Raw genomic sequence first — 57,671 nt, 5'->3', positions numbered from 1 at the left:
GTAGTAGCGGACCTCGCCGTTGCCCTTGACCCGGAACAGCGTGTCCCCGCCGTACGAGCTCATGTACTTGGTGTCGCTCCAGTCCGCCGCGGACACCAGGACATGGCGCTCCAGCCAGCGCCGGCTGGTGAAGTCGTAACGGGACCGGTAGAGCTTGCCGTCGGAGGCGGCGCGGCCGAACAGCACGCCCCTGTCACCGGCGTAGATCGCGTCGTAGCGGTCCCACCCCATGTCGACGATCTTGCCGCCGTCGGCCACGAAGCCATCGGCGGCGGCGTCGTAGCGCCACCAGCGCAGTCCGCCGCTGGAGGGCTGGAACGTCCAGAGGTTGCCGCCGCGGTCCATCGTGATGTCGTCGGTCCTGGTGTCCGTGCGGAACTCGGCGAAGCCGGTGCTGATCTTCTTGTGGTGCACGTCCCAGGTGGCCGTCGCGCTGATGCGGTGGCTGTAGTAGAGGCCGTCCGTCTTGATTCCGTAGAACGCGCCGGCGGGACCGGCCAGCATCCTGCCGTAGCCGGACCACCCCGTGTCGATGGTGGTGGCCGCGGGCAGGGCGTTGCCGACGCCCGGCCCCGGCATGTCCTGGCGCAGCAGCTTGCCGGCCGAGTCGATCGCGTACGTCGGGCCGCTGGTGTTGCAGGTGAGCGGCACGGCCGCGTGCGCCGCGCCGGGAAGCGCGACCAGCAGGGGCAGGGCGGCCACGGCCGCCGTGGCGAGTGCCGTCCAACGCCCGTTTCTTCGGGGCGAATTGAGAGTCATGCGCTGGACGCTAAGCGTCTCTGGGTGAACGGTGCGGTAGCGGTCGGGTGAACAAAGAGTCACCTAAAGAGGCCAGTAGGTGAACCTTGCGCGCGGGTCTCGACATGTCCATCACATCTTCCTCATCATCTGGTTGATCGTTTCGTCTCGGATCGGTGGGGGGACCGTGCCGGCATACCGAAGGCATGTGCGGAAATTCCTGATGGCCCGTCTGTGCCGCACAGGCTGGGTCAAGTTGATCGCGCTCGCCGCGATCGGCTTCGTCGCCGTCGGCACCCTGGCGGTGGCCGGTGTGGGGTTCCCGCTGTTCCCCGAGCCGCTGCCCGGCGCGAAGGGGCCGGGACAGCGCTGGGGCAGTGCCGAGGACCGGGACCATCTGGTCGCCGACGGGACCAACCGCACCACCGGGCAGTCGCTGCGCGCCAAGTACCCGCTGCGCGCGCCGTCGGTGCGGAAGCCGGCCGGGGGGCGCAACACCGCCTCCGTCGCCGCGCCGTCCGCGCCCGCCGTCACCGGCTTCGACCGCGCGACCAGCAAGGAGATCGTCTCCGAGCGGGGCACGCACAGCCGTACGTACGCGAACGCGGACGGCACCGAGACGACCGAACTCTCCACCACCCCGCTCCACTACCGCGACAGCGCGGGCGCCTGGCGGCCGGTCGATCCCGCGCTGGTCGCGTCGGACGGCGGCTGGGCGGGCGCGGCGGGCTCCGTGGGCGTACGGCTCGCAGGCCGGGCGGACGCGGAGCGGCTCGCGGCCGTGACCTTCCCCTCCGGTGAGTCCTTCGCGTACGGGCTGGACGGCGCCGCCGCCGCGAGGGGCGCCGCGACCGCGGAGACCGGTGAAGAGGGCGGCGCGGCGGACAGCCGCGTCAGCTACCGCGAGGTCTTGCCGGAGACCGATCTGTGGCTGGACTCGCGCGCGGGTGGGGTCAAGGAGACGCTCGTCCTGCGCTCCGCCGACGCCCCCACCACCTTCGACTTCCCGCTCACGCTCACCGGACTCACCGCGCGGAACGGCACCGCGCACAACGGCGGCGAGGGCTCCGTCGTCCTCGTCGACGACCAGGGCCGTACGAAAGCCGTCATCCCGGCCGGCTTCATGGAGGACGCCAACGGCGCCGTCTCCCACGCCGTCCGCTACGAACTGATCGCGCGGGCCGGCGGCCAGGCCCTCCGGGTCAGCGCCGACCGCGACTGGCTCACCGATCCGGCCCGCGCCTTCCCCGTCCGGGTCGACCCGTCCGTCGACACCACCGCCTCCTCCCGCTCCATGTATGTCACGGAGAACGGACCGGTCTCGGGGTCGAACGAACTGCACGTCGGCAAGGGCCCGGCCGGCTCCACCGCCTCCTATCTCGGCTTCCCCGGCCTCGACACGGAGCTCAAGAACCACAAGATCTTCGGCGCGCAGCTCCAGGTCGTGAACTACGACGCGGCCTCCTGCAAGCCCCGTTCCGTCTCCGTCCATCCGGTGACCGAGTCCTGGACGACCGCGACCGGCGGCTCGTACCCCGGTCCCTCGGTCGGCGGCTCACTGGCGTCCAAGTCCTTCGCGTACGGGTATATCGCCGTCGGCTCGTCGAAGTCCGGCTGCCCGGCCGCCGGTGAGCTCTTCGACCTCGGCAAGGGCGGCCGTGACCTGGTGCAGCGCTGGGTGGACGGCAGCCAGCCCAACTACGGGCTCTCGCTGCGCGCTTCGGCCACCGACGCACTCGGGTTCAAGAAGTTCACCGGCGACACCACCGCCAACCCGCCGAAGCTGTTCGTCACGCACTCCCCGTACAACGCGGCCTACTCCTTCCCCAAGCCGGTGCCCGACCCGCCGGTCCTGCAGAACCAGGCGGGCAAGGTCAAGGTCACCGTCACCAACAAGGGCGCGGAGACCTGGACCGCGGGCGGCTACTACCTCGCCTACCGGGCGTACGACTCCAAGGGCAAGCTCGTCACCCAGCAGCGTGCGGCCGATGTCACGGGACAGGTGGCCCACGGCGGGCGCATCACCTTCGACGCGACCATCAAGGCCCTGCCGCCGGGCACCTACATGCTCGACTTCACGATGGTCCGCACGGGCGGCAAGGTCTTCACCGACGAGCAGGTGCCGCCCGGCCGGCTCGTCCTCCAGGTCTTCGACATCGCGCCGGTGGTCAAGGAGCAGTTCCCGCCCAACGGTTACCAGGCGCAGACCCTCACCCCGCAACTGTGGGCGGCCGGCGTCGACATCGACGCGCCGCCCGGCTCGGCGCTCCAGTACAAGTTCGAGATCTGCGAGTCGGACAAGGACGGCAAGCCGACCGCCTGCACCACCTCCGCCTATCAGCCGGGCTCCGCCTATCCGGTGCCCGCCGGGCGGCTGAAGTGGGGTACGACGTATCTGTGGCGCGGCTTCGTCAAGGACGCGTCGAACGAGGTGCCGACCGCGCAGGTCGCGATGGTCGCGGCCGTCCCGCAGCCCGAGATCACCTCACGGCTCGCCGAGGCCCAGGGCAAGGAGTTCGACCCGAACGTCGGCAACTTCACCACGGCCGCCATCGACGCCTCCGTGGCCGGGGTGGGCCCGGACCTGACGCTCGTACGGACGTACAACAGCCTGGACCCGCGGCGTGAGGCCGCCTTCGGCGCCGGCTGGTCGACGCGGTACGACATGCGGCTGACCCCCGACGACGACGGCACGGGCAATGTCGTCATCCGCTACCCGGACGGCCAGGACGTCCGCTTCGGCAAGAACGCGGACGGTACGTTCGCGCCGCCGCCGGGCCGGTTCGCCAAGCTGACGGCCGACGCCACGGCCGGTACGTACAAGCTCCAGGACAAGTCGGGCACGGTCTACGACTTCAGCTCCTCCGGCCTGCTGGTGAGGGTCACCGACCCGTTCTCCGCGGTCGTCAACTACACCTACTCCGGCGGAAGGATATCGACGGCGGTCAACGCCCGCACCGGCCGCTCCCTCACCTTCACCTGGACCGGCGCGCATGTCACCAAGGTGGCCACCAACGCGGTCAACGGGGCGGCGCTGAGCTGGAGTTACACCTACACCGGCGACCGGCTGGACTCGGTGTGCGACCCGGCGGCCGGCTGTACGCGGTACGGCTACGGCGCGGGCAGCCACTACCGCTCCACCGTCCTCGACTCCCGCCCCGAGTCCTACTGGCGGCTCGGCGAGGCGGAGGGCGCCGCCGCGAACAGCGCCGTCGAGGTCAACCTCGGCAAGGACCGCGGCACCTACACCGATGTGACACCGGGCGCGGACGGCGGGATCACCGGCGACCCCGGTACGGCCGTCACCTTCAACGGCACCACCTCCCGGGTCGACCTGCCCTCCGGCACGCTCAAGAAGAGCCGTGACGCGGCGGTCGAGGTGTGGTTCAAGACGATCGCGTCGGGACTCGGCGGTCCGCTCGTCGGCTACCAGAACAAGGCCTGGGGCACGGCCCCGACCAGCGGTGCGCCGCTGCTCTACGTCGGTACGGACGGCAAGCTGCGCGGCCAGTTCTGGACCGGCACCGCCGCGCCCATCACCGACATCACCAAGAACGTCAACGACGGCAAGTGGCACCACGCCGTGCTCTCCGTCTCCGGCTCCACCCAGAACCTGTATCTGGACGGCAAGCTCTCCGGCACCCTCACCGGCGCCCAGCTCAGCCAGAACGATCTGACGTACAACCAGATCGGCGCCGCCCGTCCGGTCACCCCGGCGTCCTGGCCGGGATGGGGCGCCACCGCCGCCAAGTCCTTCGCGGGCACCATCGACGATGTCGCGGTCTACCACCACCCGCTGGGCGCGGCGGCCGTCGCGGGCCACTACCGCGAGGGCGGCCGGGCCGCCGATCTCCTCACCTCCACGACGCTGCCGTCGGGCCGTACCGCCGCCGAGATGCGGTACGACACCTCCCTCGACCGGGTCGAGGAGTACACCGACCGCAACGGCGGCACGTGGAAGATCGGCACGCCCGCGGTCTTCGGCAACGACAAGGACCTGCGGCGCACCGTCGAGGTCCGTGACCCGCTGGACGCCCCCTACTTCTACGAGTACGACGGCCTGACCTCGCGGACGTTGCGCTACGGCGAGCCGATGGCGCTGGGCGCCCGCGAGCCCGCGACCCCCTCTTCCTCGCAGCCGCCGGAGCCGCCGGCCGAGATCTGCACCAAGCCCGACCCGGGCGACCCGGCCTTCTGCACCAATCCGCCGGGGGACGGCGGCAGCGAGCCCGATTTCATCCGGCACCCCGCGGACGGCGTGGCCATCCGTACGTTCGGCTACGACGACAAGGGCTTCCAGACCGCGATCACCAGCGAGAACGGTGACACCGTCGCGCTGGGCTACGACGACCGCGGCAATGTGGTCCGCCGTACGACCTGCCGGGCCAAGGACGACTGCCAGACCGCGTACACCACCTATCCGGTGGCGACGGGCGACTTCGACCTGCGGGCCGACCAGCCCTCCGAGAGCCGCGACGGCCGCTCCACCGGCGTCACCGACAACCGCTTCCGCACGCAGTACCAGTACAACGACAAGGGGGCGCTGCTCAGCGAGACCGCACCCGACGGCGGGGTCGTGCGCCATACGTACACCACCGGCGCGGAACCGGCGGTCGACGGCGGCAACACGGCCACCGGACTGCCGCTGACCACCACCGACCCGCTCGGCAAGGTCACCCGCTACCGCTACTTCAAGAGCGGTGATCTGGCCCAGCTGACCGAACCGTCCGGCCAGATCACGAAGTACACGTACGACGCGCTGGGCCGCAAGCTCACCGAGACGACCGTCTCGGACGCCCAGCCGGCCGGGGTCACCACGACCTTCGGCTATGACAAGCTCTCCCGGGTCGCCACCGTCACCGACCCGGCCGCGACCAACGTCGTCAGCAATGGCGCCGAGCACCAGCAGAAGACCGCCACCAGCTATGACGCCGACGGCAATGTGGCGCGTACCGAAGTCAGCGATCTGCTCGGCGGCGACGCGACGCGCGTGATGGCCTTCACTCTCGACGACCGGGGCCGTCCCGAGACGGTCACCGACGCCGAGGGCAGCGAGACCACGTACACCTACGACGTCTTCGGCAACAAGACCTCGATGGTGGACGCCAACGGCAACCACTTCGACTACCTCTACACCGCGCGCAACATGATGGCCGAGACGCGGCTGCGCGACTGGGAGGACGACGGCGGGGACGACGACTACACCGTCCTGGAGTCGTTCGCGTACGACATGGGGGGCCGGGTCGCCAGGAACACCGACTCGATGGGCCGCACCGTCGTCTACGAGTACTTCGGCGACGACCTGGTCAAGTCCGTCACCCTCAAGGACTTCCACAACCCCGACGGCACCAAGCGCGACATCGTCATCGAGGCCAACACCTACGACGGCGCGGGCAATGTCCTCACCGAGACGGCGGGCAACGGCAAGCTCGTCACGCAGTACACCTATGACGCGGTGGGCCGTACGAAGTCGACGGTCACCGACCCGAGCGGGGTGGCCCGCCGCACCACACTGACCTACGACCTCGCGGGCAATGTGAAGAGCTCCGCCTCCGGGGGGCTCGCGTCCAATGTGCCGTGGCCGGTGAGCGTCAACCCCGAGACCGTCGGCTACGAGTACGACGACGCGGGCAACGCGATCCGGGAGACCGTCGAGAACGGCACCGAGGCGCGCACCACGAAGTACGGCTACGACCAGCGCGGACTGACGATCTCCCGGACCGACCCGGGCGGCCGGACCACCGAGTACGGCTACGACGAGCTGGGCCGGCCGATGTCCACGAAGGCGCCGGAGGTACGGACGGAGTCCGGCGGCGGCGCGCCCGTCATCACCCGCCCCATCACCTACACCGGTTATGACACCTTCGGCGCGGCGACCGAGTCGGTGGACGCGCTCGGCCGGATCAACCGCTCCACCTACGACCGGCTCGGCCGGCTCGTCTCCACCACCGCGCCCGGCTACACGGCGCCCGGCTCCACCACCCCCGTCACCCCGACCGTCACCAACTCCTATGACGCGCTGGGCAATGTGACCGAGTCGACCGACCCGCTGGGGCGGGTGACGCGCTACGAGTACGACCGGCAGAACCGGCTGACGGTCAGGGACGAGCCGACCGGCTCAGGGTCCGGCGACGACCGCGCCCGCTGGTCGTACACCTACACCCGCACCGGCGAGGTGCTCTCGGTCACCGACCCGAACGGGGCGCGCGCCGAGACGACATACGACGACATGGACCGGCCGGTCACCACCACCCAGATCGAACGCAGTCCGCAGCCGGGCTCCTTCACCACCCGCAACGACTACGACGACACGGGCAATGTGGTGCGGCAGACCGCTCCGAGCGGCGCCGAGACCCGGTTCGTCTATGACGCGGTCGGCCAGCCGACCCGGCTGACGGACGCCGCGGGCGTGGTCACCCAGTTCGGGTACGACATCGCCGGGCGCGAGGTGCGCCGTACGGACGGCAAGGGACGGACCTCGTCGAAGCTGTACGACGGGCTCGGCCAGCTGGTCAGGGACGCCGACCTGGACGCCACCAACAGCGAGCTGCGCAAGGTCGGTTACGGCTACGACCTGGCGGGCAACCTCATCAGCGCGACCGACGCGCAGGGCCGCAGCACGACCTACGCCTATGACGCGCTGGACCGGCTGACCAGCCAGACCGAGCCGGTCTCGGACACCACCTCGATCACCACGTCCTTCGGCTACGACGCGCTCGGCAACCGCACCCGCTACACCGACGGACGCGGCAACAGCACCGTCTACACCGTCAATACGCTCGGGCTGCCCGAGTCCGTCGTCGAGCCGTCGACCGCGCGCGACCCCTCGCCCGCCGACCGCACGTGGACGACGGCGTACGACGCGGCCGGCCGGCCGGTGAAGGTGACCGCGCCGGGCGGGGTCACGCGCGAGCGGGAGTACGACAAGGCCGGGAACCTGATCAGGGAGAGCGGCGCGGGCGCCGAGGCCGCCACGGCGGAGAAGCGCTACGGCTACGACGCGGCCGGCCGGCTCACCGAGGCGTCGTCCCCGAAGGGCGACAACGGGTACGAGTACAACGACCGGGGTCTGCTGCTGAAGGCCCAGGGCCCGTCGGGCGACGCCACGTACACCTACAACGGCGACGGCCTGCTGACCGGCCGCACCGACGCCGCCGGGACCGCGACCTTCACCTACGCGCGCCAGCAACTGGCCACCGCCGAGGACCCGCTGACCGGTGTCCAGCAGAGCTACGGCTACGACGGCGCGGGCGCGGTCGAGCGGGTCGACTACGGCGCCGGGCAGTCGCGCGGCTACACCTACGACGACCTGGGCCGTCTCGACACCGACACGGTCAAGAGCAGCGGCGGCGCGGCCGTCGCGTCCACGGACTACGACTACGACACGAACGACCAGCTGACCGGCAAGACGACCACCGGCACCGCCAAGGCCGGCGAGAACACCTACGGCTATGACCAGGCGGGCCGGCTCACGTCCTGGACGTCGGACGGCGCGACGACCGAGTACGGCTGGGACGACAGCGGCAACCGCGTCAAGAACGGTGCCAAGAGCGCCACGTTCGACGAACGCAACCGGCTGCTGACCGACGGGGACTACACATACGACTACACCGCGCGCGGCACCCTCGCCTCCCGTACCAGCTCGGGGCTGACGGAGGAGTTCACCTTCGACGCCTTCGACCGGATGACGAAGGCGGGCGAGTCAGGGACGGCGTACACCTATGACGCGCTGGACCGGGTGGCCGACCGCAACGGCGCGGACTTCACCTACGCGGGATTCGCCCCCGACCCGGTCAAGGACAACTCGGCGACGTACGGGCGCGGGGCCGCGGACGAACTGCTCTCGGTCGCCGAGGGCGGCCCGGCGCAGCTGTCCGTCAGCGACAAGCACGGCGATGTGGTCGGCGGCATGTCGCCGACGGACGGTGCGCAGACGACCCTGGCGTCCTCGACGGCGTACGACCCCTTCGGCGCGACGATCGGCACGGCGGGCGCGTCCGACAGCGCGGGCAGCGCGGGCTTCCAGGGGGACTGGACCGACCCGGAGACCGACCAGGTCAATATGGGCGCGCGCTGGTACGACCCGGGCACGGGCACCTTCGACTCGCGCGACGCGTACACCTACGCCTCGGGCGCCTCGATCCTCGCCAACCGCTATACGTACGGCGCCGGTTCGCCGATGGACTACACGGACCCGGACGGCAACTGGCCCAGCTGCGGCTGGTGCAAGAAGGCCTGGAACAAGGTCAAGAACAGCAAGCCGGTGAAGTTCGCGGTCAAGACCGCGAAGACGGTGTGGAGCGGGGTGGTCTACACCGTGCGCCATCCGCTCTCCGCACTGAAGATCGCCACGAAGGCGCTGGGCCGCGCCGCGAGCTGGGCGTACGAGAAGTCGGGCCTGAAGACGGCCGTCAACTACGCCGTCAGCGCGGCGAGATGGGTCGGGAGCAAGGTCAGCGCGGCGGCCGCCTCGACGGGTGAATGGGCCAGACAGAAAGCGGCGGAGGCCCAACGCCAGTACCGCGCGGCCCGGGAGGCCGTCACCCGCAAGGCCAAGTCGGTGGCCGCGTACGTGGCCAAGCACAACCCGATCCCGGACATCGTGGCCGCGGCCAAACCTCTGATGGCGGTGGCGCAGGCGATCGTCACGGCCAACCCCAACCTCCCGGCGATCATCGTCTCGGCCACCCGCGATGTCATCGCGGACGTCGCCAAGGTCACGAACGCCATCCGCGACGCGGCGGTGGAGCAGATCGGCATCGTGGTCGAGTCCGTCTCGGCGGCGGTCGACTACGCGATCGACGTCGCCCCGGCGGTCTGGGACGGGGTGAAGGCGGTCGGCAATGTCGTCGGGGAGGTCACCGGCTTCAACGACATCAAGAACTGCGTCACCAAGGGCGACATGGAGGCCTGCGCCTGGGCCGTCGCCACGGTGGGCGGCCTGGCCCTGGGCGGAGTGGGCGCGGGCGCGGTCCGGGCGGCGAAGGCCGGCCGGATGGGCATGAAGGCCGTGAAATACGCGGACGACATCGCGAAGGCGGCCGACAGGATCGGCAAGGTCGAGGACGCGGTCGACCGGGTCCAGACGGCGGTCTCCTGCGCCCAACTCGCAGCGGACGTGGCCGGGAACAGCTTCCTGCCGGGCACGGAAGTGGTGATGGCCGACGGGACCAGAAAGCCGATCGAGGACGTCGAGGCCGGCGACAAGGTCACGGCAACGGACCCGACGACCGGGAAGACCTCCGCGCAGGAGGTCACCGAAACGATCGAGGGCAAGGGCCTGAAGAGCCTGGTCAAGCTCACGGTCGACACGGACGGCGCCAAGGGCGACGCGACGGACACGATCACGGCGACGGAGGGCCACCTCCTCTATCTCCCGGACCTGAAGAAGTGGCAGAAGGCCGGCGAACTGAAGCCGGGCCAGTGGCTCAGGACGGGCAGCGGCAGCTGGGTCCAGGTCGAGGCGGTCCAGGCGTGGACGCAGCAGGCGGCGGTCTACAACCTGACGGTCGATACGGCGCACACGTACTATGTGCTGGCCGGCGGCGTCCCGATCTTGGTCCACAATTGTGAAGCGAACGCTGATGGGTATCTGTATCGCGGTCTCGCCAAGGGGCACCGTAGTTATGGTGCCGCTGCTGAAGGCCGTGCGGTTCCCGTCGGAGGCCACTCAAACATAGGGGATCATGTGGGTGGAAATAACACGGATTCCGTCTTCACGTCCTGGACCGATGACCCCGAAGTTGCCATCTATGGTGCGGAGAACCTGGGGGACAACTGGGTTGGGGAAGGCGTGATGCTGCGCATCAGGGCAGCAGACATAGATCCCCCCGTGGGGCCATCGAGGAATATTCAAATCCACGACAGTCCGTGGGATCGGTCATTCGGCGAAGATGAGCATCTCATCGTTGGAGAAATCCAAGCCCAAGGAATTAGCTTCGACTTTGGGAGAACCTGGACAAGCGTTACGAGGAGATGAGGTGAACAAAGTATCTGTGAGTGAACTGCTCGCCGCATTCGAGTTCGACTCCGAGGCCAGCATTCGGGCCCAAAATGCACTACTTTCTGGAGCGCATTTCGACGTCTGGCTCGAGCCAATTCCAGCCGCGAGGCTCCGGGGCATCTGTCGCGGGAGAGTGACAACCTTGCAACGGCGTGGCAAGCCGACTGTCGGGGTCGCGGAATGCCTTACGAGTCTTGCCGAAATGGGCGAGCGGGGCCTTCTTGTGGCCTACGTGGACGATCGCGAACGAGCAGGATACTACTTTCAGCTCTACCTCGACCCGCACCCGCTCAAAGTAGTCGGATGCATAGGAGTCAACATCTCCCCCGAAGATGACCCCATCACTGGTCCCGTATAACACCTGCATCAGCGTGTCCGGCATCCCTGCGGGGGCGGGCAGGCGAAGTTGACGGTGCGCTCTGGATTGAACCGCCTCACGGGGCCCACTCCGGTCCTCGGCCCGAGCGGACGGCGGGCGCGGCGGCCGACCGCCGCCGCGCACCCCAACCTCCCCGTGAATCGTTGGTCGAACCAGTGGCCCAGACCACGTCCACTGCCTACCATCGATCACTGCAAGGCCTTGTGCATCGCCGCACAATCACGCCGGGAGGCCCCCTTTGCACCGCCGTCGTCGCACCGCGCTCTCCGTCTCCGTCGCGCTCCTCGCCGCGGCCCCACTCCTCACCGCCTGCGGCAACGAAGCCCACCCCGGAGCGGCGGCCGTCGTCGGCGGGCAGCGGATCGAGGTGTCCGCGCTCCAGGCCCAGGTACAGGACGTACGGGACGCGCAGCGCGGCGCCCCCGAGTCCGAGCAGCTGATCGAGAACACCGGGCAGCTCAGCCAGGCCAAGCTGAACAGCATGATCTTCGACCGGGTGCTGGAGAAGGCCGCCGGCAACACCGGGGTCACGATCAGCCGCAAGGAGATCCAGACCACCCGGCAGCAGGCCGCCGCCCAGTCCGGCGGGGAGAAGCAGTTCGCCGCGATGCTGCTCCAGCAGGGCGCGCTCTCCGCGGACCAGATCGAGGCGGCGATCCGCCGCGAGGTGCTGCTGACCAAGCTGGCCGTGGCACTCGGCGCCAACACCACCACGCCGCAGGGCCAGCAGACGGTCCTCGCCGAGCTGACGAAGACATCCGAGCAGCTCGGTATCGACGTCAATCCGCGCTACGGCAGCTGGGACAACAAGCAGGTCAGGCTGGGCGACGCCAAGACGCCGTGGATCACTCAGCTCACCAGCGAGGCGCCGGAGCAGCAGCAGCCGACGGGCACCTGATCCGACGGTCCGGGCGGGGCGTGGCACGGCCACGGCCCGCGGGCGGGACGGTCTGCGGCCGGAGGTAGGTTCGAGAGGTGACAGACGAAGCTCCCGCCACTCCCGGCCGTATCGTCCTGCTGACCGCCAGCCACCGGGTCGCCCCCGGGCTGCTGTCCTGGCCCGCCTGGCAGCTGCTGCACGCCGCCGACGCGGTGCTGTGCGCCGACGCCGGCCATCCGCAGCTGCCCTATCTGCGCGAGGCGGGCATCACCGTCGAGCATGCCGCGCCGAGCGCGCGGGAGCTGGTCGACGCCTGCGCCGGTGGCCGTACGGTCGTGGTCGTCCCCTCCAGCGAGGGCGACGGGACCGACGCGCGGCTGACCGACGGCCTGGCGCGACTGGCGGGCTCCGGCCGGGTCCGGATGCCGGACCTGGAGCTGCTCCCCGGCTCGTACGACCTGCCGGGCGCCCGGCTGCTCGATCTCGTCCAGGTCATGGACCGGATCCGCGTCGAGTGCCCGTGGTCCTCGGCCCAGACGCACCAGGGGCTCGCCAAGTACGCCATCGAGGAGGCGTACGAACTCGTCGAGGCGATCGAGGAGGGCGACGCCGACGAACTGCGCGAGGAGCTGGGGGACGTCCTGCTCCAGGTGGTCTTCCACGCCCGTATCGCGGAGGAGCGTTCCGCGGCGGGGGAGGAGGACGACGAGGGGTTCTCCATCGACGACGTCGCCGGCACGATCGTGGAGAAGCTCATCCACCGCCACCCCCATGTCTTCGGCGACGAGACCGCCGAGACCCCCGAGGACGTCAAGACCCACTGGCTCCGGATGAAAGCGGTCGAGAAGCAGCGCGACTCGGTCACCGACGGAGTCCCCCTGGGCCAGCCCGGCCTCGCCCTCGCCGCGAAACTCGCGGGCCGCACCCGCACGGCCGCCCTCGACGTCCCGCTCCCGAAGGGCGAGGGCGTCGGCTACGAACTGCTGGCCCTGGCGGTACGGGCGGAACAGGCCGGGGTCGACCCGGAGGCGGCACTGCGCGCGGCGGCCCGCGTATACAGGGACGCGATCCGCACGGCCGAGGGCCACGCCGGATAGCCGTACGGCGGCAGCGGGCGCCGCGTCGGCGGCCGCCCGTACCCCGTCGGCGACGCCGGTTACTGTCAGGGGCATGCACCACCAGCCCGCCCCCATATCCCCGGCCGCGCCCGCTCCCGAGCTGTTCACCTGGGAGTTCGCCACCGATCCGTACCCCGCCTACGCCTGGCTGCGCGAGCACTCTCCCGTGCACAGGACCGCGCTGCCCAGTGGGGTCGAGGCGTGGCTCGTGACGCGGTACGTGGATGCCAGGCGGGCCCTCGCCGACGCGCGGCTCTCCAAGAACCCCACGCACCACGCCGAGCCCGCGCACGCCAAGGGGAAGACCGGCATACCCGGCGAGCGCAAGGCGGAGCTGATGACACATCTGCTCAATATCGATCCGCCCGATCACACCCGGCTGCGCCGGCTGGTGTCCAAGGCGTTCACGCCCCGCCGCGTGGCCGAATTCGCGCCGCGCGTACAGGAGTTGACCGACCGGCTCATCGACGACTTCGCCGCGGAGGGCGAGGCGGACCTGATCCATGACTTCGCGTTCCCGCTCCCCATCTACGCGATCTGCGATCTGCTCGGGGTGCCGCGCGAGGACCAGGACGACTTCCGCGACTGGGCGGGCATGATGATCCGGCACGCCGGCGGGCCACGCGGCGGGGTCGGGCGCTCCGTCAAGAAGATGCGCGGCTATCTCGCCGACCTCATCCACCGTAAGAGGGCCGACCCCGGCGACGATCTGATCTCCGGACTCATCCGGGCCGGCGACCACGGCGAACATCTCACCGAGAACGAGGCCGCGGCGATGGCCTTCATCATCCTGTTCGCCGGTTTCGAGACGACCGTGAACCTCATCGGCAACGGCATGTTCGCGCTGCTGCGCCACCCCGAGCAGCGCGCGCTGCTCCAGCGCTCGCTCGACGCGGGGGAGACCGGCCTGCTCGCGACGGGGATCGAGGAACTGCTGCGGTACGACGGTCCCGTGGAGCTGGCGACCTGGCGGTTCGCGACCGAGCCGCTGACGCTCGGCGGACAGCGGATCGCGACGGGCGATCCGGTCCTGGTCGTCCTCGCCGCCGCCGACCGTGACCCCGAGCGCTTCACGGATCCGGACACGCTCGACCTCTCCCGGCGTGACAATCAGCACCTCGGATACGGACACGGCATCCACTACTGCCTCGGCGCGCCACTGGCCCGGGTGGAGGGACAGACCGCGCTCGCCACCCTGCTGACCCGGCTGCCCGATGTGCGGCTCGCGGGAGATCCTGCCGATTTGCGCTGGCGCGGAGGGCTCATCATGCGTGGATTGCGCACGCTTCCGGTGCAGTTCACGCCATTGTCCGGCTGAAGGGCGGCCGGCTCGGGTTCCTGACGGCCCGTCAAGACTGTGACTTTCACGTGATCTCCGCTGCATCGACTTGTGACAGCAGTTCGAGTACCGCTACGTTCTCGAAAACTCAGCCGCCACACGCAGCAGTCGAAACATCAGTCACACGGAAGGCAATCGCATGCGCTCCGGGAACGGCCGACACCGTCGACCTCGCCAGGCCCCCGCTCTGATCGTCGCGGCAGGGGTGACCGGCTCGGCGATCGCTATTCCGCTGCTCGGTGCCACCAGTGCCGGCGCGGCCGACGCCTCCACCTGGGACCGCGTCGCCGAGTGCGAGAGCGGCGGCATGTGGAGCGCCGACCTCCGCAACGGCTACTACGGCGGACTCCAGATCTCCCAGGAGACCTGGGACGACTTCGGTGGCGCGGAGTACGCGGCCAGCGCCGACCTCGCGAGCCGCTCGCAGCAGATCGCGATAGCCGAGAGGATCCTCGACGCGCAGGGGCCGCGGGCATGGGCCAGTTGCGCCGCGATCTCGGGGCTGACGGTGGGCAGTGCCGCGCCGGGCGTGGACCCCGGTACGACGCCCGAGGCGACACCCGAGTCGTCCGCGCCCCCCAAGCCCTCCGAGACGTCCGGGAAGACCGAGAGCTCCAAGCCCTCCGAGGCGTCCGGGAAGACCGGGAGTGCCGACCCGTCGGACACCTCCTCGGGCACCTCCACGGACACCCCCACGGACACCTCCTCGCCCACGCCGGACGCGACGGTGCCCGACGGCGTGACGCCCGCTCCCTCGGACTCCTCGGGGGCCCTTGGCTCCTCCGGGTCCGCCGACGACGACGCCAAGGGCAAGCACCGCGGCGACGCCGCCCCGGACGATGCCGCGCCGGGCAATTCGGGCGAAGGGCGTGAATCCGGCCGTCATGCCTCGCGAGGTGACGGATCGACACGTCATGCGGGCGGCGCGACGGACAAAACGGAAGGCGCGGGCGTGGCGGATGGTGAGTACACCGTCCGTGCGGGCGACTGCCTTTGGCTCATCGCCGACGAGCGCGAGGTGCCCGGGGGGTGGACCGCGCTCTATGAGGCGAACAAGGACACCGTCGGCGCCGACCCCGACCTGATCCTTCCTGGCCAGACCCTTGATCTCGGCGTGAAGTAAGGGCAGTTAGGGGCCCTATGTCCACTTCTGTGAAAGTGAGACAAGGGTCTCTTTGCCGCAACTGGGGTCTTTTGGCCCGTCGGTTGGGCCGTTTCATCTCCGACCTGCGCAAATGAGGTCGTTCCAGGGGGAGGTAAGGGCGATTTTTCCTTGATGTGCTTCTTTGAACAACGGACAGACCTGTGATTACGGTCTGAACCGCTCGCACCGCGGGCCCCGTCGACCGTCACGCCGAATCCTGCCGTCGGTCGGGGGGAGTAATCGACGCGTCATGCGCCGTAGGCAGGAGCGGGGGACCCAAAGGTTCGCGCCGGGCTCCAGCCGTCGAGAGACGGCCGACGACCGGCTTGGGGTGAAGCCATGTGCGACAGAGCACATGGCCGGGCAACTCACTTGGCCCGAACCCGACAGCTGACCTCGTAGGCGTCGGTGAGGAGATGTTCCATGCTGCTGCGTTCCAGCAAGGCCAAGCACCGCCGCCCGTCGAAGGCCGTCCACTACGCCACGCTCGCCGGGGTCACCGGTGCCGCCGTCGCCGCCCCGCTGATCGGTGCGACCTCGGCCTCCGCCGCGACCGCCTCCGAGTGGGACCAGGTCGCGCAGTGCGAGTCCGGAGGCAACTGGTCCATCAACACCGCCAACGGCTTCTACGGCGGCCTCCAGTTCACGCCGTCCACCTGGGCCGCCTACGGCGGTACCGCGTACGCCGCCCGCGCCGACCAGGCGAGCAAGTCCCAGCAGATAGCCGTCGCCGAGAAGGTCCTCGCCGGCCAGGGCAAGGGCGCGTGGCCGAACTGCGGCGTGGGCCTGTCCAGCGCCGCGTACGACGGCGGCTCGGCCACCCCGAGCACCCCGAGCACCCAGAAGCCGGCTCCCCAGCGGCAGGCGCAGCCGAAGCAGCAGTCCCAGCCGAAGCGGCAGGAGACCACGCGCAGCGCGGCCCAGCCGGCCTCGCGCGGCGAGAGCCGTCCCACGACGATCAAGGAGGGTGACGGCGAGTACAAGGTCAAGCCCGGCGACTCCCTCTCCAAGATCGCCAAGGCCGAGGACGTCAAGGGCGGCTGGAAGAAGCTGTTCGACCTGAACAAGGACATCGTCAGCGACGCCGACGTGATCTACCCGGGCCAGCAGCTCCACCTGAGCTGACCCACCGGGGAGCCTCCGGGGAACCACCGGGAACCCTCCGGGATCCCTGGGCCAGCGGGCCCCCTGGGACTCAGCCGGACCCCCCTGGGACCCGAGCCCCCCGGGACTCAGCCGGGAACCACTCGGGTCTCGTCCGGGCCCTACCCGATACCACCCCGGCCGGGCGCGTAATCCCCCGTACGCGCGCCGGGCCGGGGTTTCGGCTGTGGCGCGCCCGTGGGCGGCTGTGGCTCCGGCGGTGGGGGAATCGGGCCTCATTATTTCGTCTTAGGGGGCGGGCACCGGCCGACCGATGACCCCGCGCCGGTTAGTCTCTTGGCGCAAGGCCAATGAGACCCTGCACTCCAAGCGTCACATCCCAGAAGGAGATGCTCGTGCCGTCCATCGACGTCGTCGTAGCCCGGGAAATCCTCGACTCCCGAGGCAACCCCACGGTCGAGGTCGAGGTCGGCCTCGACGACGGCAGCACGGGTCGTGCTGCTGTCCCCTCCGGTGCCTCCACCGGTGCGTTCGAGGCCCTTGAGCTCCGCGACGGTGACCAGAACCGCTACCAGGGCAAGGGTGTCGAGAAGGCCGTCCTCGCCGTCATCGAGCAGATCGGCCCGGAGCTGGTCGGGTACGACGCCACCGAGCAGCGCCTGATCGACCAGGCGATGTTCGACCTGGACGCCACCCCGGACAAGTCGTCGCTCGGCGCCAACGCCATCCTCGGCGTCTCCCTCGCCGTCGCGCACGCCGCCTCCGAGGCCTCGGACCTCCCGCTCTTCCGCTACCTCGGCGGCCCGAACGCGCACCTGCTGCCCGTTCCGATGATGAACATCCTGAACGGCGGCTCGCACGCCGACTCCAACGTGGACATCCAGGAATTCATGATCGCCCCGATCGGCGCGGAGTCCTTCTCCGAGGCCCTGCGCTGGGGCGCCGAGGTCTACCACACCCTCAAGAAGGTCCTGAAGCAGAAGGGCCTCTCCACGGGCCTCGGCGACGAGGGCGGCTTCGCGCCGAACCTGGAGTCCAACCGCGCCGCGCTCGACCTCATCCTCGAAGCGATCAAGGAGGCCGGTTACGTCCCCGGCCGCGACATCGCGCTCGCCCTCGACGTCGCCGCCTCCGAGTTCTACAAGGACGGTTCGTACGAGTTCGAGGGCAAGTCGCGCTCGGCCGCCGAGCTGACCGAGTACTACGAGGAGCTCGTCGCCGCGTACCCGCTCGTCTCCATCGAGGACCCGCTCTTCGAGGACGACTGGGCCGGCTGGAAGGTCCTCACGGACAAGCTCGGCTCCAAGGTCCAGATCGTCGGCGACGACCTGTTCGTCACCAACCCGGAGCGCCTCGCCCGCGGTATCGAGGAGGGCTCGGCCAACGCCCTGCTCGTCAAGGTCAACCAGATCGGTTCGCTGACCGAGACCCTGGACGCCGTCGAGCTGGCCCAGCGCAACGGCTTCAAGTGCATGATGTCCCACCGCTCCGGTGAGACCGAGGATGTCACCATCGCCGACCTCGCCGTTGCCACCAACTGCGGCCAGATCAAGACCGGCGCCCCGGCCCGCTCCGAGCGCGTCGCCAAGTACAACCAGCTGCTGCGCATCGAGGAGATCCTCGACGACGCGGCGGTGTACGCGGGCCGCAGCGCGTTCCCGCGGTTTCACTCCGCGAACCATTAAGAGGATGCGCTCTTCCTGATCCTGTGGATACGAGGGCGAGGGGCGGCTCCGCCCGTCGCCCGTACGTCCCCGGTCGCGGTCCCGTACCGTGTCCGGGGACGTACGTACAACAGGGGACGTAACAGGGGAGGCGAGCCATGGCCGGGAACCGGGACCGGTTCTCCACCGCGACCAGACTGCGACTGCTCGGCGAGCAGACGGCCGCCCGGGTCTACCGCTCGCAGAACCGCAGGCAGGACCGCCGCTCCCGGCTCACCGGCCGGGCCGCCTTCCTCGCCCTGGTCGTGTGCACACTGGTGGTGGCGCTCGCGTATCCGATGCGGCAGTACGTGTCGCAGCGGAACGAGATCGCCGACCAGCAGCGGCTGACCCGCGAGGCGAAGCAGCGGGTCGAGGAGCTGCGCGACGAGAAGGCGCGGCTCCAGGACGACGCGTATGTCCAGCGGCTGGCCCGGGAGCATCTGCATTACGTGATGCCGGGGGAGACCGGCTACATCGTGATCGACCCGGATGTGAGCGAGCAGCGCCGCGAGGAGCAGGGGGCGACCGACCGCCCCTGGTACTCGAACGTGCTGGACGGCGTGGACAACGCGGACCGCCCGGACAGATAGCCCGCACAGAAAGTCCTGACATATACGGCAGGACATGCAGCAGGACATACAGCAGGACATATGGCCGGAAACAAGAGACTCAGCACCCCAGAGCCACCCAGAACCCCCAGAGCCACCCAGAACCACCCGGAATCGCAGAACATACCTAGGCAGGCATGGACACGCCCCCTCCGCAGACCGAACGCACGGAACCCACCGACGCGGACGTCGCGGCATTCGAAGAACAGCTCGGCCGCCCGCCGCGCGGCCTGCGGGCCATCGCGCACCGCTGCCCCTGCGGCCGGCCGGACGTGGTGGAGACCGCCCCGCGGCTTCCCGACGGCACGCCCTTCCCGACGACGTACTACCTGACCTGCCCGCGCGCGGCCTCGGCCATCGGCACGCTGGAGGCGAACGGCGTCATGAAGGAGATGACCGAGCGCCTGGCGACCGACCCCGAGCTGGCCGCCGCGTACCGCGCGGCCCACGAGAACTACCTCGCGCGCCGCGACGCCATCGAGGTCCTGGAGGGCTTCCCGAGCGCGGGCGGCATGCCGGACCGGGTGAAGTGCCTGCACGTCCTGGTCGGCCACTCGCTGGCGGCCGGGCCCGGGGTGAACCCGCTGGGTGACGAGGCGCTCGCGATGCTGCCGGAGTGGTGGGCGAAGGGCCCGTGTGTGACGCCGTGCGTGTCTGATCCGTCCGGTGATCAGGGGGATGACGAGGGGGATACGGAATGACCAGGGTCGCCGCCATCGACTGCGGTACGAACTCGATCCGCCTGCTTGTCGCGGACGCTCACCCCGAGACCGGTGAACTGGTCGATCTCGACCGCCTGATGAAGATCGTCCGCCTCGGCCAGGGCGTGGACAGGACGGGCCGCCTCGCCCCCGAGGCGCTGGAACGCACCTTCGCCGCCTGCCGGGAGTACGCCGCCGTCATCAAGGAACACGGCGCCGAGCGCATCCGCTTCGTCGCCACCTCCGCCTCGCGCGACGCGGAGAACCGCGACGAGTTCGTCAGCGGGGTCCTGGACATCCTGGGCGTGGAGCCCGAGGTGATCACCGGCGACCAGGAGGCGGCCTACTCCTTCACCGGCGCGACGAAGGAGCTGGGCCCGGTGGACGGGGACAGCTACCTGGTCGTGGACATCGGCGGGGGCTCGACCGAGTTCGTCGTCGGCAACGACCACGTGCGCGCCGCGCGCTCCGTGGACATCGGCTGCGTACGGCTGACCGAGCGCCACCTCGTACGGGACGGCGTCATCAGCGACCCGCCCACGGACACGGAGATCGCCGCGATCCGCGCCGACATCGAGGCGGCCCTCGACCTGGCCGAACAGACGGTCCCGCTGCGCGAGGCCCGCACCCTGGTCGGACTGGCCGGTTCCGTGACCACGGTCGCCGCGATCGCGCTCGGCCTGACCGAGTACGACTCCGCCCTGATCCACCACTCCCTGATCCCGTACGACCAGGTCAAGGAGATCACCACCCGCCTGCTCCACGCCACACACGCGGAGCGCGCCGCGATCCCCGTCATGCACCCGGGCCGGGTGGACGTCATCGGCGCGGGCGCCCTCGTACTCCTCGCGATCATGGAACGGACCGGCGCAGAGGAGGTCGTGGTCAGCGAACACGACATCCTGGACGGGATCGCCTGGGCTGTGGCGGCAGACGCCGGGTGATTTCCCGGCGCGTACGCCTGTACGTCAGATGCCGCGATAGACGTCGCGCCGGTCGCCCACTTTGACGACGAGGATGGTGAGCTCGCCATCCTCGACCTGGTAGGCGACCCTGTAGTTGCCGACCCTGAGGCGATAGAGGCCCGACGGGCCCGCGAGTTTCTTGACGTCGGCGTCATCACGGTACGGATCGTCGCCCAGCGCGGTCAGCGCCGTCAGGATGCGCATCGCGGCAGTCCGGTCGATGGACCGGAGCTGCCGCTGGGCGACTGCGGTGAACCGAAACGCGTACTTCACGCCGCGCCTTGGGTGGGCTCGGCGAACAGGTCTGCCAGTAGTTCGGCCATCGTCACGGTGGGCCCGCCTTCGGTCAGGACCGCTTCCGCCTCTCGGGCCAGCAGCACATCAGCCGCTTCTTCCAGCGCCTCGAATTCCGCGATGGGCACCACCGCCGCCACCGGCACACCGTTGCGAGTGATCACCGTGGGCGTGCCCTGCTCGGCGCTATTGATGTGGTCGGCCAGATGGGCACGGGCTTCCCGCACGGTCACAGTGTTCTCGTCCATACGGGAAGTGTACGCGCAGCTGTGTACACGATTCCTGGGATAGTGGCGGAAGGCGCCGGGTGGCTCCCCCAGGCTCAGTCGTGGGCGGCGTCCCGGCGGTTTCGCAGGGTGGTGCCGAGTGCGCACAGCGCGGGCGTGGCGTCGGTGAGAGCGGCGCGGTGGATGGGAGAAAGCGTGGCGAGGGCGTCGGCGAAGAGTGCCGCCCAGGCGTCTTCGATCCGTGCCATTCCGTGACCGGCGTCCACTGTCGGATACAGAACTGCACGACCTGATGCTGGACGCCACCTTCACGGCGGGCCACTACGCGTCGCGACCGCCGGGGATGCCGCACGGTCCGTACCGGACGGTGATGGGCTGCACGATGCTGGAGATCCGCTACCGGCCGGCGTCTGCGTAGGCGGTGGCGTGACTGGTGGCGAAGGCCAGGAAGTCGGTCCAGGCGCGGGGGGGGACGGTGAGGTGGGGGAGGTGGGGTGCCTTGCTGTCACGGATGGGGACGAGGTTGTGGGCGTGGGCGTAGGAGGGGGACCACTCGACGCAGTTGCCGCCGTCACCGTTGCTATAGGTGGACCTGACCCACGCGGTTGGCAACGAGTTGGGGTTCACAGTGTCTCCATCTGATTTCTAATGAAGGCCGCGCTCTCCCGTGCTGAAAGCGCCTCGCTGGTCAAGTCATCGTAGGCGCGTACGGCCGTCCGGACATGTTCGGGATCTTCGTGGATGTTCGCTGTACGGAACGCATCAACACAGACTACTGTCACATGATTTGGCGCTGTCAGGAACGTGATGGGCCCATCGATAAGCAGATGCGGTTCGGCGTCGAGCGGCAGAACCTGTAGGCGTGTGGTCTGGCGTTCTGCTTGGCCCAGGAGCACCGCCAGCTGCTCGCGCATAGCGTCGCGGCTCACAATACGACGCCCGATCACGGACGCGCACAGCACTACGCGAACGTTCGGTGGGGCGTCGCCACGTAGCAGCTCCTGTCGAGCGAGTCGTGCACGCATCAATCCTGCGATCTCATCCTCGGTCGCCCGTGGGTTGTTGGCCCGAAACAGTGCGCGGGCGTACTCAGCGGTCTGAAAGAGACCGGGGATGATCGTGGGAGACCATTCCCAGATCGCGGTGGCCTCCCGCTCCAAGCCCATGCGACGCCGGTACAGGGCTGGGAAGGATCGCGAGACCACCTCCTCGTACAGCCGCTTGAACTGGCCGTCCGTCTCAAAGATCTGATCGAACACGGCGGGCAAGTTGCTGGCGATCGGCGGGACTCCGCGCTCGATGCGGCTGATGGTGGATTTTGACGTGCGCGCCTTCTTCGCCAGGGCCGACTGCGACAGCCTGTCGGCCGTTCGCAGTTCACGGGCGTTGCGCAACGCCTCGCCGAATGCCTCCCTGGGGCTCCTCACCGTTTCGTCAACATCGCGTCGCTCTGCCATGCGAAACCTCCTTGACCACTGACTTGAGAATCGACGTCACTCGTCGTATCCGCGCAGGTCAGGGCATGCGGAGGCGCGCCAGTGAGACCAATGCGCAGGTCGGACGGTGAACCGCTTCCCAAGCTAGCGCGACTCGTCGCACTCTGAACACGGTTCGTAACTAATCGTAAGAAGGGTGAGACATGGTGGATCCGACCGAAGACACCGCCGAGGACTTCTGGCGACTCGTCCCCGAGTGGGTACCGCGCGACGGATACACGGCAGCAACCCCCGCACTGATGTGAGAAGTTGAGGCCGGGCTGATGCGGCGGTTGTCCGATGACGACTAGCGAGGCACGACGGCTGCTGTCCCTGCTGATCGAAACGTTCGGCGCGAACGGCGCGCTCCTTGTGTGGAAGGACTCGCTCGGCGGGGAGGGGACGGGGCAGACTCCGTCCGGCGACGAGCCCCCCGGTGGGTCGCCCGAAGATCTCAGCGCGCGGGTGGCAGAACGCAACAAGTGGAGCAGTAGGGGTGGCGTATGAAGCGCGCTTGGTGCTGGTTCACGGGCGCGCTCTCCGTCCCCGTACGGCTCGTCAGCCCACGTCGGCGGCGTGCTCACCGGGAACACAGGCGCCGAGAGGCGCTGCTTGCCCTCCAGGCGCCGGACGAAGTGGCTCTGTACGAGCGGATCTTCGGCTACCCGCCGCCGGGCGCGAGGGAGCGCGAATGACGCGCATGGCCGCCATCGCGGTAGCGGTCGGCGCGAGCCTCTGGGTGATCGCCGTGGCGGCCATGTTGGGCCGACTGTGAGGGCTGCGGTCGCCCTGGGTGGTATTCGAGTATTTCGCGTAGATGGGTCTGGCCGGGCCTGAGCGGGGAACCGCCGTTCGTCGTCCGCACCGTCGCGGGGATGGGAGAGCGAAAAAGTGAGCGAATGCGTGGTGCTGGTCACCGGAGCACCAGGGCCTGTCTTCAAAGTGGCGCCGTCCGCCCGAAGGGCGGGCCCGGCGGCGGCCGGCACGCACACTCGCCGCGTTGTCGGAGCCCGCGCCGTACTCGTCCTCAACGGAATGCGGAGGTGATCCTCGCCGGGGAAACCTCAGTCCCCTCGCGCGCGAGCCCGGCGGGCATAGTCGGTGGGAGTCTGACCGTAGTGGGTCTTGAAGGCCCTGATGAAGTGGCTACTGTCCGAGAACTGCCAGTGAGCGGCGAGTTCCGAGACGCTCAACCGCCCGGACTGTGCGGTGAGGGCGAGCCGCGCCTCTTCCAGCCGCCGGAGGCGGATGTAGGCGGTCACTGACTCGCCTCCTGCGGCGAACGCACGCTGCAGCGTGCGTACGGAGACGTTGAGTTCGCTTGCGAGCGTCCTGGAGGAGAGCGAAGGATCGGTGAGCCGGCTGTCCGCCAGCTCCTTCGCGGCCTGGGCGAGGGCGGAGGCCAGCAGGGGTTCCTTGTCGTCGAACCGGTGTCTTGCCACCGCCTTGGCCAGTTCGATCAGAGCACTGTGGGCGGCTTGCACACCGGCGGGGCTGAGGCCGGTCACGGTGGCGTGGATCATGTTCGTGTGTGCCACGAACAGGCGCACCTCGGCCGAGTCCGCCGAGCCGGTGACGATCCGGTTCCCGAGCAACGGTTTGAGCATGGTGGCGGGCAGGACGACGATCTTCGCCGTTGTGTGCGGGGCCGTCGCGAAGTGCGAGGGCCGCCCGACGTGGCGGAGGAGGAACTGCCCGGCGGATACGGTGTGCTCACCACCGGGGCCGCCGCCAAGAGCCCACGCTCCGCGCTGCACGACCCACATCCGCACCTGATCCTCGACATCGCCGAGGGCGGCGGTCCGGATGGCTGATGCGCCGTGGACATCGGTGATCGCCACATCGCGTACTTTCGCGGCGCGGCCCTTGACCCGGAAGTCGCCCGTCGTGGCCGGGCTGAAGGTCGGCAGCGGGAAGCCATCACCGACCTGTGTCTCCCACTCGCGCTGGAAGCTGCTGAATCCTCGCGACAGGGAGGGAGTGGTGTCCAGGGAGAACGCCCCTCGTGAGTCGTCGGCCCCTGCCTCAGCACTGTCCATCGCCCGTCGATCCGCCTCTCTTCCGCGTGTCGAGCCTATCTCGTGGCGCCCATGTCCAATTTGCGGGTCGCGGAGGTTCAATCCCGCGCCGGACCGCCGCTCGTAGAGTCCAGTGGCAGGCAAGAGTCCGGCGGGAGGCAGAGCCCAGGCTGTACGAACCATGTGATCGCTTCCCGCCCTCGGCAAGCTGTCGGCCTCGATAGCGCGGCGACGGACTCTTCCCGGCCGCGCCGTTGGCACCGCCGGACGAAGCAGGCGAAATGCCACACGAGGCCGCGATCCGTCTTCCCGAGGGTGCGGGTATCGCCGGCTGCCCGTCCGCGTCCGTTCGATGCCCGCACGGCACCGAATACACCCCCCATCCGTAGCCCTTGACAAGGAGTACCCATGATCCAGGACCAGCGTCTTGAGGATCGCGTCAACCACGCGTCCGGGACGATCAAGATCGCCGGAAAGACCGTCCACAGGCTCGGCTTCGGGGCCATGCGACTGGTCGGTCCGCACGTCTGGGGCGAGCCGGCCGACCGTGGTGCCTCCGTCCAGCTCATGCGGCGTGCGGTCGAACTGGGCGTCGACTTCATCGACACCGCCAGCGTCTACGGACCACACGTCAGCGAGGAGATCATCCGTGAGGCGCTGCATCCCTATCCGGAGCATGTGCTGATCACGACCAAGGGCGGACAGACGCAATCCGGCCCGGGGTCCTACGCCGTCCTCGGGCGCCCGGAGTACCTGCGGCAGGAATGCGTGCTGAGCCTGCGCCGTCTGGGCGTTGATCACATCGACCTCTACCAGCTGCACCAGGTCGACCCCAGCGTGCCGTTCGAGGACCAGATCGGTGAGCTGAAGAAGCTGAAGGAGGAGGGAAAGATCGGCGCGATCGGGCTCAATGAGGTGACGGTCGACCAGGTCACCGCCGCCCGGCAGATCGTCGAGATCGCCTCCGTCCAGAATCAGTACAGCATCACGGAACGCAAGCACGAGGACGTGCTCGAATACTGCGCACGCGAGGGCCTGCCATTCATCTCCTGGTTCCCGCTCGACATCGGCGCTCTGGCCCGGCCGGACAGCCCGCTCCGCGGACTCGCCGCACAGATCGACGCCACGCCGGCCCAGGTCGCGCTCGCGTGGTTGCTGGCTCGGGCCGAGAACTTGGTGCCGATCCCCGGCACGGCCTCGATGACGCATCTTGAGGAGAACATCGCGGCGGCGACGGTGCGGCTGAGCCCGGCGCAGATCACGGAGCTGAACGCACTGGCCAGTTGAGTCGATGAAGACTCACCAACTCGTCGACGGCCACGGGCTGCGGCTGCTGGGCCCCATCACGCGGCAGTCCCGGTCAGTCTTCGTCGTCCCAGTCTGGATCCACCCCGTACTTTGCCAGCGACGCGAGCAGATCGTTGCCTCGGGGATCCTGCAACCTCCTCAACGTGCGCGCCAGTTCCGACCGGTCGACGAAATGCAGGGCGGGGTCGTAGGCCAGCGTGGCGAGCAGGTCCTTTCCCCGGGCATCGCCCAGTTCCGCCCGCTCCTGCGCCGCTTCGACCCGGTAGTGGTCCAGGACGGTGGTGTCGGTCATCAATTGCTCCCACACCAGAGCGGCCTGGTCGCGGTCGAGTCGCGCCAGAGCCCGCGCCGCTTCGATACGTTCGTCGCCGGGGAACATCTTGATCGTGACCAGTTCGGCCCACACACCGACAGCTCGCTCGCCATTCAGTTTCGTCAGAGCTCGCGCCGCGCGGAATCGAGGCTCCTGACGAAGGCTGGTGTCGAGGGCCAGTGAGGCGAGCAGTGCCGTGCCGCGCTCGGTATCCATCTCGGCCAGTGCCTGCGCCGCCTCGACCCGGTAGTAGTCACCTGCGGTGGCATTGGTAGCCAGAGCCTCCAGTAGACCGGCACCTCGTTGATCGCTCAGTCTGACCAGTTCTTGTGCCGCTTCGAGCCGACGGTCATCAAGGAGGCCGTCATCGGCGGCCACCGAGGCAAGCAGGTCAGCCGCCCGCGGATCCCCGAGATTCGCGAGCGCCCGTGCCGCGTCGTAACGACTACCGGCGTGCACGGTGGTGTCGGTGGCCAGCGAGGCAAGCAGTTCGCCGCCTCGCTCAGCACTCAGCATGGCCAGGTCCTCCGCCGCCCGGACACGGTCGTGGTCATTGTGCGCAGCGGTGTCGGTGACCAGCGGGGTCAGGGTGTTGATGGCTGCCTCGATGATCCCAGGGGCCAGGGTGATGCCCTGGCCGGCGAGAAGAGCAACGTGACTGCCATGCTCACGGCTGGTGGCGAATTCCGCCAAGTGCGTGGTCAGGTGCTGGGGAACACCGCGCGGGAGAGGAGCCAGCGGCGGACCCGAATGCCAGGCGCCGATGAGAAACAAACGGAAGGAGGACAACTGCACCCCAAGGGGCGGTCGGGTACTGCCGCCGACACCGCCCTGGTCGTACATGCCGCGGTAGATAGGCTCGCTGAGCTCGGGGGCGTCGGCCGTGTGCTGGGCGGCCAGGAACTCACCGATGGTCTGATGAACGAAGGTGTAGGTTTCGCCGTGGGCGGCGACCAGGCCGGTTCGGCGGAGCACCTCCCGCCGCCAGGCGTCCCAGTCGGGGTAGCGCATCTCCGACGGGCAAAGGTCCTCGGTGGCGTTCCGCACCGCGGTCAGCAGGTCGGGGAACACCCCGTCGGCATGGTGCTCGACGGCCACTCGCCTCAAGGTGCTCATGATCTCGTGAAGCACATCGTGAGACTGCGGGTCCAGAGCCTGCAGGAGGCGTTCCCGCAGCAGGTCGACGAAGCTGTAGTAGATGCCGTAGCGGTCGCGTGGTAGCGCTTGCTCCGGCCTGGCAGCGTGGAGCTGGCACAAGATCGTGGCGATCAGCGGGGTACGGGCCAGCGTCGCCAAGGGGGGCCGGGCTACCTGGGCCATGAAGGCGTTCACCGCCAACGCTGGTTCCGGTAAGCGTCCAGGCCCCAGGTCGGCAGTACGCATCCAGCGTTCGGCGAAGTCACGCAGCTGCCCGGGGTCGAACGGCAGCAGCTCGTAGCTGCGGCTACGCCACTGCGGGTCCGACTCCAGCTGACCCAGCTCATCCGATGGAAGCGGTCGGCTGGTCAGCACGAACCGGTAGAGCTCGCTCCGATACTCGCCCAGCAGCTGTGCAAGTCGGCGGCGCTGCCGCACGTCGGTGATCTCGTCGAGGCCGTCGAGCAGGACCAGCCAGCGGGAGGCGGGGCGAGGGGGCCGGCTGAAGCTGTCCGTCGGCAGGCTCGGCACGGCCCGCCCGGACAGCTCGTGGCGGACCGCGGCGGCCAGCTGCTCGGCGAACGATAATCCCTCGCTGGTCAGGTCGACGGCGGAAACGTAGATCGGGATCTCCGTGATGTCCGGGGCCGTCCCTCTCTTGGCCAGGGTGATCAGTACCTGGCGCAGCAGGCTGGACTTGCCCGTGCCGGGGCCGCCCAGCAGCAGCACATCGTGATCGGCCGACAAAACCGCCTCGACTGCGGGCCTGGGCGACGGGTCAGCGTCGCCACCCGCCGCGATGCTGTTGGCATCCGGGGCAGGCCGGGGGCGCCCGCGTTGCTGCACGTACACCTGGGACAGCGGCGGCAGGGGGATGTCGGGCAGCACGCCCGGGTAGGGATGGGCCTCGGCGGTGCGGAGCAGGGCATCGAGATAGGACTTCAGCCACGGCTCAGCCCGTGGAGCGGTCTTGGCCGACTGCCACAACGACTGCCACTTCTCCGTGTCCAACAGGTCTATCAGCTTTTTGCGTTGGTCCTCGGTGAGGTTCGTGCGGCCCTTGACGTGCTCGGAAACCGCATCGACCACGGCCTCCAGGTACTCGTACGCGGGGGTCGTCCTTTTAGTCCAGTCGCTGATCCGCTGCTTGGTCACCTGGCGGGGTGGGCGACTGGTCCGGTGAATCTTGCCGGTCCTGGGATCCTTACGATTATCAAGGATCTTGGTCGCTGCCGAGGCGATTGCGTCGTAGGACCGTCCGTCCATTTCGACGAGCTCTTTCACTTTTGCGGCCAACAACGTTGCCGGGTCATCCGCGCTACCGCTCACTGAGCCCTCCTCGTATCCGGACCTGTCCGGTGTCGTCCGTAACGGACAAGACTGAACAGCTGGTCAGGCCATAGATGATCAACGACAGCGCACCAGTCATGGGCCGCCGGCCCACACGCTGCATCCATGGATTTCCTGAGCACTCTCTCCGACTCCATCGGTCTCCTCGCGGCCGGCATGTCCATCCTGGCCGAGGTGCTGCGCCGCAGGCACCGCCGCGACGGCCACAATCACGATGAAGCCTCTGGCGCTGAGGACTGAGCCGCGCCCCGTCCGGGCTGGGCAGGCGCACACCACCAAGCCGCAGCCAGTTCCCGCCGGCGAGCACGAGCGGATGGTCGGGCCGGGCCGCCGGGTTGTTGACGGTGCCGAACAGCGGGCGGACCTCGGTGAACCACTCGTCCAGGACGTCCGGGGTCCAGTCGAACACGGTCAGCACCCCGCGGCGCTTGGGCGGCGAGTCCTTCTTGGCCTTGACGAACCGAACCTGGCACCGGCCGTACTCGCCGTACTCGCCGCCGTGCGGGTTGCGGCCGAAGTCGGCGGCGGCGGTTCTCGTACTCGCGCCGGGCCCTGCGCTGGGCCAGGAGCCCTCGGTGCACGGAAGACACAGCGCTCCCGCGCAGGGTGTAGGCCCCACTCGATCTTCAGGCGGGGCGCTTGGCCATGATGACCAGGCCCGGCCCGGTTCGCTCATCTGCGGGGAGCCGAAGTTCGGCGACCGGGTGCAGTCAGCCCGCTCGATCAGGTCCACGAGCTGTTCCGGCCGCCATTTGTGAGTGGTCCAACGAACGGGCACTCCTCCGTAGGCCTCGGTGCGCACCAGGTCTTCGTCGCCGACGTGCGTTGCGGTGATGAAGTGGCCGCCTGGCTTCAGGGCACGCGCGAACAGAGCGAGAACCTGAGGAAGGACGTCGCGGGGGAGGTTGAACAGTGACCACCACCCGAGCACGCCGCCAAGGGACGCTTCTCCAAGGTCGAGGTCGGTGGCAGAGGCGACGCTGAAGCGGCATTGCGGATGAAGACGGCCGGGCCCCACCCGCCATGACGGATTCCGGGTGCCCCCGACTGCCCCTCGGTCCTCACCCGCGGTCGAAGCCCTCCTCCACCAGCGGGGCATGAGTCCCAACTCCCCACCTGCGTAAGCCCGCTGAACCGGTGCCGGGCCACCCCGCTCCACTCCGGCGCCCCACCCACCGACCGGCGGTCGGAAACGTTATGCGCGCTCCATCACCTGCTTGAGTGTGGTGAGGTCGGCGATTACCGCGTCCGCGTCGCGTTGGAAGTCCTCGTCACTCATCCCCGCCCGTCGGCGAAGGGTGAACACCACCTCGCACCCGGTGCCGTCGGCGATCACTCGCACCGGGTTATAGACGGTCTCACCCGAGGGCAATGTGACGTCGTGGTCGAGTACGCCAAGTTCGTTCTCCTGCGTGAAGGCGACCACGACCCGCCCCATGGGCGACGACTCGGCGATCCACTGCCCGTCGATCCGGGCGATGGAGCCCCCCAGCCCATGAGCCCACTCGGGCAGGTTGGCGGGGTTCGACGCGTAGTCGTAGACCTCCCTGAGGGGGCGATCGATGTGTGTGCTGATGTGCCGCGAGGCCGAAGCGGTGGTCTCCATGGCCGTGATGGTACGAAGCCGCTGTCGACGCGGTCTTGAACGAATCGGTCACGGCTGAGGGGTAGCCGGCGGCCCCCACCCGCCATCGAACCCTCCGGGTCACCCCGACTACCCCTCGGCACGACCCCGCACCCGGCATCTATCGCGTTTGTGCATCCCATGCGCCTCCCATGCAACGAAGCCCCGGTCGCGGGCGCCGTCAGCCATGCCCAGACTGGAAGGAAAGGGCGATCCGGGAGAGGAGTGCGCCATGTCCGGGTGCCCAACGGGAGGCGATAGCCGGTCGCGCCGGTGGCCAATCGGCTGCACGTCGTTGAACGTAACGCCCCCGACCACGCCGCCGACGGCCACCGGCCCGCGCACCTCGATCTGGTCCGGCTGCCGGAAGTCCGGGAGCCCGTCCGGCACCGGCCGACGCGCCTGCGCCCGATCAAGGGCAAGCCGGTCGAGCCGTTGAACGTGCACCAGCCCGACCGGCGGGTCGAGATGGACAGTCTCGCCTACCCCTTCAGCACGGTCGGCCGGGTCGCGCTCCCGTTGGCCCGCGGCTCGGATCAGTTGAAGCTCGGCACGGGCGCGCTCGTCGGTCCGCGCCATGTGCTGACGGCCAGTCATGTCATGAACCGGCACTGGCCGGGCCCCAACCTCAGCCCGGTCTCGTTCACCCCGTCGTTCAACCACCGGACAGGACCAGCCACGTCCCCGCCCTGTCCCCGCTCGCGCGCGCCGGGCCGTGCGCAGCCGGGACGCGCCCACTCGCTCGCCAGGGGGCGCGGAGAGCCGCCGGCGGGGGGTCCTGGCGGCGTCGCGAGAAAGTTCGTGAACTTCTTCACAAGGAAATCGGCCCTGTGGGGTGATGGGGCTGATCCGGAGGGCCGTCTGTGAGGACCGAGGGGGCCCTGCACCCTTATACCGGGCGGTTCCGGGCACGTTACGCGCGTATGAATGGGGTGGGGTGGTTCACCCCCGGCCGAGCACGGAGGGCCAGCTCACGAGGGGTGGGCAACGACCAAACCGGCCATCTGGTTCCCCCGCTGGACCATGACCTCGATCAAGCGAGCCGCGCAGTGTAGCACTAGGGGGCCCATACCTTGTGAAGGGGCTCACGAGCCACCCCCCTGAGAGGGGTGGATACTCGATGGCATGAGCACCACGGAGCGTCCCAGGATCCTCGTTGTAGGCGGTGGGTACGTAGGCCTGTACGCAGCTCGTCGCATTCTGAAGAAGATGCGCTACGGGGAGGCGACCGTCACGGTTGTCGACCCTCGCTCGTACATGACGTACCAGCCCTTCCTCCCGGAAGCCGCCGCCGGCAGCATTTCGCCTCGGCATGTCGTCGTCCCGCTGCGACGCGTGCTGCCCAAGGCTGAGGTGCTCACCGGCCGGGTCACGACCATCGACCAGGACCGCAAGGTCGCCACGGTCGCGCCGCTCGTCGGCGAGGCCTATGAGCTGCCCTTCGACTACCTCGTCGTCGCCCTCGGCGCTGTCTCCCGTACCTTCCCGATCCCCGGCCTCGCCGAGCAGGGCATCGGTATGAAGGGCATAGAGGAGGCCATCGGGCTGCGCAACCACGTACTTGAGCAGCTCGACAAGGCCGACTCGACCACCGACGAGGAGGTCCGCCGCAAGGCGCTGACCTTCGTCTTCGTGGGCGGCGGCTTCGCCGGCGCGGAGACCGTCGGTGAGGTCGAGGACCTGGCGCGCGACGCGGCCAAGTACTACACGAACGTGAAGCGCGAGGACATGCGCTTCCTCCTCGTCGACGTCGCCGACAAGATCCTTCCCGAGGTCGGCCCGAAGCTGGGCGCCTGGGGCAAGGAGCACCTGGAGAGCCGCGGTGTCGAGGTCTATCTGAAGACCGGCATGGACTCCTGCGTGGACGGCCACGTCGTGCTCAACAACGGCCTTGAGGTCGACTCCAACACCATCGTGTGGACGGCCGGCGTCAAGCCGAACCCGGCGCTCGCCCGTTACGGTCTGCCGCTCGGCCCCCGCGGTCATGTGGACACCAGCGAGAAGCTCCAGGTGCAGGGCACCGACTACATCTGGGCCGCCGGCGACAACGCCCAGGTCCCGGATGTCGTCGGCCGCAAGGCCGGCAACCCGAACGCCTGGTGCCCGCCGAACGCGCAGCACGCGCTGCGGCAGGCGAGGGTCCTCGGCGACAACGTGATCTCCGGTATGCGGGGCTTCCCGCAGAAGGAGTACAGCCACGCCAACAAGGGTGCGGTCGCCGGTCTCGGCCTGCACAAGGGCGTCGCGATGATCGTCATGGGCAAGATGAAGATCAAGCTCAAGGGCCGGCTGGCCTGGTACATGCACCGTGGCTACCACGGCGTGGCCATGCCGACCTGGAACCGCAAGATCCGGGTCTTCGCCGACTGGACGCTCGCGATGTTCCTCAAGCGCGAGGTCGTCTCGCTCGGCGCCATGGAGACGCCGCGTGAGGAGTTCTACGAGGCCGCCAAGCCGGCCCCGGCGGCAGCCGCCGCGTCGTCCGCTCCGGAGAAGGCGAAGGCGTCCTGACGCCGCCGCGCTGAACCCCGAAAGGGCCGTCCGCCATCCGTGGTGCGGGCGGCCCTTTCGCGTGCCCGACGCGCCCCGGAATCCGCCGGGCATGCTCCCCGCGATCCGCCGGGCACCCCCCGGAATCCGCCGAGTGCGCGCCCCGCGCCCGCCGGGCACGCGCCCGGAGGCCACCGATAATGTGCACGGACTCAGGGTGGGCGCCGGGAGAAAAGCGTCCACATCCACCCTAAAGTGTGTGGTAGTTGCAGGTATTTTGCCGTCCCATTGCGCGTCTCCGGGACTGCAACCGCACCCGTCCGGTGTTTACGTGGTGTTGAGCATTTCCGGTTATTCCTCATCACGGAGGTGTACGCCATGGCCGACGCCGCGCTGCGGCTGACCACTCTTGCCGAAGAGTTGCTGGGGGCCCCGCTCCCGGTCCGTATCCGTGCCTGGGACGGCAGTGAATCCGGTCCCCCGGACGCTCCGGCCCTGATCATCCGCAACCGTCGTGCCCTGCGTCGCCTCCTGTGGAAACCCGGAGAACTGGGGCTCGCGCGCGCCTGGGTGGCCGGTGAGATCGATGTGGAGGGCGATCTCTACGAGGCCCTCGGCCTCCTCGCCGGGCTCATCTGGGAGCGCGGGACCGATGCCAAGGACGAGGTGCACCCCGCACTCGACCCCCGTATGCGGGCCGCAGCGCGCGGGCTCGTACAGATCGCGGGACCCTGGCCGCCGCCCGCCCCGCCCGCCGAGGAGATCCGGCGGCGGCACGGCGCGCTGCACACCAAGCGCCGCGACCGGGCGGCGATCAGCCACCACTACGACGTGGGCAACGACTTCTACGAGCTGGTGCTCGGTCCCTCGATGGTCTACTCGTGCGCCTACTGGGGCGACGCCGACGGCTTCACCCTTGAGGACGCACAGCGCGACAAGCTCGATCTGATCTGCCGCAAGCTCGCCCTCAAGGAGGGCGACCGGCTGCTCGACGTCGGCTGCGGCTGGGGCTCGATGGCCATCCACGCCGCCCGCGAGTACGGCGTCCGCGTCACCGGCGTCACCCTCTCCCGGGAGCAGGCCGCCTACGGGCGCAAGCGGGTCGCGGAAGAGGGCCTCACCGACCGTATCGAGCTGCGGGTCCAGGACTACCGGGACGTCAGGGACGGCCCGTACGACGCGATCTCGTCCATCGGGATGGCCGAGCACGTGGGCTCGGTCAAGTACCGCGAGTACGCCGACGATCTGTACGCCCTGCTCAAGCCGGGCGGCCGGCTGCTCAACCACCAGATCGCCCGCCGTCCCGAGAAGGACGAGAGCAAGTACCACATCGACGAGTTCATCGACGCGTACGTCTTCCCGGACGGCGAGCTGGCGCCCCTCGGCAGGACGGTCGCCACCCTGGAGGAGGCGGGCTTCGAGGCCCGCGACGTCGAGTCGATCCGGGAGCACTACGCCCTGACCCTGCGCCGCTGGGTGGGCAACCTGGAGGACCACTGGGCCGAGGCCGTGCGCAGCACCTCCGCGGGACGCGCCCGCGTCTGGCGCCTCTACATGGCGGCGTCCGCGCTCTCCTTCGAGCGGAACAAGATCGGCGTCAACCAGATCCTGGCCGTGAAGACCCCGGAGGGCGGTGCCTCCGGGATGCCGGCGCGGGCGCGCGTGTGGGGCGGCTGACGCCGGACACCGTGCGAGTGACAAAGAGATGAGCGGGCCCGGGGGGTGACGGCGAGTTGGTACGTTCTGCCGTCCGGGCCTGGATGACGGAGCGGCCGGGCACGCCCCTGCCCGGCGGCTCCGTTTTCCGCTTCCCGCGGGGTTTCACCGGGTCCGGCATGTCATGTGTGTGCTTCTGATATGTCCGATACGTGCTCCCTGAGCCGAAACCGAACAGGAGGCCGGTGTGCTCCGCCATCACTACAGCCACAGCCACAGCCACAGCCACAGCCACAGCTACAGCCATCGTCACCGTGGAATCCGGCTGTTGGGCCTGGCCGTCGCCCTGATGTCCGTCATGGCCGTTTCCGGCGCCGCGTGGGCCGACGGGGACAACGGGTCCGAGTTCTGGGCCCCGTCCGAGGCCGAACCCCCGTCCAGGGAGCAACCGGCGGCGCCGTCCCGGTTAACGGCCGGGGCCCCCGCCGCCCCGGTCACCACCGGCGCGATCTTCAACGACCCCGCGGGCACCACCGCCGAGCGGGACAGGATCAGGAACCATGTCGTCTCGCTGATCGACGGCTCCGCGGCGGGCGGCTCGATCAGCCTGTCCCTCTACACCTTCACCGACGACAGCGTCCGCAAGGCCCTGATCGCGGCCAAGGAACGCGGCGTCGCCGTCCGGGCGATCCTGGACCACAAATCGCACGAGTCGGTCACCGCCGGCGGTGAGTACGAGAACCTCGCGGCGGGCCTCGGCACCGACCGTGCCCGGCCGTCCTGGGTGATGTCCTGCCCGTCGAACCGCTCGTGCCTCGGCAACCGCACCATCGGCAGCCGCGCGATCAACCACAACAAGTTCTTCCTCTTCTCCCGCACGGGAGGCGCGGAGAAGGTCGTCGTGCAGACCTCGGCCAATATGACCGGCACCCAGCGCACCGACCTGTTCAACAACGCGGTGACGATCGCCGACCCCGGTCTCTACGACAACTACGCGGCGTACTTCTCCGACCAGCTGAGGTACGGCGCCTCGGGCGCGGGGCTCGCGACGTACTACCGGACGCCGTCCAGCGCGACCGACCCCGCGTACAAGACGTACTTCTTCCCGCGCCGGGAGACCGCCGGAACGGACTACCGGAAGGACCCGGCCACCGACACGGTCAAGCTCCTCCTCGACAAGGTCGCCTGCTCGTCGACGCGGCGTTCCGAGGTGCGGATGGCGGCGAACCTCTTCTACCGCGACCAGGTCGCGAGCAAGCTCGTGGCCATAAAGAACGCGGGCTGCCTGGTGTATCTCGCGGGCGACGGCAATCCGAACGGCGGCGGCACCGACGTGCCGTCCCTCGGCAGGACCGTCACCTCCGTCGTCTCCGGCAAGCTCACCCAGCGCGTGGAGTGCTGGGAGGACCCGCCCACGAACGGGGCGCCGCAGATCGGGCTGCACTCCAAGTACGTGCTGGTGAAGGGTACGTACGACGGTGTCGCCGACAAGAAGATCGTCTGGACCGGCAGCCACAACTACTCGTGGCAGGCGCTGCGTTCCAATGACGAGACCCTGCTGAAGATCGACGACGCCGCGATCCACGATCAGTACAAGGCCAACCACGATGATCTGATGGGCTACTGCGCCGGCACATGAGGACGCGGGAGAGGGCGGGCCCCGCCCTCTCCCGGGCGGGCCCCGCCCCGGGGTCCCGCCCTCTCCCGCTCACCGACCGGTCCCGCGCTACTCGGTCTTGATGGCCGTCAGCATGTTCAGCTTCGCGGCGCTGCGGGCCGGCCACAGCGCGGCCAGGATCCCCACCAGACCGGCGAGCACCAGGAAGATACCGACCCGGTCCCACGGGATGACCAGCGCGTAACCAGGGATTTGATCCTTGATGGTCTCCCCGATCGCCCAGGCGAGGAAGGATCCGAGCCCCACCCCGATCACCGCGCCGAAGAGCGAGATGACGACGGCCTCCAGCCGGATCATCCGCTTGACCTTGGTCCGGTCCAGGCCGATGGCCCGCAGCATGCCGATCTCCTGCTGACGCTCGAAGACGGACATCGCCAGCGTGTTGACGACCCCCAGGATCGCGATGACCAGGGCCATCGCCAGCAGGCCGTACATGATGTTCAGCGCGGTGTTGATGAGGCCGCCGAACTGGTTCCTGATGTCCTGCTGGTCCATGATGGTGATCGCCGGGTTCTTGCCCAGCGAGTCCACCAGCGCCTGCTCGTGCGCGCCGCTGGCGCCGCCGTCCATCTTCACCCACACCTCGGGGATGTACGCCCTGGCCTCGTGCGCCGCGGCCACCTCGGTCGACATCAGCACCGGTGAGAGGAACTCGTTCTTCTTGTAGGTGGCGCCGACCTTCAGCTTGCCGGTCTTCCCGTCGTTGTAGGTGACCGACAGGGTGTCACCGATCTTCCAGCCGTTGGACTTGGCGGTGTCCTCGGCCACCGCGATCCCGCCCTGGGCGAGCGTGTCCATCGAGCCGGAGACCGAGGCGATGTTGATGACCTTCTCGATGTCCCCGGGGGTGACCGCGGAGGCGGAGTGGAAGCGGCCCTTGACCTCCACCGAGGCGGCCTGCTGCGGGGAGACCGCGCTCACGCCGGGCGCCTTCTCCAGCGCGGTGAGCGCGGACTTGTCCAACTGGCCGCCGCCCGCCATCGTCACCATGTAGTCGGCCTTGATGTTGTCCGTGGTCATCTTGTCCACGGCCTGGCCGATGGTGACACCGAGCACCGTCAGCCCGGTGACCAGCGTGAGTCCGATGGCCAGCGCGGAAGCGGTGGCGCCGGTACGCCGCGGATTGCGGACCGCGTTCAGCCCGGCCAGCTTGCCGGACACCCCGAAGACCCCGAGCAGCAGCGGCCGTACCAGCGCGATGACCGGACGCGACAGCAGCGGGATCAGCACGATCACACCGACCATCGCCAGGAACGCGCCGGCCCCGATGAGCAGCCGGCCGTCGGAACCGGCCGCGGCGCCCGCGAGAATCACCGCGGAGCCGAGCAGGGCCAGCGCGCCGCCGATGGAGTTGCGTACGACGAGCGACTTGGTGGTGGCCACGCCGTGGACGCTGCTCATCGCGGCCACCGGCGGGATCTTCGCGGCCCGGCGGGCGGGCAGCCAGGCGGCGAGCAGCGTGATCAGCACCCCGACACCGAAGGCGGCGCCGACGGCGGTCGGCGAGATTACCAGCGCGCCCGCGGGCATCTTCGCGCCCGCCATGTTCATCGCCGAGCGCAGCGCCACGGCGAGCCCGATGCCGAGGACGAATCCGATCGTGGAGGCGATCGCGCCGACCACCGCGGCCTCGGCCAGCACCGAGCGCTTGACCTGGCGGCGGGAGGCGCCGACGGCGCGCAGCAGCGCCAGTTCCTTGGTGCGCTGGGCGACCAGCATGGTGAAGGTGTTGGAGATCAGGAAGACGCCGACGAAGAGCGCGATGGCGGCGAAGGCCAGCAGCATCTGGTTGATGCCGCTCAGGCTCGTCTCGATCTGGTCGGCCTGGTCGGAGGCGAGCCGTTCACCGGTCTTCGCCACGGCGTTCTCCGGGAGCAGGGGCTCGACCTGGTCGAGGATCGTGCTCTGGGAGGCGCCGGCCGCGGCGGTGATGGTGAGATCGCTGTAGAAGCCGGGCTCCAGATAGAGCTTCTGCGCGACGGCGGTGTCGAAGAGGACCAGGCTGCCGCCCGCGTTGACCTCTCCGTCGTCGGTGGTGAAGACACCGGTGAGGGTGTACTCCTTCACCGGCCCGTTGGTGGCGACCCGTACCGGCTTGCCGACCGTGTACTTCCCCTCGGTCGCTGTCGCCTTGTCGAGCGCGATCTCACCGTCCTTGGCGGGCCCCGAGCCCTCGGTGAAGGTGTAGGAGGCGTCCTTGCCGTTCTTGCCCGGCGCGAAGTTGGAGCCGTTGTTGGACCAGCCGTCGCCGATCAGCTTGCCGCCGGGGTCGGCGACCCCGGCGAAGCCGTTGACCCGGCCGGTGACGGAGGCGACCCCGTCCAGGGCCCCGATCTTGCCGACGGTCTCCTGGCTGACCCCGGGGTCCGAGTTGGCGTCGGAGCTCTCGCCGGAGTCGCGTTTGTCGTACGAGGTGACGCCGACGGCGACGTCCTTGTAGCTCTTGGCCGACTGGTTCTGGAAGGCGTTGCCGAGGGTGTCGGTGAAGACCAGGGTGCCGGAGACGAAGGCGACGCCGAGCATGACGGCGAGGACGGTCATCAGCAGCCTGGCCTTGTGCGCGAGCACGGTGCGCAAGGCGGTACGGAACATGGTGGAAGTCCTGGTGAGGGTGGGCGGAGAGGGCAGGCCGAACAGACGGGCCGACACGACGGACCGGACCGAGGGGGCGGAGGTGTGGGGCCGACTGCCGGGGCGTCAGCGCGCGGGCCGCGTGCGGGTCAAGTGGCACGCGCGGGAGAAGCACCACGTACGGGTTAACGGTCACGTACGGGTTTAACGGTCACGCACGGGTCGTGCACGGGGGTCGTACGGGTCGTACTACGCCGTACGGGTGACGGCCGGAGGCCGCGTACGGGCGGAACGGAGCCGGCGGAGCGTCAGCTCGTACGGCCCTTGGCGTCGAAGGCCTTCATCCGGTCGAGCACACCGTCGGCGCTCGGGTGCAGCATCTCGTCGACGATCCGGCCGTCGGCGAGGAAGATGACGCGGTCCGCGTAGGAGGCGGCCACCGGATCGTGCGTCACCATGACGACGGTCTGGCCCAGTTCGCGTACGGAGTTGCGCAGGAAGCCCAGCACCTCGGCGCCGGAGCGGGAGTCCAGGTTTCCCGTCGGCTCGTCGCCGAAGATGATCTCGGGCTGGGAGGCCAGCGCGCGGGCGACGGCCACGCGCTGCTGCTGACCGCCGGAGAGCTGGGTGGGCCGGTGGCCGAGCCGGTCGGCGAGACCGATCATCGAGATCACCCGGTCCAGCCACTGCTTGTCGGGCTTGCGGCCCGCGATGTCCATCGGGAGCGTGATGTTCTCCAGGGCGGTCAGGGTCGGCAGCAGGTTGAACGCCTGGAAGATGAAGCCGATCTTGTCCCGGCGCAACTGCGTGAGCTGCTTGTCCTTGAGGGTCGACAACTCGGTCTCACCGAGTTGTACGGAGCCGCTGCTGAAGCTGTCGAGGCCGGCCACGCAGTGCATCAGCGTGGACTTGCCGGAGCCGGACGGGCCCATGATCGCGGTGAACTCTCCCTGCCGGAAGTCCACCGAGACCCGGTCGAGGGCGACCACCTGGGTCTCGCCCAGGCCGTAGACCTTCGACAGATCGGAGGCGCGGGCGGCCACGGCTGTTGCGCGGTGGGCGAGCGAGGTGGTGGTCACGGGTGGACTCTCCTGTCGGTGCGTTGTGAGGACTCCTCCATCCTCGTGGCGGGGTGGGCGCGAGTCGTCCGTCCCGGTAACCGTTCCCGGGGCCCTCTTGGGTCTGACCGCCGGGCCGCGCCCTCCTACTCGGGGATGACACGACCCCTGAGACGGATCCGCCGTAAGTCGTCTGCACGCCGTGTGGACGCGGCGACGATGCCGAATGCGTGACCGGGCGGCGACTTTTCGTCATTCCTGCACGCCTCGGTCGGAGATGACCACCCGCGCCCGGCATGTGCCGACGACTCGTTACGTGGTCTGACACACCCTCAGACGTCAATAAAATAAGACAACATCGGGTAGCCGCTCGGCTGTTCGAGTGGTGTGCCCCGATAGGCTCCTGTGCCAACGCGGCGTCGCGCGCCTTGCCCGGATGGTGGAATGCAGACACGGCGAGCTTAAACCTCGCTGCCCCTCGGGGGCGTGCCGGTTCAAGTCCGGCTCCGGGCACATCACCGGTTCACCGGCGAAGGCCGGACGGCCGGCGCCGGTGGACACGCCGGTCCGGGAGCGCTCCGGTAAGACGCTCCGGTGTGGTGAGGCACACCCGCCGGACGTCACGATCCTGGAAAGATCCTCCCCGAGCACTAGGGCGTACGCTTTGCGGCCCCATTACTCTTGTCGCAAGGCCGCGCACGGCGGCCATGGAGGAGTGAGATGAGGAGCAGTAACCCGGTCTTCTCGCGACGGGGCTTCAGCCGCGACAACGGCCACGCGGGCTTCAACGCGGCGCCGCAGGCCGGGGGCCCCGCTGTAGGAACCAACCCGTACGCGACCAACCCGTACGCCACCAACCCCTATGCCCCGCAGCAGGGCACCCAGCTCGGCGGCCCGCAGGCGCCCGCGCGCCCCGACGTCATGACCATCGATGACGTCGTGAGCCGTACCGGCATGACGCTGGGCACGGTCGTGCTCACCGCCGTCCTGTCGTGGGTCCTGCTGCCCGTGGACCCCGCCAACATCGGCAAGTCGTACGGCATCGCGATCGGTGCCGCGCTGGTGGCGATGGTCCTCTCGCTGGTCCAGTCCTTCAAGCGCAAGCCGACGCCCGCGCTGATCCTGGCGTACGCCGCCTTCGAGGGTGTCTTCCTCGGCGTGATCAGCTCCGCCGTGAGCACGTACCTCTCGCCCGGCGTGGTCGTCCAGGCGGTCATGGGCACGATGGCGGTCTTCGCCGGCGTGCTGATCGCCTACAGGATGCGCTGGATCCGGGTCACCCGGCGCTTCTACGGTTTCGTGATGGCCGCCGCCATGGGCTTCGTGCTCCTGATGGTCGCCAACCTGCTCTTCAGCGTCTTCGGCGGCGGTGACGGCCTCGGCTTCCGCAGCGGCGGTCTGGGCATCATCTTCGGCATCGTCGGGATCATCCTCGGCGCCTGCTTCCTCGCCCTCGACTTCAAGCAGGTCGAGGACGGCGTCGCGTACGGCGCTCCGCGCGAGGAGTCCTGGCTCGCGGCCTTCGGTCTCACACTGACGCTGGTGTGGATCTACCTGGAGATGCTGCGGCTGCTCTCGATCCTGCAGGGCAACGACTGACGCCGCACGGCTGAGCGGTACGGCTGAGTAGTACGAAGGGGTCCGCGGGCACTGCGCCCGCGGGCCCCTTCCGCTGTTGTCCGCTGTATCCGATTCCGCTCTGTCCGACGGCTCGGGTGCCGGGTCAGAGCAGGCGGCGGGCCGCCCGCCGCAGGTCGTACTCGTGGATGATCGCCTTCGCGTGTCCGTACGCGAGGTTGTGCTCGCTCCTCAGCCAGCCGACCTTCTCCTCGAAGCGGATGAGGGCCGGACCTTCCTCGACCTCGCGGAGCCAGTCGGAGATCTCTCTGCCGGTGCAGTGAGGGATGCGGGAGAGCATGTTGCGATGGGTCTCTTCGGAGAAGACAAGGGACATTGGCGCCTCCGGACGCTTTGCGCGTACTGGTCCTTCACGCCACCGTGCCTGAGCGTTGGCCTGTTGGCAACACTCCTGGAGGGGCCCTGTCCGGTCGCGTAAGGTCGCGGCGTGCTCGATACGACGCCGCTGACGGCGGCAGTGGACCGATTCGCCGACCGCCTGCGGGCCGCCCCGCAGAGCCGGCTCCAACGCGGAGCCGCCGCCGAGGCACTGGCGCTGGCCAGGGAACTCGCCGTACGGGCCCAGCGGCTCGACGCCCCCGGTGAGGACCCCCGGATCATGCCGGACTCCGGCGTCTTCGTGGTCGCGGACCAGCTCACGGTCGCGGCCGGGGATCTGGCCGAGGCATTGCGAACGACCCCGTCCCTGGTGGAGCTGGACGAGGCCGTGAGATCGGTGGAGCGTGCGGCGGCGCGCGCCGCGCTCTGAGGCCGGGCGGGACTTTCGCCACACTCCCTGGAGGGACGCGCCCGAGGGACGCGCTAGAGGGACGCGATGACGCGGTCCGCGAGGATGTAGACGTGCTCGCCGCCGCACGAGAAGGTCAGGGCGTACGCGCCGGAGACTCCGGAGCCTCCCAGCAGGACCGGGGCCTCACCCTCGCGCAGCGCCCCGGCGAGCCGCTCCGCGGTCTCGCGATGGCCCGGGGTCATGCAGAGCGTCGTGCCGTCGGCGAAGACATAGACGTCGAGGGTGCCCAGCGGGCCGGGACGGACGTCCGCGAGCGCGGTGCCGGTCGCGGCGAGTTCGTCGAGCCGCGACACCGTGCGCTCATGATCGGTGACGACGGGGGCCTGCACCGGTACGAAGTCGGGGTGCGAGGGGTGCCGGCGACGGGCGGCGGCCAGCTCGGCGGAGTCCTCGGCGAGCTCACCGGCCTCACCCACCCCGCTCACCTCGCTGACCTCGGTCAGCTCCGGGTAGTCGGCGTAGTCGTCGGTCCCGTCGACGGCGTCGAGGTCCAGCGCCTCCAGCCCGGCGAAGTCCACCTGGCGGGGCACGTAGTACGGGCTCTCCTCGGTGCCGAACCCGGGCAGTCCGCCCAGCAGCGACGGGGTGTCGGCGGCGTCACGGGCCTCCTGGGCGGCCCAGAAGGCGCGCGCCTCGGCCAGCTCGCGCTCCCGCTCCTCGGCGAGTGCCTCGGCGACCGCGGTCCGTATGTCGTCGGCGTGGGTGGCGCTCCTGGCCTGCGGTACCGCTGCGGTGAGGTCGCCCGGGGCCGACGCGGCCAGCTCACCGCGCAGCGCGCTGACCTGCCTGCGCAGCCCGTGGGCGGCATGCAGGGCGGCGACGCCCACCGCCGTGGCGGTGGCTGTGGTCAGCAGCAGGGCAAGAGACATGGCGCTCACTGACTACTCCCGATTCCGATCGATACCCCCGACTTCCTACCTCAGCTTGTCGAAGGCGAGCGCCGCCCGTCAGTGCATTACGTCACGAATTGGACAGGTCTTTGGGCCTTATGTTTGCCCTGAATGGGGCTCTGACCTGGGCAAAGGAATCTCCCCCGGGCGCAGGTCACATCCTGGGGGAGATTCAGTCACAACTGGGGATCGACGGGGTCGAGGTGCGCTTATCCGACTCGCGCGACTACTCTCCGCTAAGAATCGGCCCGGTCCGGTTCAGCTCAGGCGCTCGATGACCATGGCCATGCCCTGGCCGCCGCCTACGCACATCGTCTCCAGACCGAACTGCTTGTCGTGGAACTGGAGGCTGTTGATCAGCGTGCCGGTGATCCGCGCGCCGGTCATGCCGAAGGGGTGGCCGACGGCGATGGCGCCGCCGTTGACGTTCAGCTTCTCCAGCGGGACGCCGAGGTCCCGGTAGGACGGGATGACCTGGGCGGCGAACGCCTCGTTGATCTCGACCAGATCGATGTCGTCGATGGTCAGCCCGGCGCGGGAGAGCGCCTGGCGGGACGCCTCGACCGGGCCGTATCCCATGATCTCCGGCGACAGGCCGGTGACGCCGGTGGAGACGATCCGTGCCAGCGGGGTCAGACCCAGCTCGCGCGCCTTGGTGTCGGACATGATCACGAGCGCCGCCGCGCCGTCGTTGAGCGGGCAGCAGTTGCCGGCCGTCACCAGACCGTCGGGGCGGAAGACGGGCTTGAGGCCCTGGACGCCCTCCATCGTGACGCCCGCGCGCGGGCCGTCGTCCTTCGCCACGACCGTGCCGTCCGGGGTTGTCACGGGCGTGATCTCACGCTCCCAGAAGCCGTTCTTGATGGCTTCCTCGGCGAGGTTCTGGGACCGTACGCCGAACTCGTCCATGTCCTGGCGGGTGACGCCCTTGAGACGGGCGAGGTTCTCGGCGGTCTGGCCCATCGCGATATAGGCGTCCGGCACCAGGCCGTCCTCGCGGGGGTCGTGCCACCCGGCACCGGTGCTCTGCGCGACCTCGGCGGTGCGGGCCTCGGCGTCTACGAAGAGCGGGTTGTGCGTGCCCGGCATGCCGTCCGAGGAGCCGTTCACCGAGCGCGAGACCATCTCGACCCCGGCCGAGATGAAGACATCGCCCTCGCCCGCCTTGATGGCGTGCAGCGCCATCCGGGAGGTCTGGAGGGACGAGGAGCAGTAGCGGGTGATGGTGCAGCCGGGGAGGTGGTCCATGCCCAGCTGTACGGCGACGATCCGGCCGAGGTTGTGGCCCTGCTCGCCGCCGGGCAGGCCGCAGCCGAGCATCAGGTCGTCGATGTCGCGCGGGTCGAGCTCGGGGACCTTGGCGAGCGCGGCCTCGATGATCGTGGCGGTCAGGTCGTCGGGCCGCAGTTCCTTCAGCGAGCCCTTGAAGGCCCGGCCGATGGGGGAACGGGCGGCAGAGACGATCACGGCTTCGGGCATCACGGCTCCATGGGGACGGGAAGTTGACGGGTGAGGGCTGACGGTGGGACAGGGGGTGGGAGAGGCGGGTCTGTCCGGGGTCTGTCCGGGATCTGTCTGGGAAGTTACCCGCACGTAGTGCCGGGGGCACCGCGCGGGGCATGTGATGCGGACCTCTTTTCCAAGCGCTTGCTCAGGCGACCGTCGACCGGAATCGGGGCCAGGGCCAGGGCCAGGGTCGGGGTCGGGATCGGGCCAGGACTCGGTGTCATGCCTCCCAGCCCACCTGCCGGGTCTCCTCGGCGTCCGGAGGCACGTCCGGCCGGTCCGCCTCCGGTGGGACGGCCCCCGCCGGGGTCGCCTCGGCCGCTGTCGGCAGGTGACGGCGGCGGCGGTGCTTCAGCAGGGCCCAGGGGGCACGGGCGCCGGCGACCTCGGTGCCCGCCTGGGACGCCGCCGCCGAGGCCGCCTTCGCCACCGGCAGCATGTCCTCGTCGCGGGTCGCGTCGAGGCGATCCGTCTCGGGCCACAGATTGAGCACCGCGCAGAGCGTGGGCAGGACGGCCATCGCGGCCGTCGCGTACCCCTCGGCGGAGGGGTGGTAGTTGTCCGGGCCGAACAGCTCCCGCGGATTCGCCGCGAACTCCGGGCCCAGCAGATCGCCCAGCGAGACCGTACGGGCCCCCTGCTCGACCGCCACGATCGTCTGGGCGGCGGCCAGCTGCCGGCTCACCCGGCGCGCCAGCCAGCGCAGCGGCTGGTACACCGGCTCGATCGTGCCGAGATCCGGGCAGGTGCCGACGACCACCTCCGCCCCGGCCGTACGCAGCCGCCGTACCGCCGCCGCCAGACACCGCACCGACTGGGTCGCGGGCAGCCGGTGCGTGACGTCGTTCGCGCCGATCATGATCACGCAGACGTCCGGGACCCGGGCCGTGTCCGACAGCAGCAGGGTCACCTGCCGGTCCAGATCGTCCGACCTCGCCCCGGGCAGCGCCACATTCCACAGATCCACGGGGCGCTCGGCGACCGCGGCGAGCCCCGAGGCCAGCAGCGCCCCCGGAGTCTGCCCCGCCCGCCGTACGCCCTGTCCCGCGGCCGTGGAATCGCCGAGCATGCCCATGCGCAGCGGCTCCGTGTTCCCGAAGGCCAGTCCGTACCATCCGTCGCCGCTGGGCGGTACGGGAGCGATCCCGCCGCCCACCGACCGCTTCGCCAACTGGACCTCCGCCAGCAGCACTCCCACGCCCGCCGCTCCCAGCAGGCCGATGCTGCCGCCGCCGTAGGCCGCACCAGCGGCGATCCGCCGCGCCACCCTCGCCCTCGACACAGTCCGAGCCACCTCCTCCAAGCCGCCTTACGCACGAGTATGTGTGCGCACACCAGCTAACTGCCCCGTAAGGACTGTCGCCCAATCTCACGCGTGTGCGCATACGCTGGCCGGACCATCACGGAGACCCCGGAGACAACGGTGCAATTCCACGACTCGATGATCAGTCTGGTTGGCAATACCCCGCTGCTGAAGCTGACCAGCGTGACCGAAGGCATTCAGGCGACAGTCCTGGCCAAGGTCGAATACTTCAACCCCGGCGGTTCGGTGAAGGACCGCATCGCCCTGCGCATGATCGAGGCCGCCGAGGAGAGCGGGGAGCTCAAGCCCGGCGGCACGATCGTCGAACCGACGAGCGGCAACACCGGCGTCGGTCTCGCCATCGTGGCCCAGCGCAAGGGCTACAAGTGCGTTTTCGTCTGCCCGGACAAGGTCTCCACGGACAAGATCAATGTGCTCCGGGCCTATGGCGCCGAGGTCGTCGTCTGCCCGACGGCCGTCGATCCCGAGCACCCCGACTCGTACTACAACGTCTCGGACCGGCTGGTCCGTGAGACGCCGGGGGCCTGGAAGCCGGACCAGTACAGCAACCCGAACAACCCGCGCTCGCACTACGAGACGACCGGTCCCGAGCTGTGGAAGCAGACGGACGGGAAGATCACCCACTTCGTCGCGGGCGTCGGCACGGGCGGCACCATCTCCGGGACCGGCCGCTTCCTCAAGGAGGCCAGCGACGGGAGGGTGCGGATCGTGGGCGCCGACCCGGTGGGGTCGGTCTACTCGGGCGGGTCCGGCCGGCCCTATCTGGTCGAGGGCGTCGGCGAGGACTTCTGGCCGACGGCGTACGACCGTACGGTCACGGACGAGATCGTCGCCGTGTCCGACAAGGACTCCTTCCAGATGACCCGGCGCCTCGCCAAGGAGGAGGGCCTGCTCGTCGGCGGCTCCTGCGGCATGGCGGTGGTGGCGGCGCTGAAGGTCGCCGAGGGGCTCGGCCCGGACGATGTCGTGGTCGTCCTGCTGCCGGACAGCGGCCGGGGCTATCTCAGCAAGATCTTCAACGACGAGTGGATGAACGACTACGGCTTCCTGGAGCAGGGCGGCGACGCGGCGAGCGTCGGGGACGTCCTGCGGCACAAGGAGGGCGCCATCCCGACACTCGTCCATATGCACCCGGAGGAGACGGTCGGCGAGGCCATCGAGGTCCTGCGGGAGTACGGCGTCTCGCAGATGCCGATCGTCAAGCCGGGCGCCGGCCACCCGGACGTGATGGCCGCGGAGGTCATCGGTTCGGTCGTGGAGCGGGAGCTGCTGGACGCGCTCTTCACCCGGCGCGCCTCGCTCGGTGACCCGCTGGAGAAGCACATGTCCTCCCCGCTACCGCAGGTGGGCTCCGGTGAGCCGGTGGCCGATCTGATGGCGGCGCTGAGTGGTTCGAACGGCTCCGACGCCGCGATCGTGCTGGTGGAGGGCAAGCCGACAGGGGTCGTGAGCAGGCAGGATCTGCTGGCGTATCTCTCGAAGGACGTGAAGTAGCGGCGGGGACCACCCGGCGGAGCCGCGAAGGCGCGGGTTCGTGAAAGTGGTACGAGCGCGACACGTCAGCGCAGCACCGGCTTAACACGCGTCCGGCACATTGGTGGTTGTCGGCGTCAAGGACCTCCGGAGCGGCTCCCGGACCTCCATGGACGCCTGGACACGAGGCCGGCCCTGACCCGGAACGTGTCCCTCGCGGGGACCGCCGTCGTCCCGCCCCCCGGTAACGGGGGTGCGGCGGTCCCCGCGACTACTTCTTTCGCGTGGTCTTTCGGCCCGCGGGGACCGTCGGCCGCGGGGCGCGGGGAGTGCCGCCCGGTGCCGGTCATTCCTCCCAGTCGGAGGCTTCGCGCCGGTTGCGGTCGGCCCAGGGCCAGCCGCGGGCGGCATGCACCGCGTTCACCGCGACGATGCCCAGCCAGCAGACGACCAGCCCCTTGAAGCCGGTGTTCACGGCGGCTATCGCGGTCAGCGGAATGGCGAGGACCAGCGAGACGACGCCGAATCCGAAGCGCTCGCCGAACCCCGACGCGGGGCTCGGTGAGCGGGGACCGCCGCCACGGGCGGCCACCATCTGCTGCTCGGCGAGCCGCCGCCGGACATGACGGTCGGTCATCCCGTCCATGCGCTGCTCCACCTTTTCGAGGAACGATTCGATCAGTGCGGGCTCGTAGTCCGCCCCCAGCTCATTACGGGCCTGAAGGGTGGCGTCGAGCTCCTTCTTGAGCTCAGGGTCGCGGGCTTCCATACGGCCACGGTACGAAGCGGGACGTCCTCACGCATGGGGGCTAGCCCCCGTTTTTCCCTGAGGAATTCCTCAGGCCGTGGTCCGCCGCCCAGGTGTTCGCGACATCCTCCGGGTCCTTCTTGTCCTTGTCCACCTGGCGGTTGAGCTCCGTCAGGGCCTCGGTCGTCAGGGCGTTGCCCAGCCGCGCCAGCGCCTTGCGCACGGTGGAGTCGGCCTTGCGGTCGGCGATCAGCGGGACGATGTGCTGGCCGGGGACGAGGTTCTTGGGGTCGGCGAGGACCACCCAGCCCTCGGCGGCGATGTCCGTGTCCGTGGTGAAGAGATTGGCGACATCCACATCGCCCTTCTTCAACGCGCCCTTGACCAGCGGTCCCGAGGAGTCCAGCGACTTGAACTCCTTGAACTCCACGCCGTACACGTCCTTGAGCCCGACGACCCCGACGACCCGCTTCTTCACCTCGGGCGCCGCGCCGATGACGAGCTTGCCGTTCTGCTTCGTCAGATCCGCCAGTGTCCTGAGGCCGAATCTGTCGGCGGTCTCGCGGGTGACGGCGAAGGCGTCGGAGTCCTCGGCCTTCCCGTACGGGAGGATCTGGAGGCCGGCGGGGAGGACGACGGCGAGGGCGTTCTGCATCTCGCCCTCCTCCGTGGCGGTCGCCTTGGGGTCCAGGTAGTGCAGCAGCGCGCCCTGGTACTCGGGGAGCAGATCGATGTCGCCGCCCTTGAGCGCGGGGATGAGGATCTCGCGGGTGCCGAGGTTGGGACGGACCTTCGTCTTCACCCCGGCGGCGCCGAGCGCGGCCGCGTAGAGGTAACCGAGGATCTGGTTCTCGGTGAAGTTGGCGGTGCCGATGATGATGCCGTCCGCGCTGGAGCCGCCGCCGCTCCCGCCGCCGCTGCCCTGGCCGTCGAGGGAGGTGATCCCGCTGCTGCACGCGGCGAGCGCGGGGACGGAGGCCGCGGCGAACAGCCCGCCGAGGACCTTCCGGCGATTGATCGGTGAGTTCGTGTGCGGGGTCATGGGTGAGTTCGAGGTCACGGGAGTGGTCTCCTAGGCGGCGGTGCGGTGGCGGAAGAGGACGCGCTGAAGCCCTGACAGCGCCAGATCGAGGACCACGGCGACGACCGCGACCAGCACGGCTCCGCCCAGTACCTGGACCAGGTCGCGCTGGGCCAGGCCGTCGAAGACGTACCGGCCGAGCCCGCCGAAACTGACGTACGCGGCGATGGTCGCCGTCGCCACCACCTGGATCAGCGCGAGCCGCAGCCCGGTCATGATCAGCGGCAGCGCGAGCGGGATCTCGACCTGGAGGAGCACCTGACGGCCGCGCATGCCCTGGCCCCTGGCCGCGTCCTTCACCTCCGGGTCGACCGCGGTCATCCCCGCGTACGTATTGGTCACGATGGAGGGGATGGCGAGGGCCACCAGCGCCACGTACACCGGAGTCATGGACAGCCCGCTGGCCAGGAAGACCAGCACGACGAGCCCGACCGTGGGCAGGGCCCGGCCGAACGAGGCGAGGTTGATGGCGAGGAACGCGCCCCGGCCGGTGTGCCCGATGAGCAGCCCGACGGGCAGCGCGATCACCGCGGCGATGAGGGTCGCGATCAGCGAGTACTGGAGGTGCTCGGCGAGGCGGTGACCGATGCCGTCCGGGCCCGTCCACTGCTCGCTCGACACCAGCCAGGAGCCGAGGTCCTTGAAGAGTTCGTACATGTCAGGCCTTCCCGCTCTTCGGGTGCCGCTGTCTCGTCCAGGGGGTGAGCACGTACTGCACGGCCACCAGCAGGGCGTCCGCGACCAGTGCGAGCAGCAGGGTCAGAACGACGCCGACGACCACCGGGGTGGGGAAATCGCGCTGGAAGCCGTCGGTGAAGAGCTGGCCGAGGCCGCCGTCGCCGATATAGGTCGCGACGCTGACCAGCGAGATGGACATGACGGTGGCGATCCGTACGCCCGCCATGATCACGGGGAGCGCGAGGGGCAGTTCGACGGTGAGGAGCGTACGCAGCGGGCGCGTGCCCATGGCGACGGCGGCCTCACGCGCCTTGGCCGGGACGGAGTCCAGCCCCTCGACGGTGTTCCGCAGCAGGACGACCAGCGTGTAGATCGTCAGGCCGATGACGGTGGTGGTCCTGGTCAGCCCGGAGACGGGCAGCAGCAGGACGAAGACCGCGATGGACGGGATCGTGAACAGGACGTTGGAGAGCCCGAGGAGGAAGCCGCGCAGCGGCCGGACGCGATGGGCGAGGACCGCCAGCGGGAGCGAGATCAGCAGGCCGAGGAGCACGGCGGTCAGGGCGGCCTGGAGATGGGAGAGGGTGAGGGTGGTGAGATCGCCCGCGTGGTCGGATATCCACGCCCACTCGATGGTCATTCGGTCCCGCCCGGGGTCTTCGACAGGGCGGTGGTGCCGGAGTCGGCGGTGGTCTCGGAGGGGGCGGTGGTCTCGGAGGGGGCGGTGGTCCCGGAGTCGGCGGTGGTGCCGGAGTCGGCGGTGGTCTCGGAGGGGGCGGTGGTCTCCGAGTCGGCGGTGGTCTCCGACCGGGCCGTTGCCCCGGTGAGGTGCACGGCCGCCCGCGCCGCCTCCTGGTGCCTGCGGCCCGCGTGCTCGTGGATCGCCTCGCGCGAGGTGACCCCGGTCAGCACCCCGTCGGCGTCGACCCGGGCTATCAGACCGGCCGGGGACGCGATCGACTCGTTCACCGCGGCGAGCAGGGAGTCGGTGTCGCGCAGCGGCCGTACGGGCGTGAGCGGGGCGGCGGGAGAGGCGGCGTCCCTGGCGTACGGGTCGAGCCAGCCCAGCGGCTCGTTCCTCGCGGAGACGACCAGATGGGGTCCCGAACCGGCCGGGGGCACCGGCGCGTCCTCCCGTACCGTCGTGGCCCGCTGGAGCGGGACCTCGGCGAGCGTCGTCAGCGAGAGCAGCTTCAGCTCGCGCTCCGCGCCGAGGAAGTCCGCGACGAAGTCGTCCGCCGGGCGGGCCAGCAGCTCGGCGGGGGCGGCGCACTGCACGAGGTGGCCGCCGGTCCGGAAGACGGCGATCCGGTCGCCGAGCCGTACCGCCTCGTCGATGTCGTGGGTGACGAACGCGATGGTCTTGTTCAGCTCGCGCTGGAGGCGGATCAGCTCGTCCTGGAGCTGGGTCCGTACGACCGGGTCGACCGCGCCGAACGGCTCGTCCATCAGCAGCACCGGCGGATCGGCCGCCAGCGCCCTGGCCACCCCGACGCGCTGCTGCTGGCCGCCGGAGAGCTGGTGCGGGTAGCGCTTGCCCGCCTCGGCGGTCAGCCCGACCGTCTCCAGCAGCTCCGCGGCCCGCGCGCGGGCCTTCTTGCGGCCCCAGCCGAGCAGCAGCGGCACGGTCGCGATGTTGTCGAGAACCGTACGGTGTGGAAAGAGGCCCGACTGCTGGATCACGTAGCCGATACCGCGCCGCAGCTCGGCGGCGTCCTGTTCGAGCACGTCCCGGCCGCCGAGCCGGATGGTCCCGGACGTCGGGTCGACCATCCGGTTGATCATGCGGAGGGTGGTGGTCTTGCCGCAGCCCGAAGAGCCGACCAGGACGGTGATCCCGCCCTCCGGCATCTCCAGCGTGAGGTCGTGAACCGCCGTGGTGCCGTTGGGGAAGCGTTTGTTCACCGCGTCGAATTTGATCATCAGTCGTCCCTTGCCCCGCGTCCCTTGCCCGGCTGCATATAGTCATGCAGAGTTCTCGTTGTCTGAATAGATTGTCAATGCCCCCGGGTAAATCACTCGTTACGGATGGCCGCAGGGCAAGACATAGCGTCCGATAAGGAGGCGTTCGCGCATGATGTCGTCCCACATGATGGACCCGTCGGCCTCGCGCACCACCCCGAGCACGGCCATCGTCGTCCTGGACGGACAGAGCCTCCCGGTGATCGATGTCGTACGCCTGGCCGACGGCGCCGCTCGTCCGGTACCCGGAACCGACGCGATGAAGCGTGCCGAACAGAGCTGGCACGTCGCGCGCGAGCTGGCCGCCTCCGGCCGGGTCTACGGGCGCTCCACCGGCGTCGGCGCCAACCGCACCGAGGCCGTGCCCACCGAGGCCGCCGCCGACCACGGACTGCGGCTGCTGCGCAGCCACGCCGGCGCCATCGGCGACCCCCTGCCCGCCCGCGAGGTCCGCGCCATGCTCGCCGTACGGGCCAACCAACTCCTCGCCGGCGGCGCCGGACTGCGGCCGACCGTCATCACCGCCCTCTGCGAGGCGCTGGAGTCCGGCGCGTACCCCGTGGTGAACGAGTTCGGCTCGGTCGGCACGGGCGACATCGCCGCCCTCGCCCAGATGGGGCTGGCCCTCGCCGGTGAACATCCCTGGCAGGGCGGCCCGGCGCCCGACGCACAGTCCCTCGACAACAACGACGCCCTCGCCCTGATCAGCAGCAACGCCCTCACCCTCGGGCAGTCCGCGCTCGCCCTCCACGAACTGCGCCGGCTCACCGCCGCCACCGAACTGGTCGCCGCGCTCTCCCTGCTGGCCGTCGACGGCTCGTACGAGGCGTACGCGGAGCCCGTGCACGCCGCGCGCCCGCACCCCGGCTCGTACGCCGTCGCCGCGGACATGCGGGCCATCCTCGGCGCCCCCGAACGGCCGGGACCGCCCCTCGGCCGGATCCAGGACCCGTACGGCTTCCGCTGTGTCCCGCAGATCCACGGCCCGGCGCGTGACGCCGCCGACGCGCTGGAGAACGCCCTCGCCGTCGAGATCAACGCCGCCGCCGAGAACCCGCTGATCCGCCCCGGCACGGAGGCGGACCCGATCCCCGCCGCATACCACCACGGCGGGTTCTATCTGGCCCAGGTGGCGCTGGCGCTCGACCACTTCAGGCTCTCGCTCGTGCAGACGGCGCGGCTCTCCACCTCCCGGCTCTCCGCGCTCAACGAGCCCGCCTTCACGCGACTGCGGCCCTTCCTCGCCGACGCCGAGCCCGCGAGCTCCGGGGTGATGATCCTGGAGTACGCGGCCGGGGCGGCCCTCGGCGATCTGCGGGCGTTCTCCGCGCCGGCCTCGCTCGGGCACGCGGTACTGTCCCGTGGCGTGGAGGAACAGGCGAGCTTCGCCTCGCTCGCCGCACGTCAGACCCTGCGCCTGGGGAGTGCGTACCGGCTGGTCGTCGGCTGCGAACTGGTCGCCGCCGTACGGGCCCTGCGCCAGCGCGGACTGCGACCGGATCCCGGGCTTCCGGTCGGCAGGGCCTTCGAACTGGCCGAGACCGTACTCCAGGACGAGGCCGCCGACCGGCCGTTGACCGATGATGTGACAGCCGCCGCCGCGCTGCTCGACCGGTTCATGGACCTGGCCACGGATCTCGTGACCGGCCGGACCACGGTCGGCCCGACGATGGCCGCCCCGACCGAACCGACAAGAGGGATCGCATGAGCGACAGCCCTGCCGCCCGACTCCAACAGCTCTTCGAGGGCCACCGGCTGACCCCCACTCAGCGGCGCATCGCGCACAGCATGGTGCGGCGGCCCGCGGACGCGCCCTTCCTGTCGAGTGTCGAGCTGGCGGAGCTGGCGGGAGTCAGCCAGCCGTCCGTCACCCGCTTCGCGGTCGCGCTCGGCTTCGACGGCTACCCGGCGCTGCGCAGACATCTGCGCGATGTCGCGCCCGCCGGCCCGGAGGAGGGCGCGTCCGCGTACAACGAGTACCAGCAGGCCGTACGCGGCGAGATCGAGAACCTGCGCCAGCTGGCCGAACTGCTCGCCGATCCCGGCCCCGTCGAACAGGCCGGCCGACTGCTCGCCGCCTCCCGTCCCCTGCCGGTACTCGGCCTGCGCGCCGCCTCCTCACAGGCACGCGGCTTCGCCTACTTCGCGGCGAAGGTCCATCCGGACGTACGGCTGCTGGACGAGGGCGGCACGATGCTCGCCGACCGGATCGACGCGGCCGGCGCCGCGGGCGCCAGCACGCTGCTCTGCTTCGCGCTGCCACGCCATCCGAAGGAGGTCGTGGACGCGCTGGCGTACGCGCGGTCGACCGGGCTGACGGTCGTGACGGTCGCCGACTCGGCGTTCGCGCCGGTCGCCGTCCACAGCGACCTGCTGATCCCGGCGGCGGTCGGTACGGGTCTCGCCTTCGACACGGCGTGCGCGCCGATGCTGCTGGGGCGGGTGCTGCTGGAGGCGATGTGCGACGGGCTGCCGGACGCGCAGGCGCGGCTGGAGGAGTTCGACGCGCGGGCGGCGGTGCGGGGGCTGTTCGTGGAGTAAGGGAGTGGTCGTGGAGTCAGGGGAGTGGCCGAGAGGGCCGCGGGCGGTGGGACGAAAGTCACTCGCACATTGATCGCATAGAACTACGATATGGCGCATGAATATTCGTCATGTCTCCTTCGGTCACCCCGACGCCGTCAAGCTCAACGATCGCGTGCAGCTGGAGTACGCCGCGCGATACGGGGACGAGGGCGACGTCACGCCCCTCGACCCGACCATGTTCGAGCCTCCACAGGGCCTGTACCTGATCGTCTACGACGACCAGGACACCCCGGTCGCCACCGGTGGCTGGCGCGCTCAGGACGCGAACGACCAGGGGTACGCGGACGGTGACGCGGAGATCAAGCGCATGTACGTGGTCCCGGAGGCGCGCGGCCGTGGCCTCTCCCGGCGGGTGCTTGCCGCCCTGGAGGACGACGCCCGCGCGGCGGGCCGCGTCCGGATGGTCCTGGAGACCGGCACCAAACAGCCGGAGGCGATCTCCCTCTACATGTCCAGCGGCTACGAGCTCTGCGCCAAGTTCGGCCACTACCGCTTCGACGAGCTGAGCCGCTGCTACGCCAAGCCGCTGGCAGCCGTGGCCACCGTCCCCGCGCCCGCCTCCACTTCCGCCGGAAGCCTCACGCCGATGTCGTCGGCGTGATCCGCTTCTCGAACCAGTGATGGGCGTACGGCTCGTCATTGCAGGCGGCGACCTCCTTCAGACCGGCGCAGCCCATGGTCTCGCCGTGCGGCCGGGCGACCAGTGGCCGTGTCGGATCAGCCGCGCCAGACCGCGATGGTGAGGGAGGCTCCGACGGTCAGCACCGCGATGACGTAACCGACTTGCTGGGCGCGCGGGCTCATACCGTAACCGCCAGCCGTTCTTTGAGGCGCGCGCTGAGAAGCGGGGGTCCGACTGCGTCGAGCGAGATCCAACGCGCCTGGCCCAACTGCGTCAAGGTGCGCAGGAGGACCCCGGAACGGACTCGGAACAAGTACCGGAAGCCGTACCGCGTGCGCGGAACGTGTGCGCGGTGCGCGAGACGTCGATCGCGACCGGGCCTTCGGCCCCGGGTACGGGCCACAGGTCGAGAACCCCCGCGCACTCGGCCAGCACGCGCGTGGCGGTCTGACGGAGTGTGAGATCCGTGATCTCGGGAGCGCCCTCGGCGAAACCCCATCCGGCACCGTGCCGCAGGGTCAGCGCCCGCCCGCGTTCATTCACCAGAACGGCTCCGGACCTGATGACAGGGCAGCGACTCCTGTGGGGACAGGTCCCCTGGTGCGCGTGGTCGAGCATCGAGTCGAACAGCGGCATGAGGGCCCCGGTTTCGTCGGGATGACGGTGCAGGTAGCTGTTCAGCTCTTTGAAGACGGCCCGCTCGTCGACGGCCATGGTCAGCCCTTCGCGGTCGCGGTCGCGGTCGAGGTCGCGGTTGTTGCGGTCATCGTCCTGACGGCGGACGGTAAGTGAATCGAGCACCTGATGTCCTTGCCCGACGCGGTGAGCACGGTTTCCCAGTGCTCCGTCAGCCCATCGATCAGAACCAGCCCGCGCCCGTCCTCGGCACCGGCGGACACCTCGCGCCTGGCCGGTACGGCCATGAGGGCATCACTGACCGTGATGAGCAGGCGCGGTTCGACGGGGATGACGAGAAGGTCGCACCGGCCGCCGGCGTGCTTGTAGACGTTCGTCGCAGCTCTATGACGACGAGTACGGCGGTGTCGGAGACGGCCCCGTACCCCCACGAATCCAGGCAGGTGGCCAGGTCGCGGCGGATATGTCTCAGCTCCTCGGGCCGCACGGTGAGGCTGAGTCGCAGTTCCCGTTCGATACCGGCCACGTTCACCATGGCTCCTCCTGGGCGCTGCCATGCGGGCAGCACGGTGGACAACGGCGAGTCACCAAGTTGGTGCGCCGCGTTACGGAATGATGATGGCCGGTGAAGTGGTGCAGGGGCAAGATATTCCACAGGGTGTTTTTCTTGGGGGTGAACATGTCTCATACGGGCTGTGCGTCGAGTGGTGATCGCGTCACCATGTGGCCATGGCTCACAGCGATATGCCCACGATGCGCAGCAAGCGGCTCGGCAACGAGTTGAGGCGACTCCGTGTCGAACGGGATTACAAAGTCCAGGATGTCGCCGACAAATTGCAGTGCGGGCAGCCGAAGATCTCGCAGATCGAGAACGGCAAGCGCGGGATAAGGCCGCTGGATCTGACGGTCCTGCTGGAGTTCTACGGGATCGAGGACGAGGCGTACATCGCGAGCATCAAGCGGCTCGCCAAGGAGATCCACAAGGTCGACTGGTGGAGCAGCCAAGGCCCCTTGCTGCACGACACACTTCGGGACTACCTGACGCTCGAGGCCGACTCGGAGTTGGTCCGTGAGTACGACCCGTCGGTGATTCCCGGGCAGCTCCAGACCGAGGCGTACATGAGGGAGATCTTCGAGGCCCGTCACCCGGCGGAGAAGGTCGGTCCGCTTGTCGAAACCCGCATCAGGCGGAAGGAACTCCTCGACTCCCACCTGGACTTCCGGCTGCGTTCGATCATCGAGGCGCCCGTACTCCACCGCATCAGCAGGTCCAAGGCGCTGGTGCGGGAGCAGCTTGAGTATCTGCTCGAAATGAGTGGGCGGAACAACGTCAACATCCAGATTCTGCCGCTCGACGCGTCGATCCCGGCCGAGCAGTACGCGCCGTTCACCCTCTTCTCGCTCCGGGGCGAACCCTCCATCGACGTCGCATGGTTGGAGCACGTCACCGGTGGTACGTTGTTGGAACAGCGGACTGACGTTCAGGTGTACACGCGCGTGTGGGACGAGTTCACAGCCGCAGCCCTCTCGCCATCCGCGTCCGAGAAGTACATCCGGGATCTCATCTAGGGCAGTGGATCGTGACCTCCGACGAGTTCGATGGTGCGCGCTGGCACAAGAGCACATACAGCGGCAGTGACAACGGCTGCGTCGAGCGAGGCCAACTGCGTACCGGCCGTCAGGCTGTTCGTGACACCAAGGACCGTGCACGTGGCACCGTCGTCTTCGCGTCCGCGCCCTGGCAGACCTTCGTCAACGCCGTCCGCTCGGGCGTCCTGTCTCTCTGACGCCTGTTGAGGGATCGCGGTTTCCTCAAGCCGTAAGGTTGTCCGGTGAGGTCAAACGATGTCCCGTCA

49 protein-coding genes, 1 tRNA gene, 1 pseudogene and 1 riboswitch (1 of these 52 running past the window's edge) are annotated in these 57,671 nt (G+C 69.4%); of the genes and pseudogenes, 29 read left to right on the top strand and 22 right to left on the bottom strand.

All coding sequences use genetic code 11. The features are described from left to right. Positions 1-759 carry the 5' end (the start) of a tachylectin-related carbohydrate-binding protein gene (locus ACIRQP_RS30040; RefSeq protein WP_403895243.1) on the bottom strand. The gene continues 1,245 nt to the left of window position 1, outside the view, so 759 of the gene's 2,004 nt are visible here — the first part of the coding sequence; the start codon lies at positions 757-759; its stop codon lies off the left edge, out of view. 187 nt (positions 760-946) lie between these two features. Here ACIRQP_RS30040 and ACIRQP_RS30035 point away from each other — a divergent pair, with 187 nt between their 5' ends. The 11 genes from ACIRQP_RS30035 to ACIRQP_RS29985 all read left to right on the top strand — a co-directional run bounded on the left by ACIRQP_RS30035 (position 947) and on the right by ACIRQP_RS29985 (position 20,664). Then, complete coding sequence (locus ACIRQP_RS30035) at positions 947-10,717, top strand: LamG-like jellyroll fold domain-containing protein (protein WP_403895240.1); 9,771 nt, start codon at positions 947-949, stop codon at positions 10,715-10,717. Between the two features lies 1 nt (position 10,718). Next, complete coding sequence (locus ACIRQP_RS30030; protein WP_403895237.1) at positions 10,719-11,099, top strand: hypothetical protein; 381 nt, start codon at positions 10,719-10,721, stop codon at positions 11,097-11,099. Positions 11,100-11,358: 259 nt separating this feature from the next. Continuing rightward, positions 11,359-12,018: a SurA N-terminal domain-containing protein gene (locus ACIRQP_RS30025; RefSeq protein WP_403895235.1), complete on the top strand. Its 660-nt coding sequence runs from the start codon at positions 11,359-11,361 to the stop codon at positions 12,016-12,018. Between the two features lie 77 nt (positions 12,019-12,095). Further along, positions 12,096-13,097: a nucleoside triphosphate pyrophosphohydrolase gene (locus tag ACIRQP_RS30020; RefSeq protein ID WP_403895232.1), complete on the top strand. Its 1,002-nt coding sequence runs from the start codon at positions 12,096-12,098 to the stop codon at positions 13,095-13,097. 73 nt (positions 13,098-13,170) lie between these two features. Continuing rightward, positions 13,171-14,436 carry a cytochrome P450 gene (locus ACIRQP_RS30015; RefSeq protein ID WP_403895231.1) on the top strand — a complete coding sequence of 422 codons (1,266 nt, stop codon included), beginning with the start codon at positions 13,171-13,173 and terminating at the stop codon, positions 14,434-14,436. 160 nt (positions 14,437-14,596) lie between these two features. Next, entirely contained in the window at positions 14,597-15,580 is a 984-nt protein-coding gene (locus ACIRQP_RS30010; RefSeq protein WP_403895228.1) for a transglycosylase family protein, read from the top strand. 264 nt (positions 15,581-15,844) lie between these two features. Continuing rightward, positions 15,845-16,021, top strand: a riboswitch (cyclic di-AMP (ydaO/yuaA leader). 3 nt (positions 16,022-16,024) lie between these two features. Next, positions 16,025-16,726, top strand: coding sequence for a transglycosylase family protein (locus tag ACIRQP_RS30005; RefSeq protein WP_403895226.1), 702 nt, complete (start codon positions 16,025-16,027; stop codon positions 16,724-16,726). Between the two features lie 368 nt (positions 16,727-17,094). Then, positions 17,095-18,390, top strand: coding sequence for a phosphopyruvate hydratase (eno, locus tag ACIRQP_RS30000; protein ID WP_403895223.1), 1,296 nt, complete (start codon positions 17,095-17,097; stop codon positions 18,388-18,390). A gap of 137 nt (positions 18,391-18,527) precedes the next feature. Further along, positions 18,528-19,001, top strand: a complete 474-nt coding sequence (locus ACIRQP_RS29995) for a septum formation initiator family protein (RefSeq protein ID WP_403895220.1) — start codon at positions 18,528-18,530, stop codon at positions 18,999-19,001. Positions 19,002-19,156: 155 nt separating this feature from the next. Further along, positions 19,157-19,720: a DUF501 domain-containing protein gene (locus tag ACIRQP_RS29990; protein ID WP_403895217.1), complete on the top strand. Its 564-nt coding sequence runs from the start codon at positions 19,157-19,159 to the stop codon at positions 19,718-19,720. Further along, entirely contained in the window at positions 19,717-20,664 is a 948-nt protein-coding gene (locus ACIRQP_RS29985) for an exopolyphosphatase (protein ID WP_403895215.1), read from the top strand. The genes ACIRQP_RS29990 and ACIRQP_RS29985 overlap by 4 nt, the downstream gene beginning before the upstream one ends. Before the next feature lie 24 nt (positions 20,665-20,688). Here ACIRQP_RS29985 and ACIRQP_RS29980 read toward each other — a convergent pair whose 3' ends face one another. From ACIRQP_RS29980 to ACIRQP_RS29970, 3 genes are all read right to left on the bottom strand, one after another. Next, complete coding sequence (locus ACIRQP_RS29980) at positions 20,689-20,958, bottom strand: type II toxin-antitoxin system RelE/ParE family toxin (RefSeq protein WP_403895212.1); 270 nt, start codon at positions 20,956-20,958, stop codon at positions 20,689-20,691. Then, positions 20,955-21,227 carry a type II toxin-antitoxin system Phd/YefM family antitoxin gene (locus ACIRQP_RS29975; RefSeq protein WP_403895210.1) on the bottom strand — a complete coding sequence of 91 codons (273 nt, stop codon included), beginning with the start codon at positions 21,225-21,227 and terminating at the stop codon, positions 20,955-20,957. Before ACIRQP_RS29975 ends, ACIRQP_RS29980 begins: the two co-directional genes overlap by 4 nt. A 74-nt stretch (positions 21,228-21,301) precedes the next feature. Next, positions 21,302-21,454, bottom strand: a complete 153-nt coding sequence (locus ACIRQP_RS29970; RefSeq protein ID WP_403895207.1) for a hypothetical protein — start codon at positions 21,452-21,454, stop codon at positions 21,302-21,304. Here ACIRQP_RS29970 and ACIRQP_RS29965 point away from each other — a divergent pair. Beyond that, positions 21,448-21,624, top strand: a complete 177-nt coding sequence (locus tag ACIRQP_RS29965; protein WP_403895204.1) for a hypothetical protein — start codon at positions 21,448-21,450, stop codon at positions 21,622-21,624. The genes ACIRQP_RS29970 and ACIRQP_RS29965 overlap by 7 nt on opposite strands. Here ACIRQP_RS29965 and ACIRQP_RS29960 read toward each other — a convergent pair. Beyond that, complete coding sequence (locus tag ACIRQP_RS29960; protein WP_403895201.1) at positions 21,603-21,833, bottom strand: DUF397 domain-containing protein; 231 nt, start codon at positions 21,831-21,833, stop codon at positions 21,603-21,605. The two genes, ACIRQP_RS29965 and ACIRQP_RS29960, sit on opposite strands and share 22 nt — an antisense overlap. Next, positions 21,830-22,663 carry a Scr1 family TA system antitoxin-like transcriptional regulator gene (locus ACIRQP_RS29955; RefSeq protein WP_403895198.1) on the bottom strand — a complete coding sequence of 278 codons (834 nt, stop codon included), beginning with the start codon at positions 22,661-22,663 and terminating at the stop codon, positions 21,830-21,832. Before ACIRQP_RS29955 ends, ACIRQP_RS29960 begins: the two co-directional genes overlap by 4 nt. A gap of 318 nt (positions 22,664-22,981) precedes the next feature. Here ACIRQP_RS29955 and ACIRQP_RS29950 point away from each other — a divergent pair, with 318 nt between their 5' ends. Together ACIRQP_RS29950 and ACIRQP_RS29945 are read left to right on the top strand one after the other, a co-directional pair. Continuing rightward, positions 22,982-23,188, top strand: coding sequence for a hypothetical protein (locus ACIRQP_RS29950; RefSeq protein WP_403895195.1), 207 nt, complete (start codon positions 22,982-22,984; stop codon positions 23,186-23,188). Further along, the gene (locus tag ACIRQP_RS29945; protein WP_403895192.1) at positions 23,185-23,376 is read left to right on the top strand and encodes a hypothetical protein; all 192 of its coding nucleotides are present in this window, start codon (positions 23,185-23,187) and stop codon (positions 23,374-23,376) included. The genes ACIRQP_RS29950 and ACIRQP_RS29945 overlap by 4 nt, the downstream gene beginning before the upstream one ends. A 369-nt stretch (positions 23,377-23,745) precedes the next feature. Here ACIRQP_RS29945 and ACIRQP_RS29940 read toward each other — a convergent pair whose 3' ends face one another. Further along, positions 23,746-24,720 carry a helix-turn-helix domain-containing protein gene (locus tag ACIRQP_RS29940; RefSeq protein ID WP_403895189.1) on the bottom strand — a complete coding sequence of 325 codons (975 nt, stop codon included), beginning with the start codon at positions 24,718-24,720 and terminating at the stop codon, positions 23,746-23,748. Positions 24,721-25,107: 387 nt separating this feature from the next. On the opposite strand from ACIRQP_RS29940, the gene ACIRQP_RS29935 reads away from it, so the two are divergent. Then, positions 25,108-25,986, top strand: coding sequence for an aldo/keto reductase (locus tag ACIRQP_RS29935; RefSeq protein WP_403895186.1), 879 nt, complete (start codon positions 25,108-25,110; stop codon positions 25,984-25,986). Positions 25,987-26,059: 73 nt separating this feature from the next. Here ACIRQP_RS29935 and ACIRQP_RS29930 read toward each other — a convergent pair whose 3' ends face one another. Next, complete coding sequence (locus ACIRQP_RS29930; RefSeq protein ID WP_403895183.1) at positions 26,060-28,786, bottom strand: NACHT domain-containing protein; 2,727 nt, start codon at positions 28,784-28,786, stop codon at positions 26,060-26,062. 126 nt (positions 28,787-28,912) lie between these two features. Here ACIRQP_RS29930 and ACIRQP_RS29925 point away from each other — a divergent pair, with 126 nt between their 5' ends. Continuing rightward, positions 28,913-29,047, top strand: coding sequence for a hypothetical protein (locus ACIRQP_RS29925; protein ID WP_403895180.1), 135 nt, complete (start codon positions 28,913-28,915; stop codon positions 29,045-29,047). Between the two features lie 386 nt (positions 29,048-29,433). Here the strand turns inward: ACIRQP_RS29925 and ACIRQP_RS29920 are convergent. After that, positions 29,434-29,813, bottom strand: a pseudogene (locus tag ACIRQP_RS29920) (class I SAM-dependent methyltransferase); the annotation flags it as partial. A gap of 189 nt (positions 29,814-30,002) precedes the next feature. Beyond that, positions 30,003-30,413: an SRPBCC family protein gene (locus tag ACIRQP_RS29915; RefSeq protein ID WP_403895178.1), complete on the bottom strand. Its 411-nt coding sequence runs from the start codon at positions 30,411-30,413 to the stop codon at positions 30,003-30,005. A gap of 291 nt (positions 30,414-30,704) precedes the next feature. On the opposite strand from ACIRQP_RS29915, the gene ACIRQP_RS29910 reads away from it, so the two are divergent. The 4 genes from ACIRQP_RS29910 (at position 30,705) to ACIRQP_RS29895 (ending at position 36,216) form a co-directional block, all read left to right on the top strand. Beyond that, positions 30,705-31,298 carry a hypothetical protein gene (locus tag ACIRQP_RS29910; RefSeq protein ID WP_403895175.1) on the top strand — a complete coding sequence of 198 codons (594 nt, stop codon included), beginning with the start codon at positions 30,705-30,707 and terminating at the stop codon, positions 31,296-31,298. A gap of 258 nt (positions 31,299-31,556) precedes the next feature. Then, positions 31,557-32,942: an NAD(P)/FAD-dependent oxidoreductase gene (locus tag ACIRQP_RS29905; protein ID WP_403895173.1), complete on the top strand. Its 1,386-nt coding sequence runs from the start codon at positions 31,557-31,559 to the stop codon at positions 32,940-32,942. A gap of 357 nt (positions 32,943-33,299) precedes the next feature. Then, positions 33,300-34,598, top strand: a complete 1,299-nt coding sequence (locus tag ACIRQP_RS29900) for a class I SAM-dependent methyltransferase (RefSeq protein WP_403895171.1) — start codon at positions 33,300-33,302, stop codon at positions 34,596-34,598. 226 nt (positions 34,599-34,824) lie between these two features. Then, entirely contained in the window at positions 34,825-36,216 is a 1,392-nt protein-coding gene (locus ACIRQP_RS29895) for a phospholipase D-like domain-containing protein (RefSeq protein ID WP_403895169.1), read from the top strand. Between the two features lie 87 nt (positions 36,217-36,303). On the opposite strand, the gene ACIRQP_RS29890 is transcribed toward ACIRQP_RS29895, so the two are convergent. Both ACIRQP_RS29890 and ACIRQP_RS29885 read right to left on the bottom strand, forming a co-directional pair. After that, positions 36,304-38,847 (bottom strand): ABC transporter permease, encoded by a 2,544-nt coding sequence (locus ACIRQP_RS29890; RefSeq protein ID WP_403895166.1) that lies wholly within the window; start codon positions 38,845-38,847, stop codon positions 36,304-36,306. 287 nt (positions 38,848-39,134) lie between these two features. After that, positions 39,135-39,905, bottom strand: coding sequence for an ABC transporter ATP-binding protein (locus tag ACIRQP_RS29885; protein WP_403895163.1), 771 nt, complete (start codon positions 39,903-39,905; stop codon positions 39,135-39,137). Between the two features lie 409 nt (positions 39,906-40,314). On the opposite strand from ACIRQP_RS29885, the gene ACIRQP_RS29880 reads away from it, so the two are divergent. After that, positions 40,315-40,397 (top strand) — tRNA-Leu (locus tag ACIRQP_RS29880). Between the two features lie 207 nt (positions 40,398-40,604). Next, a complete protein-coding gene (locus ACIRQP_RS29875; RefSeq protein WP_403895160.1) occupies positions 40,605-41,483 on the top strand; it encodes a Bax inhibitor-1/YccA family protein in 879 nt (292 codons plus the stop codon). Between the two features lie 124 nt (positions 41,484-41,607). On the opposite strand, the gene ACIRQP_RS29870 is transcribed toward ACIRQP_RS29875, so the two are convergent. Next, positions 41,608-41,838: a DUF4287 domain-containing protein gene (locus ACIRQP_RS29870; RefSeq protein ID WP_403895156.1), complete on the bottom strand. Its 231-nt coding sequence runs from the start codon at positions 41,836-41,838 to the stop codon at positions 41,608-41,610. Positions 41,839-41,949: 111 nt separating this feature from the next. Between ACIRQP_RS29870 and ACIRQP_RS29865 the strand changes: the two genes are divergently transcribed. Continuing rightward, positions 41,950-42,270, top strand: coding sequence for a hypothetical protein (locus tag ACIRQP_RS29865; protein ID WP_403895152.1), 321 nt, complete (start codon positions 41,950-41,952; stop codon positions 42,268-42,270). A gap of 53 nt (positions 42,271-42,323) precedes the next feature. Here ACIRQP_RS29865 and ACIRQP_RS29860 read toward each other — a convergent pair whose 3' ends face one another. The 3 genes from ACIRQP_RS29860 to ACIRQP_RS29850 form a co-directional block, all read right to left on the bottom strand. Continuing rightward, complete coding sequence (locus ACIRQP_RS29860; RefSeq protein ID WP_403895293.1) at positions 42,324-43,181, bottom strand: hypothetical protein; 858 nt, start codon at positions 43,179-43,181, stop codon at positions 42,324-42,326. Between the two features lie 279 nt (positions 43,182-43,460). Continuing rightward, a complete protein-coding gene (locus ACIRQP_RS29855; protein ID WP_403895149.1) occupies positions 43,461-44,681 on the bottom strand; it encodes an acetyl-CoA C-acetyltransferase in 1,221 nt (406 codons plus the stop codon). Positions 44,682-44,928: 247 nt separating this feature from the next. Next, positions 44,929-45,975 (bottom strand): SGNH/GDSL hydrolase family protein, encoded by a 1,047-nt coding sequence (locus tag ACIRQP_RS29850; protein ID WP_403895291.1) that lies wholly within the window; start codon positions 45,973-45,975, stop codon positions 44,929-44,931. 156 nt (positions 45,976-46,131) lie between these two features. Between ACIRQP_RS29850 and ACIRQP_RS29845 the strand changes: the two genes are divergently transcribed. After that, entirely contained in the window at positions 46,132-47,526 is a 1,395-nt protein-coding gene (locus ACIRQP_RS29845; RefSeq protein ID WP_403895289.1) for a cystathionine beta-synthase, read from the top strand. Between the two features lie 325 nt (positions 47,527-47,851). Here the strand turns inward: ACIRQP_RS29845 and ACIRQP_RS29840 are convergent, their stop codons facing one another. The 5 genes from ACIRQP_RS29840 to ACIRQP_RS29820 are packed head-to-tail and all read right to left on the bottom strand — an operon-like array spanning position 47,852 to position 51,935. Then, positions 47,852-48,274 carry a hypothetical protein gene (locus tag ACIRQP_RS29840; protein ID WP_403895146.1) on the bottom strand — a complete coding sequence of 141 codons (423 nt, stop codon included), beginning with the start codon at positions 48,272-48,274 and terminating at the stop codon, positions 47,852-47,854. Between the two features lie 40 nt (positions 48,275-48,314). Beyond that, complete coding sequence (locus ACIRQP_RS29835; protein WP_403895287.1) at positions 48,315-49,271, bottom strand: ABC transporter substrate-binding protein; 957 nt, start codon at positions 49,269-49,271, stop codon at positions 48,315-48,317. A 54-nt stretch (positions 49,272-49,325) separates the two neighbouring features. After that, positions 49,326-49,991, bottom strand: a complete 666-nt coding sequence (locus tag ACIRQP_RS29830) for an ABC transporter permease (RefSeq protein ID WP_403895143.1) — start codon at positions 49,989-49,991, stop codon at positions 49,326-49,328. Between the two features lies 1 nt (position 49,992). Further along, positions 49,993-50,652, bottom strand: coding sequence for an ABC transporter permease (locus tag ACIRQP_RS29825; RefSeq protein WP_403895141.1), 660 nt, complete (start codon positions 50,650-50,652; stop codon positions 49,993-49,995). Beyond that, complete coding sequence (locus tag ACIRQP_RS29820; protein WP_403895138.1) at positions 50,649-51,935, bottom strand: ATP-binding cassette domain-containing protein; 1,287 nt, start codon at positions 51,933-51,935, stop codon at positions 50,649-50,651. Before ACIRQP_RS29820 ends, ACIRQP_RS29825 begins: the two co-directional genes overlap by 4 nt. A 154-nt stretch (positions 51,936-52,089) precedes the next feature. On the opposite strand from ACIRQP_RS29820, the gene ACIRQP_RS29815 reads away from it, so the two are divergent. The 3 genes from ACIRQP_RS29815 to ACIRQP_RS29805 all read left to right on the top strand — a co-directional run bounded on the left by ACIRQP_RS29815 (position 52,090) and on the right by ACIRQP_RS29805 (position 55,158). After that, a complete protein-coding gene (locus tag ACIRQP_RS29815; RefSeq protein ID WP_403895284.1) occupies positions 52,090-53,682 on the top strand; it encodes an aromatic amino acid ammonia-lyase in 1,593 nt (530 codons plus the stop codon). After that, positions 53,679-54,515: a MurR/RpiR family transcriptional regulator gene (locus ACIRQP_RS29810; protein WP_403895136.1), complete on the top strand. Its 837-nt coding sequence runs from the start codon at positions 53,679-53,681 to the stop codon at positions 54,513-54,515. Before ACIRQP_RS29815 ends, ACIRQP_RS29810 begins: the two co-directional genes overlap by 4 nt. A gap of 97 nt (positions 54,516-54,612) precedes the next feature. After that, a complete protein-coding gene (locus tag ACIRQP_RS29805) occupies positions 54,613-55,158 on the top strand; it encodes a GNAT family N-acetyltransferase (protein ID WP_403895133.1) in 546 nt (181 codons plus the stop codon). A 294-nt stretch (positions 55,159-55,452) separates the two neighbouring features. Here the strand turns inward: ACIRQP_RS29805 and ACIRQP_RS29800 are convergent, their stop codons facing one another. Beyond that, entirely contained in the window at positions 55,453-55,980 is a 528-nt protein-coding gene (locus ACIRQP_RS29800) for an NUDIX hydrolase (protein WP_403895131.1), read from the bottom strand. Positions 55,981-56,544: 564 nt separating this feature from the next. Between ACIRQP_RS29800 and ACIRQP_RS29795 the strand changes: the two genes are divergently transcribed. Together ACIRQP_RS29795 and ACIRQP_RS29790 are read left to right on the top strand one after the other, a co-directional pair. Continuing rightward, positions 56,545-57,384, top strand: a complete 840-nt coding sequence (locus ACIRQP_RS29795; RefSeq protein WP_403895128.1) for a helix-turn-helix domain-containing protein — start codon at positions 56,545-56,547, stop codon at positions 57,382-57,384. An 11-nt stretch (positions 57,385-57,395) separates the two neighbouring features. Next, positions 57,396-57,602: a DUF397 domain-containing protein gene (locus ACIRQP_RS29790; protein ID WP_403895125.1), complete on the top strand. Its 207-nt coding sequence runs from the start codon at positions 57,396-57,398 to the stop codon at positions 57,600-57,602. The last annotated feature ends 69 nt before the right edge of the window (positions 57,603-57,671 follow it).

The organism is Streptomyces sp. NPDC102274, assembly GCF_044766385.1.
Classification (GTDB): domain Bacteria; phylum Actinomycetota; class Actinomycetes; order Streptomycetales; family Streptomycetaceae; genus Streptomyces.
Note: the sequence above shows the minus strand (reverse complement) of the source record. Positions and strands in the feature narration are given on the sequence as shown.

Coding starts and splice junctions, on each gene's coding strand:
- ACIRQP_RS29900 (WP_403895171.1), top strand. CDS start 33,300: ATGGCCGACGCCGCGCTGCGGCTGACCACTCTTGCCGAAGAGTTGCTG.
- ACIRQP_RS29945 (WP_403895192.1), top strand. CDS start 23,185: ATGAAGCGCGCTTGGTGCTGGTTCACGGGCGCGCTCTCCGTCCCCGTA.
- ACIRQP_RS29985 (WP_403895215.1), top strand. CDS start 19,717: ATGACCAGGGTCGCCGCCATCGACTGCGGTACGAACTCGATCCGCCTG.
- ACIRQP_RS29810 (WP_403895136.1), top strand. CDS start 53,679: ATGAGCGACAGCCCTGCCGCCCGACTCCAACAGCTCTTCGAGGGCCAC.
- ACIRQP_RS29950 (WP_403895195.1), top strand. CDS start 22,982: ATGACGACTAGCGAGGCACGACGGCTGCTGTCCCTGCTGATCGAAACG.
- ACIRQP_RS29820 (WP_403895138.1), bottom strand. CDS start 51,935: ATGATCAAATTCGACGCGGTGAACAAACGCTTCCCCAACGGCACCACG.
- ACIRQP_RS29935 (WP_403895186.1), top strand. CDS start 25,108: ATGATCCAGGACCAGCGTCTTGAGGATCGCGTCAACCACGCGTCCGGG.
- ACIRQP_RS29990 (WP_403895217.1), top strand. CDS start 19,157: ATGGACACGCCCCCTCCGCAGACCGAACGCACGGAACCCACCGACGCG.
- ACIRQP_RS29940 (WP_403895189.1), bottom strand. CDS start 24,720: ATGGACAGTGCTGAGGCAGGGGCCGACGACTCACGAGGGGCGTTCTCC.
- ACIRQP_RS29955 (WP_403895198.1), bottom strand. CDS start 22,663: ATGGCAGAGCGACGCGATGTTGACGAAACGGTGAGGAGCCCCAGGGAG.
- ACIRQP_RS29925 (WP_403895180.1), top strand. CDS start 28,913: ATGGATTTCCTGAGCACTCTCTCCGACTCCATCGGTCTCCTCGCGGCC.
- ACIRQP_RS29915 (WP_403895178.1), bottom strand. CDS start 30,413: ATGGAGACCACCGCTTCGGCCTCGCGGCACATCAGCACACACATCGAT.
- ACIRQP_RS29905 (WP_403895173.1), top strand. CDS start 31,557: ATGAGCACCACGGAGCGTCCCAGGATCCTCGTTGTAGGCGGTGGGTAC.
- ACIRQP_RS29975 (WP_403895210.1), bottom strand. CDS start 21,227: ATGGACGAGAACACTGTGACCGTGCGGGAAGCCCGTGCCCATCTGGCC.
- ACIRQP_RS30005 (WP_403895226.1), top strand. CDS start 16,025: ATGCTGCTGCGTTCCAGCAAGGCCAAGCACCGCCGCCCGTCGAAGGCC.
- ACIRQP_RS29840 (WP_403895146.1), bottom strand. CDS start 48,274: ATGGAAGCCCGCGACCCTGAGCTCAAGAAGGAGCTCGACGCCACCCTT.
- ACIRQP_RS29860 (WP_403895293.1), bottom strand. CDS start 43,181: ATGTCTCTTGCCCTGCTGCTGACCACAGCCACCGCCACGGCGGTGGGC.
- ACIRQP_RS29855 (WP_403895149.1), bottom strand. CDS start 44,681: ATGCCCGAAGCCGTGATCGTCTCTGCCGCCCGTTCCCCCATCGGCCGG.
- ACIRQP_RS29805 (WP_403895133.1), top strand. CDS start 54,613: ATGAATATTCGTCATGTCTCCTTCGGTCACCCCGACGCCGTCAAGCTC.
- ACIRQP_RS29970 (WP_403895207.1), bottom strand. CDS start 21,454: ATGGCACGGATCGAAGACGCCTGGGCGGCACTCTTCGCCGACGCCCTC.
- ACIRQP_RS29995 (WP_403895220.1), top strand. CDS start 18,528: ATGGCCGGGAACCGGGACCGGTTCTCCACCGCGACCAGACTGCGACTG.
- ACIRQP_RS30015 (WP_403895231.1), top strand. CDS start 13,171: ATGCACCACCAGCCCGCCCCCATATCCCCGGCCGCGCCCGCTCCCGAG.
- ACIRQP_RS29825 (WP_403895141.1), bottom strand. CDS start 50,652: ATGACCATCGAGTGGGCGTGGATATCCGACCACGCGGGCGATCTCACC.
- ACIRQP_RS29815 (WP_403895284.1), top strand. CDS start 52,090: ATGTCGTCCCACATGATGGACCCGTCGGCCTCGCGCACCACCCCGAGC.
- ACIRQP_RS29875 (WP_403895160.1), top strand. CDS start 40,605: ATGAGGAGCAGTAACCCGGTCTTCTCGCGACGGGGCTTCAGCCGCGAC.
- ACIRQP_RS29890 (WP_403895166.1), bottom strand. CDS start 38,847: ATGTTCCGTACCGCCTTGCGCACCGTGCTCGCGCACAAGGCCAGGCTG.
- eno (WP_403895223.1), top strand. CDS start 17,095: ATGCTCGTGCCGTCCATCGACGTCGTCGTAGCCCGGGAAATCCTCGAC.
- ACIRQP_RS29870 (WP_403895156.1), bottom strand. CDS start 41,838: ATGTCCCTTGTCTTCTCCGAAGAGACCCATCGCAACATGCTCTCCCGC.
- ACIRQP_RS29830 (WP_403895143.1), bottom strand. CDS start 49,991: ATGTACGAACTCTTCAAGGACCTCGGCTCCTGGCTGGTGTCGAGCGAG.
- ACIRQP_RS30010 (WP_403895228.1), top strand. CDS start 14,597: ATGCGCTCCGGGAACGGCCGACACCGTCGACCTCGCCAGGCCCCCGCT.
- ACIRQP_RS29795 (WP_403895128.1), top strand. CDS start 56,545: ATGGCTCACAGCGATATGCCCACGATGCGCAGCAAGCGGCTCGGCAAC.